Genomic DNA, 55768 nt, shown 5'->3' with positions numbered 1-55768 from the left:
GCGTGGCCTCGATCGCAGGGATCGCGGTCGTCGGCCTGCTGCTCGCGAGCTGCTCGAGCGGGAGTTCGGCCTCGGACGACGCGAAGGGCGGCCAGGACAGCCGCGGACCGATCACCTACGTGCAGGGCAAGGACAACTCGAACGTCGTCCGCCCGCTGATCGCCAAGTGGAACAAGGCCCACCCGGACGAGAAGGTCACCTTCAAGGAGCAGTCCGACCAGGCAGACCAGCAGCACGACGACCTGGTGCAGCACTTCCAGGCGAAGGACGACAACTACGACGTGGTCGACGTCGACGTGGTGTGGACCGCCGAGTTCGCCGCGAAGAGCTGGCTCACCCCGCTCACCGGCGACATGGCGATCGACACGTCGAAGCTCCTGCCGTCGACGGTCAAGACCGCGACGTACAACGACACGCTCTACGCGGCCCCACAGACCTCCGACGGCGCCCTGCTCTACTACCGCAAGGACCTCGTGAAGACCCCGCCGACGACGTGGGACGAGATGATGCAGGACTGCTCGATCGCGAAGGACGCCGGCATCGGCTGCTACGCGGGGCAGTTCGCGAAGTACGAGGGGCTGACCGTCAACGCCTCCGAGGCGATCAACGGCGCGGGCGGCGCGGTCCTCAACGGCAGCGGCAAGCCGGACGTCGACACCTCCGACGCGAAGGCCGGCCTGCAGAAGCTCGTCGACGCCTTCGAGAACGGCAACATCCCGAAGGAAGCGATCACCTACCAGGAGGAGCAGGGCCGTCAGGCGTTCGAGGACGGCAAGCTGCTGTTCCTGCGCAACTGGCCGTACGTGTACAGCCTCGCGAAGACCGACGGCTCCAGCAAGGTGAAGGACACCTTCGGCATCGCCCCGATCCCGGGCGCCGACGGCGTCGGTGCCTCGACCCTCGGCGGTCACAACGCCGCGATCAGCGTCTACTCGAAGCACAAGGCCACCGCGCACGACTTCCTCGAGTTCCTCATCTCCAACGACACGCAGAAGTTCTTCGCGACCCAGGGCTCGCTCGCCCCGGTCGTCGGTGACCTGTACACGGACGAGGAGCTCACGGCGAAGCTGCCGTACCTCCCGACGCTCCTCGAGTCGATCAAGTCCGCGGAGCCGCGTCCGGTGACGCCGTTCTACCCGGCCGTGACCAAGGCGATCCAGGACAACACCTACGCCGCGCTCAAGGGGTCGAAGTCCGTCGACGCCGCCATGCAGGACATGCAGGCGGCCCTCACGTCGGCGACCGACGGCGGCAACTGACACCGAGGGCGGCTCAGGCCGCCCGCTGACGGGAGGGTCGTGGTCACGCGACCACGGTCCTCCCGTCCTCCCTCTGTGCGTTCCCGACACCGGCAAGGAGGCCGTGACGTGTCAGCAGCAACCGAGATCCCCGCAGCGATCCCCGAACCCCAGGGGATGGAGCCGCCGAAGCGGCGCAAGGGCGGGCTCAACGCCGAGCACGGTCGGTGGGCCGTGTACCTCATCGGCCCCACGCTCGTGCTCCTGGCGATCGTCATCGGCTACCCGGTCGTCAGTGCGGTCATCCAGTCGTTCCAACTCGACCAGGGACTGGACAAGGCCACCGGCCTGTTCGTCGAGGGCGGCTTCGCCGGCGTCACGAACTACGTGCACTGGCTCGGCCAGCAGTGCGGCACCGCCGCCTGCCCGCCCGGCAACCTCGGCTCCCAGTTCTGGACGGCGTTCGGCAACACGTTCTTCTTCACGGTCGTGACCGTGGCGCTCGAGACCGTCATCGGGCTGTGGATGGCCATCATCATGAACCGCGACTTCAAGGGCCGCGCCCTCGTCCGTGCCGCGATCCTCATCCCGTGGGCCATCCCGACCGCCGTCACCGCGAAGCTCTGGTACTTCATCTTCGACGCGAACGGTGTGCTCAACCACGTCATCGGCCACCAGGTCCTCTGGTTCTCCGACGAGTGGGCCTCCCGCTTCGCCATCATCATCGCCGACACCTGGAAGACCACGCCGTTCATGGCGCTGCTCATCCTCGCCGGGTTGCAGCTGATCCCGGACGAGGTCTACGAGGCCGGGAAGATGGACGGCGCCTCGACCATGCAGCGGTTCGTCAACATCACCCTGCCGCTCGTGAAGCCGGCGCTGATGGTCGCGATCCTGTTCCGCGTGCTCGACGCCCTGCGGATCTACGACCTCATCGCGATCATGACCGGTGGTGGTGGTGGTTCCGGGAACGCGACCGTCTCGCTGTCCGTGCTGGTCGTCGACCAGATCCGGCAGGGCTTCAACTCCGCCTCGGCACTGTCCACCATCACGTTCGTGGTCATCTTCGTCGTCGCGTTCATCTTCGTCCGGTTCCTCGGCGCGAACGTCGTGCAGACCCAGGCAGCACAGCAGAAGGGCGAACTCAAGTGACCCTCGCAGCAGACCGTCTCCGCATTCCCGCCGAACGTGCTGACGCACGCGGCGATGTCCGTGTGAAGCGCCACGCGGGGCCGAGGCTCCGCACCGGCATCCAGGCCGCCGTCATCGCCCTGTGGTGCCTGCTGCCGTTCTACTGGATGATCGTCACGTCCTTCCGCGACGTCGGCTACACGTTCGACCCGACGCCGTTCTTCACCCACGTGACGCTCGACAACTACGCGACGGCGTTCTCGACGGCGCTCGGCAACCACCTCGGACGCGCGCTGCTCAACAGTGTGTTCATCGGTGCCGTCGTCACGATCATCGCCCTGCTCGTCGGCACGACCGCCGCCTACGCGCTGGCCCGGCTCGAGTTCCGCGGCAAGTCCCTGATCGCCGGCGCGATCCTCGCGGCGTCGATGTTCCCGGGCGTCGCGCTGATCTCGCCGCTGTTCCAGCTGTTCACCGACATCGGGTGGATGGGCAGCTACCAGGCGCTGATCCTGCCGAGCATCTCGTTCGTGCTGCCACTGACGGTCTACACACTGGCGTCGTTCTTCCGGGAGATGCCGTGGGACCTCGAGGAGGCCGCCCGCATCGACGGCTGCACCCGCGTCCAGGCGTTCCGACGGATCATCCTGCCGCTGGCCGCACCGGCCGTGTTCACGACCGCGATCCTGGCGTTCATCTCGTCCTGGAACGAGTACCTCATCTCGTCCCAGCTGTCGAGCGACGCCACCCAGCCGGTCACGGTCGCGATCGCGTCCTTCGCCGGGTCGCAGCCGCACCAGGAGCCGTACACCGCGGTGATGGCGGCGGGCACGATCGTCACGATCCCGCTCGTCATCCTGGTGCTCGTGTTCCAGCGCCGCATCGTGGCCGGTCTCACCGCCGGTGGCGTGAAGGGCTGACCGTGGCACAGCGCGCACCACTCCGCCCCACGTCGCGGATCGAGGAGGCCATCGGGTTCGTCGGGTGCTTCGGACTGCTGTTCTTCGGCGTCACCGTCTTCTGCGAGCTCACCGGGCGGCCGGCGCTCGGGTGGGCGCTCACGCTGCTCGGGACCGTCGTGGCGATCGTCCTCCTGGACCGATGGCGACGGCGGGTACTCCGGCGGACCGACGCCGCTGCCCAGCCGGACCAGCCGGCGGTCGCGACGCGCGCGACCGGCCGCTGACGGGCCTCCCGGGACGATCCCGTGGGGATCCAGGAGATCGCGCAGGTGACCGGGCTGTCGAAGGCGACGGTCTCGCGGGCGCTCCGTGGTCTGCCGACGGTGGCAGGGACGACGATCGACCAGGTCCGCCGGGTCGCCGACGAGCTCGGGTACGTCCCGAGCTCGGCGGCGGCGGGCCTGGCCACCGGTCGCCAGCGCGCAGTCGGTGTCGTCCTGCCGGTGATCGACCGCTGGTTCACGGCCAAGGCCCTGGGCGGCGTCGACGCTGAACTCCGAGCCGCCGGCTACGACCTCGTCCTCTACAACCTCGGCGGACCGGGGGGTGATCGGCACCGGGCGTTCCGGCGCGCGATGCTGCGACAGCGCGTCGATGCGCTGGTGTTGATGTCGCTGGCCCTCGACGAGACCGAACGCCGCGAGCTGCAGGTCAGCGAGCTGCCGACGATCGTGATCGGCGGGCCGGCGCACGATCTGCGGAACGTCGGTGTCGACGACCACGAGGTGGCTGCCCTGGCGGTCGTCCACCTCACCGGACTGGGACACCGCGAGGTCGCCTACGTCGGCGGGCAGGACGAAGCCGGCCTCAGCGTCGCCGTGCCCTACCGCCGCCGGGACGGGTTCACCGAGGCGATGGTGTGCGCTGGAGCCCCGGTCCGTCGCGACTGGTACGCCGACGGTCGGTTCTCGTTCGCCGGCGGGGTCGCGGCGGGGACCGCGCTGCTCGACGTCGCGGCCCCGGACCGGCCGACCGCGGTGGTCTGCGCCTCGGACGAGATGGCGCTCGGCGTCGTGGTCGCCGCACACCGGCTCGGGCTCGACGTGCCGCGGGACGTGTCCGTCACCGGCGTCGACGGGCACGAGTACGGCGAGGTCCTCGGCCTCACGACGGTCGCGCAGGACCCGGAGGCGCAGGGTCGTGTGGCCGCACGGGCGGTCGTCCTGGAGGCCCAGGGTGCGTCCCCGGGGCCCCTCGCGCCGTCCGCCGTGCGGCTCGTGGTGCGGCAGACGACCACGCGGCCGTGCCGGTGACCGGGTCGCCCAGCGGGCGAGCGTCCCGCATCGAGCAACCGGTGGCGGGCGTCCCGTGACCGGCATCCGGGACTCGGCTTCGGCTGGTCGGCGTCCGGGCGGCCGGCGTAGCCTCGCCCGCATGCTGGTCACGAAGCTCGAGCACGCCTGTCTCGTCGTCGAGCAGGACGGCGGCCGCCTGGTCATCGACCCCGGCGCCTACACGCGCCCGGTCGAGGTGAGCGATGTCGTCGCCGTCGTCGTGACCCACGAGCACCCGGACCACGGCACGGCCGAGCAGCTCGACCGGATCCTGGACCGGAACCCGGGCATCCCGGTGTTCGGCCCGGCCGGGGTCGCGTCGGCGCTGGCGGCGGCCGTCGAGGTGGACGTCGTGGCGGACGGTGACACCCGGACCGTCGGGGCCTTCACCCTGTCGTTCCACGGCACGCGGCACCAGCTGATCCACTCGTCCGTGCCGGTCGTCGACAACACCGGGGTGTTCGTCAACAGCACGCTGTTCCACCCGGGTGACGCCTACATCGACCCCGGAGCACCCGTCGAGGTGTTCGCGGCACCGGTCGGGGCGCCCTGGCTGAAGATCGGTGAGCTGATGGACCACCTGCTCGCCGTCGCCCCACGACGGGCGATCCCGATCCATGAGGCCACGCTGTCCGACATCGGGTTCGCGGGGCACACGGACCGGATCCGGCAGGTCGTCGAGCCCGCGGGCGAGGTCGTCGTGCTCGCACCGGGGGAGTCGTTCACCGTCTGAGGGTCGGTAGCCCGAGCAGTCCGCCGAGCTCGAGTGCGTCCCACGGGGCGTGGCGTTCCGCGTCGTTGTCGAAGTAGACCCAGACGTCACGTCCGGCGGCGACGTGGTGCCGGACCGTGTCCGCCCAGGTGAGCAGGGCCTCCCGGCCGTAGCCGTCGTGGTACGTGTGCGGCGCGCCGTGGAGCCGGAGGTACGCGAGCGGCGCGTCGGTGTCGTGGACCAAGCGGGGGAAGTCGCCCGCGTGCGAATCGACGAGCGCGGTGCGGTGTGTGCGGAGGACGGCGAGGTGGTCCGGGGTGACGGCGTCGGGGGAGCGGACCTCCAGGACGTGGTGGACCGGCAGTGCCGGGTCCTCCGCCGTGGTCGACGGCTCGACGACCTTCGCGTCGTGCCCGGCGGCGAGGGCGGCGGCCTCGCCGTGGGTGGCGGGCAGCAGGGCGAGGAACGCGTCGAGCACGTCAGGCGTCGGGACGACGTGCTCGGGGAGTTGCCAGAGCACCGGGCCGAGGGTCGGACCGAGCTCCAGCGGCCCGGAGGCGAAGAAGTTCGCCAGCGCCGTGTCGACGTTCCGCAGGCGGAGCATGTGCGTCAGGTACCTGCCGCCCTTCAGCGCGAAGCGGAAGTCCTCGGGGACCGCTGCACGCCAGGCACGGTACCGCGACGGACGCTGCAGCGAGTAGAAGGAGCCGTTGACCTCGACCGTCGGGAAGCGCGTGCCGACGTGCTCGAGCCAGCGCCGCTTGGCGAGCCCGGCGGGGTAGAAGTCGCCGCGCCACGAGTCGTACTGCCAGCCGGACAGGCCGATGCGCACCGTCATCGACCCACCGTATGCCGACCCTCCGTGTGCCCTGGTCGGCATGGCGACACACCGGCGCGGACCCGGGCGTTTTGGTGCTCGCTCACACCCTGTGCCATACTTGTCGAGTTGTCGGAACGGCCCCATCGTACAGTGGCCTAGTACGCCGCCCTCTCACGGCGGTAACGCGGGTTCGAATCCCGCTGGGGTCACCACGAGTGACACACTCCGAACCGACACACGTCCCGATCCGGGACATCGCCGCGGCCCCATCGTATAGCGGCCTAGTACGCTGCCCTCTCACGGCGGTAACGCGGGTTCGAATCCCGCTGGGGTCACCAGCTCGAAGGCCCTCACCCGACCGGGTGAGGGCCTTCGTCGTCCTGGTGGCGGCCGTGTCGCCGTCGCTCTGTCGTTCAGAGCGAGACGGACACCGAGTCGAGGTTGACGTAGTTCCCGTTGCTGGCGGGCACGGCGATCGACAGGGCGTTCGACCCTGCTGTCAGCTGCACGGGCAACGTGACCGTGCTCCACGTCGACCACGATCCCGTCGCCGGCAGGGTCACGGTGGTCGCGGTCCCGCTGCCCACGCGGACGATGCGCGTCGCGGTCCCCGCTGCGGCCGCGTACCGGAGTGTCACGCTGTGTGTCCCCGCGCTCGCGACGTTGACGTGCGCCGTCGCCGCGGTACCTGCGGTGTTCCACCCGGCCAGGTAGCCGCGCCCGGTGTAGCCGGTACCGGTCGCTTCGGTCGGGATGCCCGGGTGGTCGATGTTCTCCGCCTGGTACACGCCGTCACCCTGCTCCACCACGGTCGAGCCGTCCGGTGTCGCCTGCTGCACGATCGCCACGGTGGCCGACGCTGCGAGGGACTGTTGCGGGGCGGTGCTGGTCGACGGGGTCGGGGCGGTCCAGTCCGGTCCGCCGATGCCCTCGGGCGAGACGTGCGCCGCTGCCTGCGATGCGTTCGCGGTGAGGACCGACTCGTACTGGGTCTGTCCGGCGTCGTCGATCAGGTCTCGGATGTCCCGGGTGAGGATGGCCTTGAACCCCTGTGTGTCGCTCGAGCCCTCGTTGAGGAAGGTATCGGCGACGGTCAGGTTCGCCACCGCCCAGTCCACGGCACGGGTGGCGTCGGCCAGGTACTGCTGGTCGTTCGTGAGCAGGTACATCTGCAGGGCGGCGCCGGCGTACTGGCCCTGGTTGTACGTCCAGTCGTAGTCGGTGAACTGCCCGGTGCCGCTGACGTGGTCGCGGATGTGCCCGTTCCGGTCGAAGTCGGTCTGCAGCCAGGCGAAGAGCCGCTCGGCCGTGTCCCGGTAGGTCGTGTCGCCGGTCGCAGCGTACAGCCGGAGCGCCGTCTGCACGGCGGTGCCGTTCGTCGCCACGTTCTTCTCGTTCTTGCTGCCGTCACCGACGTCGACGTTCTTCCACCAGATGCCACCGCCGTACGTCGTGTCCTCGTACTGCGCGATGAAGCCGAAGACCTCCTCCGATTCGTCGAGGAACCGCTGTTCCCCGGTCAGTTCGTACGCGCGGACCGCGCCACGGGCCCACCAGCCCATGTCGTCGTTCCAGTCGTTCTGCCGGAAGTCCGGGTACGCCGCCTGCCAGCCGTCGAAGACGTCGTCGATCATCTGCCGACTCGTTGCGTCGTGGGTGCGTTCGTAGCGGTCCATCACCGCCTCCCAGTTCTGGGCCTCCCACCAGTAGTCCGTGTAGAGCCCACCCTGCGGTCCGACCGCGTGCTCCTGGTGGACCTGGCGGTCGCTGTAGGTGGTGAAGTACTTCGCGTCCGCGTCCCAGTAGGTGGCGACGAACGCGTCGTACGCGTCGGTCGCCTGGGTGGTGGTCAGGGCGGAGGCTCGGCCAGGGTCGGTTGCGATGCCCACACCGGTGAGCGTGGCCGACGCGACGGCACCGGCCACGAGCAGGCTGACGAGTCTGTGCTGCATGGGATCTCCTTCGATCCGACCCTTGATCCGCCCTGCCCGGTGCAGGCGCAAAAAAGTATACTTGAACTACTTCTTGCGTGAATTGGGCCAATCAATATAGTTGGAGCAGTACCAGCGAAAGTCAAGGGAGCAACGTGGCTCAGATACATGCAGACCTCGTGGGCAGGGTCGCCCGGCAGGTCGAGGACCGGATGGGGTCCGACGTCGGCGCGGTGTTCGCGAACTGCTTCGCGAACACGCTGTCGACGACGATGACGGACATGCCGGACGGCACGATCTTCATGGTCACCGGCGACATCCCGGCGATGTGGCTGCGCGACTCGACCGCGCAGCTCACGCCGTACCTGCACTTCGTCGCCGAGGACGAAGCGCTGGCCGACACCATGGCGTCGGTGTCGCGGCGGCAGCTCGAGTACGTCCTCGTCGATCCCTACGCCAACGCCTTCAATCGCGCCCCCGATGGCGCCGGTCACGCCGACGACGACACGGCGATGGACCCGTGGGTCTGGGAGCGCAAGTACGAGATCGACTCGCTCTGCTACCCGATCCGCCTGGCGTACGACCTCTGGGAGCGCACGGGGCGCACCGACCACCTCGACCGGTTCGCCGAGGTCGCTGCTGCGGCCATCGCGTTGTGGACCGTCGAGCAGGACCACGAGGCGGGCTCGCCGTACCGGTTCGAACGCCCCGACCCGCTGCTGCCGAGTGACACCCTCGTCCGCCAGGGCCGCGGCCCGCGCACCGCCCGGACCGGTCTGACCTGGAGCGCGTTCCGGCCGAGCGATGACGCGACGACGCTGGGCTTCAACATCCCGGGGAACGCCTTCGCCGTCACCGAGCTGCGACACGTCGCCGTGCTCGCCACCGCGGTGCTCGACGACGCGCAGCTGGCTCGGCGGGCAACGGCCCTCGCCGACGAGATCGACGACGCCATCCGGACTCACGGCGTCGTCGACCACCCGGACCACGGCGTCGTCCTGGCCTACGAGGTCGACGGTACCGGCGGCGCCCTGCTCATGGACGACGCGAACGTCCCGAGCCTGTTGTCCCTGCCGATGCTCGGTTGGTGCGACCGTGACGACGCGCTCTACCGGCGCACCCGCGCCGCGGTGCTCTCGCCCACGAACCCGTACTGGTTCAGCGGTGCGACGGGCAGCGGCATCGGCAGCCCGCACACCCCCGGGCGCAACGTGTGGCCGATCGCACTCGCCGTCCAGGGGCTCACCGCAACTGACGCCGAGGAACGGGGCCACCTCCTGCAGCAGCTGTGCGCCACACACGCAGGGACGGGGCTCATGCACGAGTCCTTCGACGTCGACGACCCGACCACGTACACCCGTCCCTGGTTCTCCTGGGCGAACGCGATGTTCTGCGAGTTCGTGCTCGACCTCGCCGGCTTGCGCAGCGCTCCGGCACCGGTCCCGGAACGGAGCACCCGATGAGCGTCGTGACGACCCCCGAGGAGCAGGCCGTCGTCGCGGGTGAAGCCGACGGCGCCCTCGATTCCACACCTCCGAAGCGGCACCGGACCGAGCGGGGAAGCGGCGTCAGTGCGACGCGCAAGCAGCAGACCCGCGCGGCCTGGGTGTTCCTCGCACTGCCGGGTGCGCTCTTCCTGCTGTTCACGGCGCTCCCGGTCGTCATCGCGGCTGTCGTGAGCCTCAGCGACTACGCCGTCATCGGGCCCCTCACCTGGACCGGTTTCGACAACTACGTCCACATCGCCTCCGACCCGTTCTTCTGGATCTCGCTCCGCAACACGGTGCTCTACACGGTGCTGTACGTGCCGCTCGGCCTGGTCATCGCGATGGCCACCGCACTGCTGCTGAACCGGAGCGCCCGGAGCGCGCGCGTCTTCCGCACGCTGTTCTACATCCCGGTCGTCTCGTCCACCGTGGCGACCGCGACGATCTGGTACTGGGTGCTCAACCCGCAGCACGGTCTGCTCAACGAGGCGCTCGGCTGGTTCGGCATCAACGGACCCGCCTGGCTCTACGACTCACACTGGGCGATGTTCGCGATCGTCATGATGAGCGTCTGGGCCGGCTTCGGCGGGAACATGATGATCTTCCTCGGCGGGCTGCAGGGTGTCTCGCCGGACCTCCGCGAAGCAGCACGACTCGACGGCGCCAACGCATGGCAGGTCTTCCGGTACGTCGTGCTGCCGAGCATCCGCCGCACCACGTTCCTGGTGTCGACGCTGCTCATCATCAACGCCTTCCAGGTGTTCGACCAGGCGTACGTCCTGACGAAGGGCGGTCCCGGCAACTCGACCGTGACGATCGTCTACTACATCTACGATCGCGGGTTCGGGTCCCTGCAGATGGGCTATGCCTCCGCGCTGTCGTTCATCCTGTTCGTGATCATCCTCGCGTTCTCCCTCGTCAACGCCCGCCTCACCAACAGGGACTCCGAACGATGACCACGACCGCCACTCCGACCGGATCCGCCAGTGCCCCGAGCCGCGACGGACAACAGCTCCGACGACGGGCCGCTGCCGTCCGCCGGACGAAGACGACCGCCTGGTGGATCGGCGTCTGCCTCGTCAGCATCGTCACCGTCGCACCGCTGATCTGGACACTCGCGACATCGCTCAAGCCCGCCGGCGAGATCCTCGCCCACTCGCTGTCCCTCATCCCGCAGCGCCCGACGGTCGACAACTTCGTGCAAGCCGTGACGACCGTCCCGTACGGGCGGTACTTCGTCAACTCGCTCGTCCTCGGCGTCGGTGGGGCAGTCGCCAACCTGTTCTTCGGCTCCCTCGCCGGGTACGCCCTCGCGAAGCTGCGGTTCGCCGGACGCCAGGCGGTGTTCATCACCTTCCTGTCGTCGCTCATGGTCCCGAGCATCGTCACGATGATCCCGACGTTCCTGATCCTCCGGCACTTCCCGCTGCTCGGCGGCAACGACCTCGGCGGCAACGGCGGACTCGGCCTCATCAACACGTACTGGGCAGTCATCGTCCCGGGAGCAGCGGGTGCGTTCGCGGTCTTCTTCATGAAGCAGTTCTTCGAGACACTGCCCGACGAACTCGGGGAGGCCGCGCGGATCGACGGTGCCGGCGAGTTCCGGATCTTCGCGGTGATCTACTTCCCGCTCACGAAGGCCGGGCTCGCCGTCCTCGGCCTGCTCAGCTTCCAGGCCGGCTGGAACAACTTCCTCTGGCCGCTGATCGTGCTCAACGACCCGAAGATGATGACCGTCCAGGTCGGGCTCGCCGGCTTCGTCAACAACTACACGACGAACTACGGCCCGTTGATGGCCGGGACGATCATCACGATGCTCCCCGTCCTGGTCGTGTTCATCCTCGCCCAGCGCTGGATCATCGAGGGCATCGCGCACGCCGGCACCAAGTAGTCCCCTCATCCACCCCGGGGAGTCGGCACGCCCGCCGCGCCCCGCACACCAGAAAGCACACGACAATGAAGTCACGCCACTTCCTCGGCGCGGCCGCGGCACTCGCTGCCGCCGCGCTCGTCCTCACCGGTTGCTCGTCCGGTTCCTCCGGTGCCACGGGTGCCGGCGGCCGGCAAGAAGTCACCATGTGGGGCTCCTGGTCCGGTGACCAGGTCGATCAGATCAACACCATGACCAGTGCCTTCAACAAGGCGCAGACGAAGTACACGGTGAAGTACGTCCCGCAGGAACTCGTGGAGCAGAAGCTGCTCACCGCGATCGCCGGCGGGAAGGTCCCCGATCTCGTGCTCTGGGACCGCTACCAGACGTCCCTCTACGCACCGAAGGGCGCGTTGCAGGCGATCGACGACCGGGTCGAGGAAGACGGCGTCGACACGGAGGAGTTCTACCCGCAGGCACTGTCCGAGATGCGGCACGACGGCAAGCTCTACGGCCTGCCGCTCCTGGTCGACAACCGGTCCCTCGTCTACAACGAAGACCTGTTCGCGAAGGCCGGACTCACGCCGCCGACGACGTGGGACGAACTCAAGACCGACGCGCGAGAGCTCACCGTCACGAAGGGCGGGAAGCTGCAGCAATCCGGGTTCATGCTCAACGACCCCGGTCTGTTCTCGATGTGGCTCCAGCAGGCCGGCGGGCGACTCCTCAACAAGGACGGCACGAAGACCGCGTTCAACAGCCCCGAAGGCGTCGAAGTACTCGACTTCTGGAAGAGCCTGACGGACGACGGCGTGTACACGAACGGCTTCGGCGACAGCAACGACGTCTTCGCGGCGGGCCAGGCAGCCATGAAGTACGACGGACCGTGGGACGTGCCGAACCTCGAGAAGGCCGATGGCCTCAAGTGGGGCGTGACCGAACCGGTCGCCGGACCGAGCGGCGAGAAGGGTGCCGTGATGGGCGGGTTCGGTCTCGTGATCCCGACCGGCGCGCAGCAGTCCGACGGCGCCTGGGCGTTCGAGAAGTGGTGGGCGACGAAGCCCGAGAACGGTGTCGACTTCGCCAAGGTCTCCGGGTGGATCCCGGCCAACCGGTCCTCCGCCAACGACCCGTTCTTCACCGACGACCCGCGGTACGCCGGCTTCGTCAAGACGCTCGACTACGCCACCGTGCGGCCCGACGTCCCCGGGTACAGCGACGTCGAGGGCAAGGCACTCACCCCGGCGCTCGAGAAGTTCATGTCCGGCCAGCTGTCTGCCGAGCAGACACTCGCCCAGGCTGCGAAGCAGGGCGACCGCATCCTCCAGGAGAACCGCAAGTGACCGACACGATGACCGGCGTCTGGGCGGACCGCGCCGACCGCATGCAGGACAGCATCGAGCGCCTCTACGGAGCGCCGTGGCCGCAGTACCTCCACAACTCGTGGCCGGTGCAGGAAGCCGACGACAGCACGTTCAACTACTGGTGGCTCGCGCACCTCATGGACGTCCGTCTCGACGCGTTCGAGCGCAGCGGCGACCCGGTCCGACTGGAGCAGGCGCGGGCGGCGCACCGGAACATCGTCGAGCGGAACGGCGGCTCGCTGTTCAACGACTACTTCGACGACATGCTCTGGTTCGCCCTCGCGACCCTGCGGCTGCACGGCGCAACCGGGGAGCAGCAGTACCTCGACGACACCGTCGCCCTGTTCGACCACGTGGTGGAGCACGGCTGGAACGACACCGGCGGGACGAGCCTGGCGTGGCGCAGGCAGCAGCTCGCGTACAAGAACACCCCGGCCAACGGACCGCTCGTCATCCTCGGCGCACGGCTGCACCGGATCACCGGTGACGGCCGGTTCCTGCAGCACGCGGAGACGGCGTTCGACTGGCTGACCGACCACCTCGTCGACGCCGCCGACGGGTTCGTCGAGGACGGGGTCAACCGTGAGGGCGACGGCAGGGTGGACACGCAGTGGCGGTTCACCTACAACCAGGGGCTGTACGTCGGGGCCGCTGTCGAGCTGGCCGATCGCCGACCGGACGTCGACCTGCTCGCCGTCGCAGTCCGGACCGCACGGACCGCGGTCACCGAGCTGTCCGACGGTGTCGTCTTCCGCCAGGAGGGCGACGGCGGCGACGAGGGCCTGTTCAAGGGCGTGTACTACCGGTACCTCGGGCTCCTCCTGGAGCGGCTGCCGGACGGGGACGCCGACCGCGTCGCCCTGACGGCGTTCGTCCGTGCCAGCACCGACGCGCTCTGGGGGGCGTTCCCGGAGGAGCTCGACCGGCCTGCCGCCAACGACTGGACCGAGCGTCCCGTCGGCGCGGTGCCGTACTCGACGCAGCTCAGCGCCGCGATGGCGACCGAGTTGCGCGCCCGACTCGACCAGTAGGCGGCTGCGCAGTCGACGCGCCGGTCACCAGCTGCGCAGGCACGAGGATCTTCCGGGACCCGCTCTCGCCTCGTGCCTGCCGCAGCACCTGGGCCACCGCCTGACGTCCGACCCCGGGCTGGTCCTGCGCGATGTGCGTGAACCGGAACAGCTGGCGGTCGAATGTCGCATCCGGGTGGTCGAAGCAGACGATGGAGACGTCGTCGGGAACCCGCTTGCCCACCTGCTCCAGAGCGTCCCGGAGCAGCAGCGCGATGTTGTACTCGCCGGCGACGAACGCCGTCGCCTCGGGGTGGGCCTCGACGAACGCGACGAGCCGAGCGACGTCGTCCTCCGGGCGGTCCGTCGACCCCGGCAGTGTCGACTCGACGTCGTGGAACGCCAGCGCGTCGTCGAGCGCCTTGTCGTTCCGGGCGTGCGCACCGACCCAGCCGCGGCGACGGTCGTCGTTGGACGTCACCCGGCTGTCCGATGTGACGAGGGCCACCCGCCGGTGCCCGAGGCCGAACAGGTGCTCCGTCGCTGCAGCACCGGCACCGATGTTGTCCGTGGAGATGTCCGACACCGGGATGCCCTCGTACCGACGGTCGAGGATCACGACGGGGAACCCCGTGGGCAGGAGCTCGAGGACCCCCGGTGGGATGAACTCGGAGCTGCTCGGCAGCACGACCAAGCCCTGTACCCGTGCCGCCAGCGCGCGGATCGCCGCATCCTCGGCATCGTGGTCACCGTGGGTGCGCTTGACGATCACGTCGGTGTCGGTGCCGGCCTCGTCGAGCATGCCCTCGAGGACCCGGGTGCCGAAGGTGTCGTCGAAGTTGGTGAGGACCACTCCGACGTCGATCCGGTCGGTCGGCCGGAGACGTGCCGTCGGCTCGGTGCTCACGACGGTCGTGCCGACCCGTGGTCGCCGGGCGACGTACCCGTCCTCGCGGAGCATGTCGAGCGCTCGCCGCAGCGTGATCGCGCTGATGTCGTAGTGCGCCAGGAGGTCGGCTTCAGACGGGAGGCGCGCCCCCACGGGGAACTCTCCGGACCGGATGCGGGACCGGAGGTCTTCGAACGTCGACTGGTACAGCATCATCGGCTCCTCAATACGTACATTGATAATACGACAAGAGCAGATGAACGGGGTGGATCCGCCCGAGAGTGCGAGAGCCGGCGGTACCATCGCGTCGGCAGGTCGGCGAGCGGAGACTCATGCGGGACACGGACGAGACAGGCGGAGGTCGTCCTGCGCTGGACCCGCCGCCACACACCCGCTGGTCCCTCATCGCCCTCGTGGCGTTCGGCGGCGCGATCGGCACCGCGGTCCGGGCCGTGCTCGCCCAGGCGCTGCCGGCCGTCGACGGCATCAGCTGGACGGTCCTCGCGATCAACGTCGTCGGCGCGTTCTGCCTCGGCCTGCTGCTCGACGCCCTCGCCCGCCGGGGGCCGGACGTCGGACGACGTCGGGCACTGCGGCTGTTCGTCGGCACCGGTGTGCTCGGCGGGTTCACGACGTACAGCACGCTTGCCGACGACACCGCACGGCTGCTCGACGTCGGACGCTGGGCTGCCGGGAGCGGGTACGCGCTGCTGTCGGTCCTGCTCGGGCTCGCGGCGGTGGTCGCCGGGCTCGCGGTCGCGGGCGCGCGCACGAAGCGAGCAACGCGATGACCGTCCTCACCCTCCTGCTCGTCGCGGTCGGCGGCGGCGTCGGCGCAGCGCTGCGGTTCGTCCTCGACGGGTTCCTCAAGGCCCGGGTGACGCGTTTCCCCGTCGGCACGCTGCTGATCAACGTCACCGGATCACTCGTCCTCGGGTTCGTCACGGGCCTCGGGGAGTCCGGTGCGATCGCTGCCCCGATGGTCGCTGTGGTGGGGACGGGCATGATGGGTGGGTACACGACGTTCTCGACGGCGAGCGTCGAGACCGTGCAGCTCCTCCGATCCGGCAACACCCGGCTCGCCGTCCTGAACGGCCTCGGGATGCTCGTCGTCTCGGTCGGCGCCGCTGCGCTTGGCCTCCAGCTCGGAAGGAACCCATGACCTCGGAACGCCCCGGCGAACTCGTCCTCGTCCGCCACGGAGAGACGGAGTGGTCGAAGAGCGGGCAGCACACCGGCCGCACCGACATCCCGCTGACGGAGAACGGTGTGGCCCAGGCCGAGCGCGCCGGTCGGTTCCTCGCGGACCGTGACTTCGCGCTGGCACTCTCCAGTCCGCTCGCCCGCGCCCGCGAGACCGCCCGCATCGTCGGCGTCGACCCGGAACTCGACGAGGACCTGTACGAGTGGGACTACGGCGCGTACGAGGGGCTGACGACGCCGCAGATCAAGGTCCAGCGGCACGGGCCGTGGGACCTCTGGACCGACGGGGTCCCGGCCGGTGACACGCCCGGTGAGAACGCCGCCGAGGTGCGCGTCCGCGTCGAACGCGTGATCAACCGCGCCCGACCCGTCCTGGCCGAGGGGCAGGACGCCATCTTCGTCGCGCACGGGCACGTGCTGCGTGCACTCGGCGCCGCGTGGATCCGGCTGGCTCCGCAGGACGGCGCGGTGCTGAAGCTCGGCACGGCCACGGTCAGCACGCTCGGGTACGAGCACGGTCGACCGGTCATCGACGCCTGGAACATCACGCCGTCCTGAGGGGTCGGTTCAGCCCCCGGCGCCGAGCACCATCCCCATGCCGAGGCTCGGCGCCACGTCGTCGAACCCGAGCGACCGGTACAGCCGCTGTCCGGGCGGGTCGCCGATGAGCGAGACGTACGCCCCCGCGGGGGCGCGGTCGCCGATGTCGGCCAGGAGCCACTCCACCACGGCTCGACCGAGCCCCTGGCGCTGGTGTGTCGGGTCGGTGGCGATGTCGACGACGTGGAAGTACCACCCGCCGTCGCCGATCACCCGTCCCATGGCGACGGGCGTGCCCGCTCCGTCGACGACGTGACAGGCCGACCAGGCGCCGACGACGGCCGGTGCGCCTTGCTCCGCGGTGACGGGCGTCAAGCCGGAGTCGCGTCGCAGGCGCAGGTAGTCGTCGAGCGGCGGGGCCGTCGGGAGCAGTGTGTAGGTCTCGTCCATGCACCCAGGGTGCCGGACGCGGCCGACAGGGCCGGGCCTCCCGGCTGGCACCGCGATCCGGACGGGAGGCCCGCTGCGGCTCGTCCGCACCGCGCGCGTCCCTCAGACGGTCCGGATGCTGCTGGTCGCGCCGAGTGCGCGTCCGCGACGCCGCTCGACGACCCGTCCCACGGCGAGGAGGCAGACGCTGACGACGGCGCCGAGCAGGGTCTGCCCGATCCGGTCGAGGGCGAGGAGCCCGGGCGCCTCGGGGAGGCTCAGCCACGACACCGCGAGGGCGAGGGGCGTGAGGAAGAGCAGGCAGACGGCGTAGTTCCGGGCGACGAAGACCTCCGCCATGAACTGCCCGACCACGGCGATCACGACGATCCACCAGGCCGAGGGCTCGAGCAGCAGGATGCCGACCGCGACGACGGTGCCGCCGACGGTGCCGACGACACGCTGCACGGCGCGGGAGACCGTGTGGCGCTGCCGGAGCGCGGGCAGCGTCGACACCACGGCGATCACGGCCCAGTAGGGGTGCCCGAGACCGGGCAGGACCTCGGCGACGGCGCCGGCGACGAGCGCGCCGAGGACGTTGAGCGCGATGGTCTCCCAGAGCGCCGAGGTGCCGAGGACCGCGAGGGACCGGTGCTTCCGGGCAGCGAGCGGACGGAACCGGTGCGGCGCGTGCGGGTGCAGGACGCGACGGAAGGCGGCTCCGGACATCGCGACCAGCCACGCCCAGACGACCGAGCCGAGGATGATCGTGGCGACGAGCGGCAGGTCGCCCGTCCGCACCGGGACGAGGGCGGACACGACGAACGCGAAGACCGGGAAGATCGGCTGCGCGGGGATCGTCCGGAGTGCGCTGAGCGTGGCGACCGCGACGACGAGCACCAGGACGAGCCCCGCGCCCTGCAACCACAGCGGCGCGCCGAGGAGTGACACCGCGATGCCCGCGGCCATGCACGCGACCTGCAGCGCGCCGGCGACCCCGGTGGTCACGGCACGCTGCCGGTAGGGCTCGGTCGCGCCGAAGATCGCGGTGAAGCCGGCGAACATCGCGAACGCGGCGTACTGCGGCATCCCGAGTCCGATGAGCAGCGCGAGCGGGACGCCGCCCGCGATCGCGGCGCGGGCCGCGCCCTCGAGGTTGGTGGTGCGGGTCGAGTGCGGAGCTGTCGTCATGTCCAGGCCATCCTCTCACCGCGACGGGTGTCGTCGAGGAGGGGTGGGCCGCCTGGCAGGGGCCTCTGATTGGTATACCAAGCTGCTAGAGTGCTTGTACGGTGCCGTGACAGCGGCATCGGAACGCGAACGAGGAGGCACGGGCATGGGCAGGACGCTCGCCGAGAAGGTGTGGGACGACCACGTCGTCGTCAAGGGAGAGGACGGCAACCCCGACCTCCTGTACATCGACCTCCACCTCGTGCACGAGGTCACGAGCCCGCAGGCGTTCGACGGCCTGCGGCAGGCCGGTCGCCCGGTGCGGCGGCTCGACCTGACGATCGCGACCGAGGACCACAACACCCCGACGCTCGCCATCGACCGCCCGATCGCGGACCCGACGAGCCGCACTCAGATCGAGACCCTCCGCCGCAACTGCGAGGAGTTCGGTGTCCGCCTGCACTCGCTCGGCGACAAGGAGCAGGGGATCGTGCACGTCGTCGGTCCGCAGCTCGGACTGACGATGCCCGGCATCACGGTCGTCTGCGGGGACTCGCACACCTCGACCCACGGTGCCTTCGGCGCGATGGCGTTCGGCATCGGCACCAGCGAGGTCGAGCACGTCCTGGCCACGCAGACCCTGCCGCTGAAGCCCTTCAAGACGATGGCCGTCACGGTCGAGGGCACGCTGCGCCCGGGCGTCACCGCGAAGGACGTCATCCTCGCCGTGATCGCGCAGATCGGCACCGGTGGCGGCCAGGGCTACGTGCTCGAGTACCGCGGCTCGGCCATCCGGGCGCTCTCGATGGAGGGCCGGATGACGATCTGCAACATGTCGATCGAGGCGGGTGCCCGCGCCGGCATGGTCGCTCCCGACCAGACCACCTACGACTACGTGCAGGGCCGCGACCACGCGCCGACCGGCTCCGACTGGGACGACGCCGTGGCGTACTGGGAGACCCTGGCGACGGACGACGACGCCGTGTTCGACGCCGAGGTCTTCATCGACGCCGACACGCTCGAGCCCTTCGTCACCTGGGGCACCAACCCCGGTCAGGGCGTCTCGCTGTCCGAGTCGGTGCCGGACCCGGCGGACTACGCGGACCCGAACGACCGCGCCGCCGCGTCCCGTGCGCTCGAGTACATGGACATCCAGGCGGGCACGCCGATGAAGGACATCGCGGTCGACGCGGTCTTCATGGGTTCCTGCACGAACTCCCGCATCGAGGACCTCCGGGCCTTCGCGTCCGTGATCCAGGGCCGCGAGAAGGCGCCCGGCGTCCGCGTCATGGTCGTCCCCGGCTCCGCACGGGTCCGGCTCGAGGCCGAGGCCGAGGGGCTCGACAAGGTGTTCACCGACTTCGGCGCCGAGTGGCGGTTCGCCGGCTGCTCGATGTGTCTCGGCATGAACCCCGACCAGCTCGCGCCGGGGGAGCGTTGCGCCTCCACCTCGAACCGCAACTTCGAGGGCCGGCAGGGCAAGGGCGGTCGGACCCACCTGGTCTCGCCGCTGGTCGCCGCCGCGACCGCCGTCCGCGGGACGCTGTCGAGCCCGTGGGACCTGGAAGACGACGACGCTCGCCTGGCCGTGCCGGCGACCGCTGGAGGGAACCACTGATGGACAAGATCGGCACCGTCACCGGGATCGCCGCACCGCTGAAGCGGTCGAACGTCGACACCGACCAGATCATCCCCGCCGTGTACCTGAAGCGGGTCACGAAGACCGGGTTCGAGGACGCCCTGTTCTCGGGCTGGCGCCAGGACCCCGACTTCGTGCTCAACCAGCCCGCGTACCAGGGAGCCCGTGTGCTGGTCGCCGGACCGGACTTCGGCACCGGTTCGTCCCGCGAGCACGCGGTGTGGGCCCTCCGTGACTTCGGCTTCCGCGTGGTCGTGTCACCCCGTTTCGCGGACATCTTCAAGGGCAACGCCGGCAAGCAGGGACTGGTCACCGCGATGGTGTCGGAGCCCGAGATCGAGCGGATGTGGGCGGCGATCGAAGCCCAGCCGGGGATCGAGGCAACGGTCGACCTCGCGACACAGCGCGTGTCGATCGGCGACGTGGACGTGGCTTTCGAGATCGACGCTTACACTCGTTGGCGGTTGATGGAAGGGCTCGACGACATCGGGCTCACCCTCCGTGACGAGACCTCGATCACGGAGTTCGAACACTGCCGCTCCAGTTGGCGGCCGAAGACATTGCCGGTGAAGTAGTGAACTCTCTCGTACAGGACGCAGCAGCTGCAGGGGCGCGCGTCGGTCTCAAGTCGGACGAGATCGTCATCCGCGGGGGCAAGCCCCTCGTGGGACGCATCGAGGTCCGCGGTGCGAAGAACCTCGCGACCAAGGCCATGGTCGCGGCGCTCCTCGGTGACACCCCGTCGATCCTCAAGGACGTCCCGGACATCTCCGACGTCAAGGTCGTCCGCGGCCTGCTCGAGGTGCACGGCGTGCGCGTGACCGACCCCGCACGGGGCGAGCTCATCCTCGACCCGTCGCGGGTCGAGACGGCGCACTTCGCCGAGATCGACGCGCACGCCGGGTCGAGCCGGATCCCGATCCTCTTCTGCGGCCCGCTGCTGCACAAGCTGGGCGAGGCGTTCATCCCCGACCTCGGTGGCTGCCGCATCGGCGACCGTCCGATCGACTTCCACCTCGACGCCCTCCGTGCCATGGGTGCCGTCGTCGACAAGCAGATCTCGGGCATCCACATCACGGCCCCGAACGGCCTCAAGGGCGCGAACATCGAGCTGCCCTACCCGAGCGTCGGTGCGACCGAGCAGGTCCTGCTCTCCTCCGTCCTCGCCGAGGGCACGACCGAGCTGCGGAACGCCGCGATCGAGCCCGAGATCATGGACCTCATCGCGATCCTGCAGAAGATGGGTGCGATCGTCACGGTCGAGCCCAGCCGCACGATCTTCATCGAGGGCGTCAAGTCGCTCCGCGGGTACACGCACCGTGCGATCAACGACCGCAACGAGGCCGCGAGCTGGGCGTCCGCCGCGCTGGCCACCAACGGCGACATCTTCGTCGAGGGTGCCAAGCAGCAGGAGCTCATGACGTTCCTGAACGTCTTCCGGAAGGTCGGCGGCGGGTTCGACATCCAGGAGGACGGCATCCGGTTCTACCGCGAGCTGGACGTCCTCAAGCCCGTCGTCATCGAGACCGACGTGCACCCCGGCTTCATGACCGACTGGCAGCAGCCCCTCGTCGTCGCGCTCACGCAGGCCGAGGGCCAGAGCGTCGTGCACGAGACCGTCTACGAGAACCGCTTCGGCTTCACCGACGCGCTCAACGAGATGGGTGCCGACATCGTCGTGCACAAGGAGGGCCTGCCGGGTCACGACCGCCGCGTCGCCCGTCGTCCCTTCGAGCAGGCCGCGGTCATCACCGGCCCGACGAAGCTCCACGGTGCGAACGTCCGTGTCCCCGACCTCCGCGGTGGCTTCAGCCACCTCATCGCGGCGCTGACCGCCGAGGGCGAGTCGCGCATCACGAACGTCGGCATCATCAGCCGTGGCTACGAGCACTTCATCCCGAAGCTCCGCAGGCTCGGCGCGGACTTCGACTTCGCGGAATGAGCGCCGAGCCGGCCGACGCCCGAGCCGGTGCGGTGGAGCAGGTCACCACGGGCCTCCCGAACCCCGGGAGGCGCTGGAAGCGTGGTGACCTGAACGTCGCGTTCCGGATCACCTCGGTCTTCGTGATCCCGCTGTTCCGTGCGGTCGCGGCGTACCGCTGGCACGGCCCGAACCGCCTGCCGGCGGACGGGGCGTTCGTGCTCGCGCCGAACCACTACACGAACATCGACCCGCTGGTGGTCGGCACCGCCGTCTGGGTGAGCCGCCGACCACCGCTGTTCCTGGCGAAGGCGTCGATCTTCGACGTGCCCGTCGTCGGCAAGCTGATGTCCGGAATGGGACAGATCCCCGTCGAACGCTCCGGGCGGACCCGTTCCAGCAACCCACTGCAGGGCGGTGGCGGACTCGTCCGGAACGGCGGGGCGGTCATCGTCTACCCGGAGGGCACGCTCACCCGTGACCCGGACCTGTGGCCGATGCGCGGCAAGACCGGCGCGGCACGGATCGCGCTCGAGAACGACGTGCCCCTCATCCCGATGGCGCACTGGGGCACGCAGCGGATCCTGCCGCGGTACTCCAAGCGCCTCAACCTGTTCCGGAAGGCCAACGTCGACATCCTGTTCGGCGAGCCGATGGACCTGTCCGCGTACCGCGGCAAGCCGATCGACCAGGCGCTCCTGCAGCAGGTCACCGACGCGCTGATGGCCGAGATCACCAAGCTCGTCGAGCAGCTCCGCGGTGAGCGCGCTCCGGAGCAGCGCTGGGACCCCAGTGCCAACCGCCAGAAGGAGACCGGCAAGTTTGAGTGACGCAGCCGACCGGGGGACAGCCCCCGGTCTCCGACCGCACGACGACCGCCCGGACCCCTCCGTCGCCGCCCGTGGCGCCGTCGACACCGCCGCGATCCGCGTCGTCATGCAGTCGACGGACAAGCCACGCGTGGCCGTCATCGGCGCGGGCAGCTGGGGCACCACGTTCGCGAAGGTGCTCGCCGAGGGCGGCGCCCAGACCGTCCTCTGGGCCCGGCGGCCCGAGATCGCACGGGAGATCACCGAGACCAAGCGGAACTCGGAGTACCTGCCCGGCATCAACCTGCCGCGGACCCTGACCGCGTCGACGTCCCTCGCCGCGGTGCTCGCCGGCGCCGAGCAGGTGTACGTCTCCGTGCCGTCGCAGACCCTCCGCTCGAACCTCGCCGCGATCCGTGAGCTCCTGCCGGCCGACGTGCCGGTCGTCAGCCTGATGAAGGGCGTCGAGAAGGCCAGCGGGCTGCGGATGAGCGAGGTGCTCCTCGAGGGGCTCGGCATCGACCAGGACCGCATCGCCGTCGCGAGCGGGCCGAACCTGGCGCTCGAGATCGCCCGCCGACAGCCGACCGCCGCCGTGGTCTCGTCCTCGAGCGTGGACACCGCGACCGCCGTCGCCGCGGTCGCGACGAACCCCTACTTCCGCTCGTTCATCAACACGGACGTCATCGGCACCGAGTTCGGCGGGGTCCTCAAGAACCTCATCGCGGTGGCCATCGGCATCGTCGACGGCGTCGGCTACGGCGAGAACACCAAGGCGTCGATCATCACCCGCGGTCTCGCCGAGATGACCGAGTTCGCGGTGTCCCTCGGTGCGCAGCCGTCGACGCTGTCCGGGCTGGCTGGCCTCGGTGACCTCATCGCCACGTGCCAGTCGCCGCTCTCGCGGAACAACACCGCGGGCCGGCTGCTCGGCCAGGGGTACCGCTTCGACGAGGTCGTCCGGCAGATGAACCAGACCGCGGAGGGCCTGGCGTCGGTCGCGCCGATCCTCGAACTGGCCCGGGCGAACGGCGTCGACATGCCCATCGTCGGACAGGTCGGCGAGGTCCTCGCCGGTAGGCTCGATCCGCGCAACATCGCGCCGCACCTCACGGAGACCGACGAGCCCCAGGGCGAGTGACCGGTCCCGGTACCCACCGCTTGGAGCGTCCATGAGCAGCACCGCGCCCGCACCCGAACCGATCGACGCAGCCGTGCCCGCGGCGTCGACCGACGCCGAGCGGACCACCGTCGCCGTGCTGTTCGGTGGACGATCGAGCGAGCACGAGATCAGCTGCGTCACCGCGGGCGGGATCATGGACGTCGTCGACCGCGACCGGTACGACCTGCTGCCGATCGGCATCACCAAGGACGGCGCGTTCACCCTGCAGCCCGACGACCCGTCGGACTGGGCGCTGCTCGGCCAGGAGCTGCCGACGGTGCCGGACAACGGCACCCGCGTCCGCTTCCCGGTCTCCGGCGACTCCCGGGAGCTGTTCGTCGAGCTGCCCGATGGGTCGGTGGAGTCCCTCGGGTCTGTCGACGTGGTGTTCCCGATCCTGCACGGCCCGTTCGGTGAGGACGGCACGATCCAGGGCCTCCTGGAGACCGCCGGCCTGCCGTACGTCGGCGACGGCGTGCTCGCCAGTGCCCTGGCGATGGACAAGCACGTCGCCAAGGCCGTCCTCGAACACGCCGGACTGCGGGTCGCGCCCTGGACGACGGTGCTCCGACGACAGTGGCAGTCGGACCCCGTCGACGTCGCCGAGTCGGTCGCCGCGCACGGGTTCCCGCTCTTCGTGAAGCCCGCCCGTGCGGGGTCGAGCATGGGTGTCTCGCGCGTCGACGACCCCGCACAGCTCGGGGCCGCGATGGACCTGGCGTTCGAGCACGACAGCAAGGTCATCGTCGAGCCCCGGGTGATCGGTCGGGAGGTCGAGGTCGCCGTCCTGGAGGGCCGTGACGGCACTCCGCGCACGAGCCTGCCGGGCGAGATCGTCGTCGCTGAGGACGGCTTCTACGACTTCACCGCCAAGTACCTGGGCGGCGACGAGCAGCTGCTCTGCCCGGCCCCGCTGAGCGAGTCCGAGACGGACGAGATCCGGTCGATCGGCGCCCGTGCGTTCGAGGCGATCGGTGGCGCGGGTCTGGCCCGCGTGGACTGCTTCCTGACGGACGACGGCTTCGTGGTCAACGAGGTCAACACGATGCCGGGCTTCACGCCGTTCTCGATGTACCCGCGCTGCTGGGCGGCGTCGGGCCTGGCCTACCCGGAGCTGGTCGCCGAGCTCATCGAGCTGGGACGCATCGCGGTCCGCTGACGCTCCGGGACGTCGGCTGGGACGTCGGCTGCAGGCACGTCGGCAGTGCCAGGGTGCCGAGCGTCCTAGCCGACGTCCTGCGGGTCGAGGCAGCGGTGACCGTCCTCCGGCAGCGTCGACAAGGCGTCGCCCAGGTCCTGCAGGGCATCCGGCGTGGCCCGCTTCGTGTCGATGACGACCTGCACCGCGGGGGAGCGCCCGAACGTCGTGTAGACCACGTTCTGCCCCCGGGCGTCGCGGATCCAGTCGACCGAGCCCTGTGCGAAGCACGGCAGGTCGGAGACCGTCGGCACGGCCACGCCGCAGTGGTAGAGCACCGCGGCGGGGGAGCCCCACGCGGCGGTCGCTTGCGCGGAGGTGTTCCGCAGCGGGAGCGTCCCGTTCAGGGTGGCGGGCAGGCGGACCTGCGCACCGGCGCAGGCGGCGGCGTTCGCCGAGGGCGCGGGCTGCATGGCGACCGCGTTCGTGCAGCCGGTCAGTCCCACCACGACGGCGGCGGCGAGGGCCACACCGCCCAACGCGCTGCCCAGCCGACGGCGGGCGTTCCGGGGGCGGCGGGGTGCGGTGTCCATCGACGTCCAGGCTACCGTTCTCGTGTGGACGCGACGCACGAGCACAGCCCCGGCACCCCGGCGGAGACGGTGGGGGCGCTCGGTGAACTGGCGGTGCTCGACCGCGTGACCCGGCGTCTGCCGCCCGGTTCGCCGCTGCTCGGCCCCGGGGACGACTGCGCGGTGGTCGCCGCTCCCGACGGGCGGTTCGTCGTGACGACGGACATGATGGTGCACGGTCCGGACTTCCGGTGGGCGTGGTCCTCGCCCGAGGACGTCGGCTGGAAGGCCGCCGCCACGAACCTGTCCGACGTGGCCGCGATGGGCGCAGCACCCTCGGGCCTCGTCGTCGCCATCGCCGCCCCGCAGGAGACGCCGGTGACGGTGCTCGAGGGCATCGCCGACGGGTTCCGGCTCGCGATCGAGGCGCTCGCTCCGGGCATCGGTGTCGTCGGCGGCGACCTGTCGACATCGGCGACGTTCTCGTTGACCGTGACCGCGTTCGGCGACCTCGGCGGACGCGCCCCGGTCGTCCGCTCCGGCGCCCGCCCCGGCGACGTGCTCGCGGTCTCGGGCGAACTCGGGCCCGCCGCCCGAGGACTCGCCCGTCTGTTCCGCGACGGGGTCGACGACGCAGGTGAGCCGGACGCCGGCCGGGTGCGGGCCAACGGTGCGGACGCTGATCCGGACGTCGCCCGGCAGCGCCGTCCGGTCCCGCCGGTCACCGACGGACCGCTCGCTGCCGCCGCCGGGGCGACCGCGATGCTCGACCTCTCGGACGGCCTGGCGATCGACGCCGGTCGGCTGGCCCGCGCGAGTGGGGTGACGCTGGAACTCGACGTCGAGCCGGCGCTGGACCCGGTCGCGCTGCACGGCGGTGAGGACCACGGACTGTTGGCGACCTTCCCGGCGGGGGCGGGCCTCCCGGGCGGGTTCCGACGTATCGGACTCGTCCGCGCTCGAGTCGCGGACGACGACCACGGCGGTGACCGGGGCCACGGTGTCGACCTCGTGCGCGGTGGGGAGCCGGTCCCCACGACGGGCTGGGACCCCTACGCCGACTGGGACGGCGCGGCGGGCTGACGGCCGCGCGCCCGACTGCGCAGTAGGCGGTCGGCGCGGATCAGCCGGCGGAGTCGGCAACGGCCTCCCACGCGACGGTGTCGCCCCATGACCGTTTGCTGAACGGCGTCAGCCCGGCCGGCCACGTCGGTTCCGGCGACCGCGTGCCCCGCTCGACGACGACGACCGCCTCGGCCGTCAGCCGGGACACCAGCGCGTCGAGGACGTCGGTGAGCTCGGATTCCGGGACCTCGTACGGCGGGTCGATGAACACCAGGTCGAAGGTCTTCGCCGTGGTCCGCAGGTACCCGAGCACGGGCTGCGCGTGCACGGCGATGCGGACGCCGGGGACACGCTTCTGCACCGCCTTGGCGTTGTCGCGGCAGGCGGCCGCGGCGGGCGCCGCCCGGTCGACGAGGGACACCTCCACCGCACCTCGTGACGCCGCTTCGAGCCCGAGGGCACCGGTCCCGGCGTAGAGGTCGGCAACCGAGGTGTCGTCGATCAGCCCGCGCGCCTCCAGCGACGAGAAGAGCGCTTCGCGCACGCGGTCGCTCGTCGGCCGGGTGCCGGACTTCGGCACCCGGAGCGTCGTGGAGCCGGCGGCACCGGCGATGATGCGGGTCATGTAGTCACCGTAGCGGGCCGTCAGCAGCCCTCCGGCGTTCTCCACAGGCGTCCGCGAGGCCCGTGACGGGTCGGTCGTCCCGGGTACCGTTGGCGTGTGGTCACCTCCCGCGCCGACACCGCTCCGACGACCCCCGACGGCCCCGCCGACGTGCCGACCCCTGACGTGCAGTGGGGCACGGCGCCGCTCGACGTGAAGCTGGCGAACGTCCTGGGCGGGCGGACCGCGAAGGCGATCGAGAAGGCCTTCGGGCACCGCACGGTCGGCGAGTTCCTGGAGCACGCCCCCCGGCGGTACGCCGAGCGCGGCGCGTTGACCGCCCTGGACTCCCTGGCCATCGGCGAGCCGGTGACGATCGTGGCCGAGGTGGTCGAGGTCCGCGAGCGCACGATGCGGGCGCGGCGCGGCTCGATCCTCGAGGCGAAGATCGGGGACGGCAAGGGCCTGTTGACGCTGACGTTCTTCAACCAGGGGTGGCGCACGAAGGACCTCGTCCCCGGCGCCCGCGGGGTGTTCGCCGGCAAGGTGGGCGACTACCGCGGCGCTCGGCAGCTGGCGCACCCGGACTACGAGTTGTTCGACCGCGACGACCCGCGGGCCTCGGCGGACCCCGAGTCGGAAGAGGCGATGCGGTGGTCGCGACAGCCGATCCCGATCTACCCGGCGACCGCGTCGCTGTCGTCGTGGCAGATCGCGAAGGCGATGGGGATCGTGCTCGACACCCTGCCGGACGTCGCCGACCCGATCCCCGCCTCGGTGCGCACCCGTCTCGACCTGGTGCCGTTCCGGAAGGCACTCGAGATGCTGCACCGGCCCGAGAAGGTGGCGGACTTCAAGCGCGCCCAGGACGCCCTGCGCTACCGCGAGGCCTTCGTGCTGCAGACCGCGCTGGTGCAGCGCCGGATCGCGGCCCGCGCGACGGCCTCGGTGTCACGGGCGGCCGCACCGGGCGGGATCCTCGAGCGCTTCGACGCGACCCTGCCGTTCACGCTCACCGACGACCAGCGGGCGGTCGGTGCGGAGATCGCGCAGGACATGGCGGGCACCTGGCCGATGCACCGACTGGTGCAGGGCGAGGTCGGTTCGGGCAAGACCCTCGTCGCGATCCGGGCGATGCTCACCGTCGCCGAGTCGGGCGGCCAGTCCGCCCTGATCGCCCCGACGGAGGTCCTGGCGGCGCAGCACCTCCGGTCGATCGTGAAGTTCCTGGGCCCCGACCTCGCCGCGGAGCTCCGACCGGTGATCCTGACCGGTTCGCAGTCCACCGACGAACGCCGACGGGCACTGCTGGCGGCGGCCTCGGGCGGGTCCCGGCTCGTCGTCGGGACGCACGCGCTGCTCGGTGACCGCGTGGACTTCGCCGAGCTCGGTCTGGTCGTCGTCGACGAGCAGCACCGTTTCGGCGTCGAGCAGCGCGAAGCCCTGCGGACGAAGGGCACGACCCCGCCGCACGTGCTGGTGCTCACCGCGACGCCGATCCCGCGAACGGTCGCGATGACGGTGTTCGGTGACCTCGACGTCTCGACCATCCAGGGGATGCCCTCCGGTCGCGCCGGGGTGGAGACCTTCACGGTCGGACTGGCCGAGCACCCGGGGTGGGAGTCCCGGATCTGGACACGGATGGCCGAGGAGCTGGCCGACGGCCGGCAGGCGTTCGTCGTCTGCCCGGCGATCGACGACGCCCACGGTGAAGACGACGGCGCCCCCGAGCCGACCGCCGACGGCGGCGACCCGGACGGCACACCGGCCCGGAAGCCCGCGACGGTCCTGGCGACCGCCGAACGGATGCGCACGATGCCGGTGCTCGAGGGTCGTCGGATCGAGGTGCTGCACGGGCGGATGACGGCTGAGGAGAAGGACCGGGTGATGACGTCCTTCGCCGACGGGGCCGTCGACGTCCTCGTCGCCACCACGGTGATCGAGGTCGGCGTGGACGTCCCGAACGCATCGATGATGGCGGTGCTCGACGCCGACCGGTTCGGCGTCTCGCAGCTGCACCAGCTCCGCGGACGCATCGGCCGCGGGCAGTACGCCGGCGTCTGCCTGCTCGTCACCCACGCCGAGGCCGAGACGGTCTCGCGTGAGCGTGTGGACGCGGTCGCCGCTTCCGATGACGGGTTCGAACTGGCCCGGGTGGACCTGGAGCTCCGCCGCGAGGGCGACGTGCTCGGCGAACGGCAGTCCGGCGGCCGGTCGTCGCTGACCCTGCTGCGGGTGGTGCAGCACGCCGACGTGATCATCGACGCGCGGGAAGAGGCCGAGCGGCTCCTGGAGCACGACCCGGACCTCAGCGGGAGCCCGGCGCTGCGGGATGCCCTCGCACGACGCCTCGACGAGTCCGACGCGGCGTTCCTCGGCAAGAACTGACCGCTGCCGATCAGCACCGGGCCGGCCAGGACCGGGCTGGCCGGGACCGGGCGCCGGTATGGTCGCCTGCATGACGAAGATCGCCGTCGTGCCCGGTTCCTTCGACCCCGTGACACTGGGGCACCTGGACGTCATCGCCCGTGCCGCCGAGTTGTTCGACGAGGTGCACGTGCTCGTCGTGCACAACCCCGACAAGAAGTCCGCCCTGTTCGACGCCGGCGACCGCGTGCGGCTCATCGAGGAGTCCCTGACCGAGGTCGGCGTGCCCGGCAGCGTCGTGGTCGGGGAGTGGACGTCGGGGCTGCTCGTCGACTACTGCCGACAGGTCGGGTCGAAGATCCTGGTGAAGGGCGTGCGCTCCGGCGAGGACGTGGCGTACGAGACGCCGATGGCGATCATGAACCGCCACCTCGCCGGCGTCGAGACGGTGTTCCTGCTGCCGGACGCCGCCCGTGCGCACGTGTCGAGCTCGCTCATCCGGCAGGTCTCCGGCCTGGGCGGGGACGTCACGCCGTACGTGCCCCGGGTCGTGGCGCGAGCGCTCGACGACCGGCACTGACACCGCGCTGCCGTCGACGACCCTCGCCACGGTCCGCGACACGCGTCGGGTGCTCGACTCCTCGGCTCGGGCGCGCTAGGCTGGTTGATCGTGTATTCCTCCGTGAACAGCCCCTATGCCCTGCGTGTGCGTGACCTCGCGCAACGGGCGGGCGACATGCGCGAGGTCTCGGTCGACATCGTCGTGCCGAGCACGCTCGGTGCCGGTCTGATCGCCGTGCGTAAGGGCGACCAGATGCACCTCGACGTGAAGCTCGAGGGTCTGCACGAGGGCATCCTGGTGTCCGGACACGCCCGGGCTGAAGCGACGGGGGAGTGCTCGCGCTGCCTCATCGACATCAGCGAGCCCGTCGATGTCGAATTCGCCGAAGTGTTCGCGTATGATGCCTCGGAGGAATTCGACTACCAGGTTCACGACGACCACGTGGATTGTGAACCGGTGGTCCGAGACGCGGTGGTGCTGTCGCTGCCGTTCACCCCGGTCTGCCGACCGGACTGCCCAGGACTCGACCCGGTGACGGGTGAGCGTCTGGCAGACGTCGGCGAACAGCCGGCTCCGTCGGCCGCCGATCCCCGTTGGGCCGCGCTCGGCGGGATCCAGTTCGACAACGACGAGCCCGACGACAACGACGAGCACGACGACAGCAACGAGCACCAGAACACCAGCGGGCACCACGACGCTGACCAGACCACCGCGGACGAGGAGCGGACGCCGGCCGACCAGGCCGAGTGACCGCCACCATCCGCGACTGACCACCGACCAAGCGAAAGAGAACCACCATGGCCGTCCCCAAGCGCAAGCAGTCCCGTGCGAACACGCACGCCCGTCGATCGCAGTGGAAGGCCGCACCGGTCCAGCTCGTGAAGACGATCGAGAACGGCAAGGTCGTCTACAGCCTCCCGCACCGTGCGAAGGTCGTCGAGGACTCCGCCGGCACCCCTCTGTACATGGAGTACAAGGGCCGCAAGGTCGCCGACGTCTGATCGGACCGCACTCATGACTGCGACGTCCGGCGCCGCGGGGTCCAGCCCCGTGGGGCCGGACGTCGTTCGTCTTCGTGACCTCCTCGGGGTCCCTGTGGACCTCGAGCTCCTCCAGCTCGCGCTGACCCACCGCTCGTACGCGTACGAGCACGGCGGGATCCGGCACAACGAGCGGCTGGAGTTCCTCGGCGATTCCATCCTCGGCCAGGCCGTGACCGTCAAGCTCTTCCGGGACTACCCGGAGCTCGACGAGGGTGAGCTCGCCAAGCGGCGTGCCAGCCTCGTGTCGACGGTCGCCCTGGCGGAGATCGGCCGACTCATCGGCCTCGGCGCGTACCTCCGGCTCGGCAAGGGCGAGGAGCAGACGGGCGGTCGGGACAAGTCCTCGATCCTCGCCGACACCGTCGAAGCCGTGATCGGTGCGACCTACCTGTCCGCGGGTGCGGACTCCGCGACGGACCTGGTGCTGCGTCTCGTGGCGCCGCTGCTCGTCGACCCCGCGCGGTTCGGTGCGGCGATGGACCCGAAGACGAGCCTGCAGGAGCTGGCGTCCGCGCTGACCCTCGGCAACCCGGCCTACCGGATCACCGAGGCGGGCCCCGACCACGACAAGACCTTCCACGCCACCGTCGTGCTGCAGGGCGAGGACATCGCCACCGGCACCGGGACGAGCAAGAAGACCGCCGAGATGTCGGCCGCGCTGGACGCCTGGACGCGACTTTCCGGTCGGACCGCCGGAGCCTGACCAGGTGCCCGAACTCCCCGAGGTCGAGGTCGTCCGCGCCGGCCTCGAACCCGCGGTGACCGGCGCTCGGGTGCTGGACGTGCAGGTGCTCGACGAGCGCGCCCTGACCCGGCACGACGGCCCGGCCGAGGACTTCGTGCACCGGCTGACCGGCCGGACGATCGCCGCCGCCGTCCGCCGCGGCAAGTTCATGTGGTTCCCGCTCGAGGACGACCCCGAGGCCGAGCGCCCCGGAGCCGAGCGCCCCGGAGTCGCCCGCACCGGCGCCGGAAACCCCGCAGCCCAGCACCCCGCAGCCCGGCCCTCCGAGGCCCTCGTCGCACACCTCGGCATGAGCGGCCAGATCCTCCTCGGCCGCGACCGGCCCGCAGCCCGACACCGGCGCATCGTCCTCGACGTGCAGCCTCCCGGCACGGACCGCGACGGCGCTCCGGAAGCTCCCGTGCAGCTCGAGTTCGTCGACCAGCGCACCTTCGGGTCGATGGCGATCGACCGCATGCTGCCGACGATCGACGGTGCTCCCGCGGGGCTCGCCGGTGCCGTGGACACGACCGACCCGGACGCGGCCTGGCGTCGCCGGATCCCGTTCCAGGTGTCACACATCGCCCGCGACCCGCTCGACCCCGCGTTCGACGACGACCGGTTCCTCGCCGCCGCACGGAAGCGGTCGAGCGGCATCAAACGGGTCCTCCTCGACCAGGGGGTCATCAGCGGCATCGGGAACATCTACGCGGACGAGTCGCTGTGGGCCGCGAAGCTCCACTTCGACCGCCCCGCCGACCGGCTGCCGCGAGCCACCCTCCGCGGGCTCCTCGACGAGGTCCGGGCGGTGCTGCGGCGTGCGCTCGAGGACGGCGGCACGAGCTTCGACGCCCAGTACGTCAACGTGAACGGGCAGTCCGGCTACTTCTCGCAGCGCCTGGCGGTGTACGGGCAGCAGGGCGAGCCGTGCCCGCGGTGCGGGACGCCGATCGTGCGCGAGCCGTGGATGAACCGCTCCAGCCACCGTTGCCCCGTGTGCCAGCCCGTCCCGCGCGTCCGCTCCCGCAACCGCGTCACGATCCGGCAGGGTCGTTAGGAGGCTGTTGCGACACGACCGCTAGGCTGATCTGGCGCTCATTGCAGAGTGCCTAGGACGAGTAGATGGGGGTAACTGTGGCACAGTCGAGCACCAAGGTTGGCGAGAGTTGGAAAGCGGCTTTCAAGCAATTCGCGAGCAGCTTCGAGCTCGGCGTGGACGGAATCGGCCTATTTGCTATCGATCAGCGCTTTGGGATCGATGACGTTCGCACCGCCGCTGCGGAGTCAATCACCGGGGGTGGAGATGACAAAAAGCTAGACATCATCTACATGGATGTGAATCGCGGTCTTCTCGTCGTGGCTCAGTGTTTTGAGTCTCCGAAGGTTAAAGCATCGGCCCCCGCGAACAAGGCATCGGATTTGAACACAGCGGTTGCTTGGCTGTTGAGCTCGAGCCTCGAATCCGTTCCGGAGGGCCTGCGCGGCAGAGTTTCTGAGGTTCGGGACGCGATCGACGTGGATCTCATTCAGGATTTCCACCTTTGGTATGTGCATAATGCGCCCGAATCTCGCAACGCCAGTGCTGAAGTCAGCAATGCCGAGAAAACGGCGGCGAAGCTGCTGGCTAAGCGCGGTGGCATTCAGATATTCGGCGCGGAAGTAGGATCAGAAACCCTTGAGCGTTGGTACCTAGGGTCGAAGCGCACTATTAAGGTCACGGACAAATTCTCGCTGCGCGTATCTGACGCGATCGAAACCGAGAGTGCTCGGTGGAGTGCCGTTACAACACTGGTGTCCGGAGCTTGGTTGCACCGGATGTTCGCGGACCACAAAGAGGATCTCTTCTCGGCAAACGTACGGAACTATCTCGGATCCCGGCGTAGTGACGCGAATATCAACAACGGAATAAAAGAAACTGCTGTTGATGAGCCTGCAGACTTTTCAGTTTACAACAATGGGCTAACTGCCCTTGTTTTAGATTACAAGCTTGGCGGCCGATCGAGAAACGGTAGGCGTCTCGATATAACTGGCATCTCCGTCGTGAACGGTGCTCAGACCACTGGCTCGATTGGTTCTCTTAGCGACGAGCCCTCTGAAGATTTGCTTGTTCCTGTTCGCTTCGTCAAATCCAGCGACGAGGATTTGTTGGGTCGAATCGTCAAATTCAATAATCTTCAGAATAAAGTGCAGGCTGCTGACTTCCGCAGCGGTGACGAAATTCAGAACCGTTTGCGCGCTGAGTTCGCTCAGATGACCGGGGTCTCCTACGACGGTGGTCGGCGCGGGGGGTCGAGTGACGCCATCAAACGGAGCAGAACAGCTTTGGCTTCCTATACGGTCGGGCAGGTCCTCACGGCCTTCCATGGTGACCCAGTTGCTGCTTATGACAAAAAGGCGGACATCTGGGTTGATGATGCGATGTATTCGCGCATCTTCTCCGAGCGAACGACGGCAACGCATATCCTATTTGCATACTCCCTCTACGACGCGCTCACTACTCGACTTCTGACGCTTAGGGAGAAAACGCGAAGCGCGGATGCGCCGCTCACTGAGGCGGAGGCCAAGGAACTTGAGTTCTTGTCCCTCAAGGGAGCACCTTACCTTCTCGCCGAGGTGATCGCACGTGCACTAGAGTCGATTTTAGGTAAGACGATTCCAAATCGTTTCGGACTTCGATTCAAGGGAAACGTCTCGCTCTCGGATGCTGCTGGCCTTTGGGGTACAGTGATTGATGCAGTGCTGCCTCTATCGGACCAACTGCTTCCTGCCTTCAATCGAGGGCGGGTTTCTCGTGAGGGTAAAGAAGCGGCCATTTCGGCGTTCGAGGGGCTTTTCCAGGCTCTCCAAAACCTGCAGCCGGATGCATTCAAAGAATTTGCTAAAAAGGTGTCGATCGACGAGATCAAGGCGGGTTAACCTCGGCGACAAAAGTCTGGGGCTGCCCGTGTGGTACGCCGGCGGTGCGAGTTCGCTGGCACTAGTCTTGCGGAACAAGCGCGTAGCCATACCGATGACCGCCCGGAGACCCGCATGTACCTGAAGAGCCTGACCATCAAGGGGTTCAAGTCCTTTGCGCAGCCGACCACCTTCGCCTTCGAGCCCGGCGTCACGTGCATCGTCGGTCCGAACGGTTCCGGCAAGTCGAACGTGGTCGACGCCCTGGCCTGGGTGATGGGGGAGCAGGGCGCGAAGACCCTGCGCGGCGGCAAGATGGAGGACGTCATCTTCGCCGGCACCGCCACCCGCGGGCCGCTCGGTCGGGCACAGGTCACGCTGACGATCGACAACGCGGACGGTCTGCTGCCGATCGAGTACGCCGAGGTGACGATCTCCCGCACGCTGTTCCGCAACGGCGGCAGTGAGTACGCCATCAACGGCGAGAACTGCCGGCTGCTCGACGTGCAGGAGCTGCTCAGTGACACCGGCCTCGGCCGCGAGATGCACGTCATCGTCGGGCAGGGGCAGCTGGACAAGGTGCTGCACGCCACCCCCGAGGACCGACGCGGCTTCATCGAGGAAGCCGCGGGCATCCTCAAGCACCGTCGCCGCAAGGAGAAGACGCTCCGCAAGCTGGAGGCGATGCAGACCAACCTCACCCGGCTGTCCGACCTCGCGGGGGAGATCCGTCGCCAGCTCAAGCCGCTCGGTCGTCAGGCCGAGGTGGCCCGCAAGGCGCAGTCCGTCGCGGCGGTCGCACGGGATGCCAAGGCGCGGCTCCTCGCGGACGACGTGGTGCGCCTCCGCCGCGAACTCCGTGACCACCTGGCGGTCGAGACCGGTCGGAAGTCCGAGCGCGGCGTCCTGCAGGAGCGGCTCGACCAGATCCGGCAGCGCCAGCAGCAGGTGGAGGCGAGCATGGTCGGCGACGACGTGGACCGCGCCCGGACCGTGGTGCACCGGCTCGAGAGCGTCCAGGAGCGCCTCCGCAGCCTGTCGATGCTGGCCAACCAGCGCCTGATGTTCCTGGCGCAGCAGGCCGAGGCGCCGCAGCAGGGTCCGACGATCACCCCGGAGCGGGTCGCCGGTGTCCGCGCCGAGGCCGACCGGCTCGACGAGCGGGCCCGCGACATGCAGGGCGGCACGACGAGGGTCGGCGACCAGGTCCGGGCCGCCCGTGCCGCGCTCGACGCCCTGGACGAGCAGATCGCGGCGCAGGCTGCCCTCGTCGCGCAGCACGACCTCGACGGGCAGCGTCTGGCGAGTGCGGTCGAAGTCGCCCGGTCGAAGCGCTCCGCGGCCGCGGGCGACCGAGAGCGTCGGGAGCGTTCGCTGACCGAGGCCGTCGCCCGTGCCGAGCAGGCGGCCGCCGCGCTCGAGGACGTCGGCCGTGACCCCTCCCTCGACACGGACGAGGACGCCCTGACCGACGCCCTCACCGCCGCGCGCGAGCAGCTGGACCACGCCCAGGGTGACCGGGACGGCCACCGTGATCGCCTGCACGCGCTCGAGCGGGAACGGGACGCGCTCGACGCCCGGATCGCAGCCCTGGCGCTGTCGATCGACGTGCGCGACGGGTCCCAGGCGGTCATCGACGCCTGCCGCGACGGCATCGTCGGCCGTCTCGCCGACCGCCTCACCGTCACGCCCGGGTTCGAGGCGGCCGTCGCGACGGCGCTCGACGGGTTGGCCGACGCCGTCCTCGCGGAGGACCGCGCGGTCGCACTCGGCGCCGTCGAGCACGCCCGGTCCGCCGACCTCGGCCGGATCGACGTGGTCGTCGCCGACGTCGCCGGCTCCGGGTCCCGACTGCCGGCCGTGCTGCCGTCGTCCGTCCGGCGGGCGCTCGACCTGGTGGACGGACCGCCGGCCCTCACCGCCCTGCTGGCCGACACGCTGGTCGCGGACACCGACGACGTCGACCTGGAGGCCGTGCTCGCCGCCGCCCCGGACGGCACCGTCGTCACGCGGTCCGGCGACCTGGTCCGCGCTGCCCGGGTGACCGGGGGCGGGGCACGGACCACCTCCCGCATCGAGCTCGTCGCCGACCGGGACGCCGCCGAGACGCGACGACGGACGGTCGTGACGGAGGCGGAGGACGCGGCCACGGGCCTCCAGGCCGCGCGCACGGCGGTCGAGGCGGCGCGACGCGCCGTGGACGAGGCCGACCGTGCCGCCCGCGAACACGCCCGCGCGAGTGCCGAGTACGACCGGGCCAGTGCGTCGGCCCGGGCCCGCGCGGAGAACACGGTCGCCGAGGTCGAGCGTCTGCGGGCCGCGTTGGCCGAGACCGACGGCACGACGGCCGTCACCGAGGCAGCGCTGGCAGAGGCGGAAGCGGCGCTCCGGGACTTCACCGACCGGCCGAAGCCCGTCGTCGACGCCTCGGCCCGGCCGGCGGCGCAGGACGCGGTCGACTCCGCCCGGGCCGCGGAGATCGAGCACCGGCTGCAGGTCGAGACCGCCCGGGAACGGGCGCGTGCCGAGCGTCGACGTGCCGACCAGCTGGAACGGCAGCTCGAGGCCGAGCGGGCCGCGGCGGAGGAAGCGGCGCGGCTGGCGGTCATCCGCCGCGCCCAGATCGCGTCGGCCGAAGGGGTGCTCGCGGACCTGCCGGTGGTGCTGGCCGCCGTCGACCGGTCGCTCGCCGAGGCGCGAGTGCAGCTCGCGACCGAGGAGTCCGAGCGCTCCCGTCGCAACTCCGAACTGCAGACGATCCGGAACGAGGAGCGCGAGCTGCGCGACCGGCTGCAGACCCTCACGGACGGCGTGCACTCGCTGGAGATGGAGATCTACGAGAAGCGGCTGCACGTCACCGGGGTCCTCGACCGGGCGCAGAGCGAGCTCGGGTTGGGGGAGTCCGTCCTGGTCGCGGAGTACGGGCCGGACGTGCCGGTGCCGGTCGACGTGCTGGTGGACCCGCGCGTCCTGGCACGACGCCACCGGGAGGCTGCGCGTGCGGCTGCGGCTGTCGGACCCGATGCCGAGGTCGAGGCCGACGACGCGGAAGCCGCCGCGGACACGGAGGCCGACGCCGACACCGCGCTCGTCGACGCCGACACAGCGCTCGTCGACGCCGAGTCGACCCTGCCCGGTGGCCCCGCGCTGCCGGAGTTCGAGGCACCCGACGTCGACCCGGCGGACGTCCCGACCACCCCCTACGTCCGCGAGGAGCAGGAACGCCGGCTCGCTGCCGCCGAACGCGACCTCGGGCGGCTCGGCAAGGTGAACCCGCTGGCGCTCGAGGAGTTCCAGGCACTCGAGCAGCGGCACGCCTTCCTGTCCGAGCAGCTCGAGGACCTGCAGCAGACGCGCACCGACCTGCTCACCATCATCGAGGAACTCGACGGCAAGATGCAGACGATCTTCGCGTCGGCGTTCGAGGACACCCGGGCGGCGTTCGACGTCGTGTTCCCGATCCTGTTCCCGGGCGGATCGGGCTCGATCTCGCTGACGAACCCCGACGACATGCTGACGACGGGCATCGACGTGCAGGTGAAGCCGGCCGGCAAGAAGATCGACCGGTTGACGCTGCTGTCCGGTGGTGAGCGGTCCCTGGCTGCGGTGGCGCTCCTCGTGGCGATCTTCACCGCCCGGCCGAGCCCGTTCTACATCATGGACGAGGTCGAAGCGGCCCTCGACGACGCCAACCTCGGCCGTCTGCTGACCGTGTTCGGCCGCCTGCGCGAGGCATCGCAGCTCATCGTCATCACGCACCAGAAACGGACGATGGAGATCGCGGACGCGCTCTACGGGGTGTCGATGCGGCAGGACGGCGTCTCGGCGGTCGTCGGCCAGCGGGTGCAGCGACCGGAGCCGGCCACGGAGGCGACGGCGGAGCCGGCGGTCGCCTGACCGCCTGACCCACGACGGACGGGAGGCCCGGTACCAGCTGGTACCGGGCCTCCCGTCGTGCGGTGCGGACGCCTACTGCACGTCGGCCTCGACCGGCTTGTCGCCCGTCGGGGTGAGGCCGCGCTGCTGACGGCGCTTCGACACCACGAGGCTCGCCACCGTGGCCACGGTGATCGTCAGCAGGATGAACCCGAGCGAGAACCAGATCGGGATCTCCGGTGCCCACTCGACGTGCTCGCCGCCGTTGATGAACGGCACCTCGTTGACGTGCAGCGCGTGGAAGACGAGCTTCACGCCGATGAAGGCGAGGATGACGGCAAGACCCTGGCCGAGGTAGATGAGGCGTTCGAGCAGCCCGGCGATGAGGAAATAGAGCTGGCGCAGCCCGAGCAGCGAGAACGCGTTCGCGGTGAACACGATGAACGCGTCCTGCGTGAGGCCGAAGATCGCGGGGATCGAGTCGAGCGCGAAGAGCACGTCCGTCAGGCCGATCGAGACCATGACGAGGAGCATCGGGGTGAAGAGGCGCTTGCCGTTGACCCGGGTGGTCATGCGGTCGCCGTCGAAGTGGTCCGAGGTCGGGATGACACGGCGGAGCAGACGGATGAGCTTCGAGTCGCCGTCCTCGGCGCCGTGCTCGTCGCCGCCCTTCGCCTGCGACCAGGCGAGCCAGAACAGCAGGAGACCGAACAGGTAGAAGACCCACGAGAAGTTCTCGATGATCGTGACACCGAGGGCGATGAAGACACCGCGAGCGACGAGGGCGATCGCGACACCGACCAGCAGGACCTTCTGTTGGAACTCCTTCGGCACCGCGAACGTCGTCATGATGATGAGGAAGACGAAGAGGTTGTCGACGGACAACGCCTTCTCGGTCAACCAGCCGGCGAAGTACTCGCCGCCGGCCTGTCCGCCGCCGAACACCCAGACGCCGACGCCGAACAGGATCGCGAGGGCGATGTAGACGACCGACCAGAAGGCCGATTCGCGGATGTGCGGCACGTGCGGGGTGCGCACGTGCGAGAAGAAGTCGAACACGAGCAAGGCGAGGATGCCTGCGATCGTGATGAGCCACACGTACAGGGGAACGTCCACTGGAACCTCCAGGTCAGGGGCGCACCACATCGTCCATCGACGAGCTCCGACCACGGAAGTGGTTCGGAAAACGGGTACGCCAGAGCCTGAAGGTCTCTTCCGCCGCGGTCCTGTCCGGTGTCCGACGAGGTCGGTTCCGAGCTGGGCCGCGACCGACGCCCCGGGTCCGGGTCGTTCCGGGCCGTACTGACGGGGTCGCCGAGAGGGAATACTCCCCTTCGCGTCTCCGACACTACCGAAGGTCGCGCTCACCCGGGCCCCTCTAAGCTGGGAACATGGCGAGTAGTTGGTCACTGTCCTCCCGGCTCCGGGGTCTCTTCCAGCGGAAGACCATCGACGAGACGACGTGGGAGGACCTGGAGACCGCACTCATCGGCGCCGACTTCGGTCCGGACATCTCCGAGGAGATCATCGAGGACCTCCGCGCCCGGGTCGACCGGTACGGCACCACCGACCCCGCCGACCTCAACCGCATGCTCCGCGAGGTCCTCGAAGAGCGCCTGTCGAAGCTCGACACCACGCTGAAGCTCAGCGCCCGACCGGCCGTCGTGCTCGTCGTCGGGGTGAACGGCGTCGGCAAGACCACGACCATCGGGAAGTTCGCGAAGTTCCTCCGCACCTACGACCGCACGGTCCTGGTCGGCGCCGCCGACACCTTCCGAGCCGCGGCCGTCGAGCAGGTCGCGACGTGGGCGCAGCGCGCCGGCGTCGACGTCGTCCGGCCCTCGCAGCCAGGGCAGGACCCGGCCTCGGTCGCGTACCAGACCGTCGAGCAGGCGATCCGGCAGGGCATCGAGATCGTCGTCATCGACACCGCAGGCCGACTGCACACCAAGGCCGGGTTGATGGACGAGCTCGGCAAGATCAAGCGCGTCGTCGAGAAGCAGACCGAGATCGCCGAGGTCCTGCTCGTCCTCGACGCGACGACCGGCCAGAACGGCCTGGCGCAGGCGCAGGCCTTCATCGAGGGTGCCGGCGTGACCGGTCTCGTCATCACGAAGCTCGACGGGTCGGCGAAGGCCGGGTTCGTGCTCAGCGTGCAGGAGAAGACGGGCATCCCGATCAAGCTCATCGGGCAGGGCGAGGGCATCAACGACCTCACGGGCTTCACGCCGCACGTCTTCGTGCAGAACCTCGTCGGCTGAGCCTCCGCGCCCCTCGAGGCAGCCTGCCCCGGTCGTCGGGCACGGCGGGCGTGTACCGTCCGCCTGGTACGTGACCGACCGGGAGAGGAACCCCACATGCCTGCACTGCTCATCATCGCCTTGATCGTCGGCGTCGTCCTGCTGGTGACCGGCATCGTCAGCGCCGCGCTGAAGGTCCTGCTGTTCATCGGCCTGGTGCTCATCGTCCTCGCCGTCATCGGCTGGATCCTCCGGCGCGTCCGCGGTGGCGGCTCGCGCGTCTGACGCACGGCACGACGACGGACGGGAGGCTCCCCACCAGCTGGTGGGGAGCCTCCCGTCCGTCTGCGGCGGGGCCGGACCGGACTGACCGCCGGTCCGGTCTGACGCGCCTCTTGCCATGCTCTGGGCAACAGAGTATCTTCGCCGCATGAGCAATGCCGAGATGCGCGAACCGACCCTGCTCGTGCTGACCTCCCTCGCCGGAGGGCGCAAGCACGGGTACGGGCTCATCGGCGACGCCGCCGAACTGTCCGACGGGCGGGTGCGACTGAAGGTCGGCACGCTCTACGCCGTCCTCGACCGGCTCCTCGACCAGGGGCTCGTCTCCGAGGCGGGGGAAGAGGTGGTCGACGGGCGACTCCGGCGCTACTTCGAACTCACCGACGCCGGAGCCGATGCCCTCGACACCGAGGTCCGTCGCATCGAGGCGAACGCCGCAGCCGCACGCGCGCGGCTCACCGCGTGGCGGCCGACTCCGGCCACGCGCAGCATCCGCATCCGACCGGGGGGAGTGTCGTGACGAACACGAGGCTGGAACAGGACTACGGCAGGGCGCTCGGGTGGTACCCGACGCGGTGGCGACGGACGCACGGGCCGGCCATGCTCGGCACGCTGCTCGACGTCGCCGACGGTGAGGGTCGCAGCCGACCGGCGCCCGGCGAGCTCGCCGAACTGCGGTGGCAGGGCGTCCGCGAGCGCGTGAACGCGGTCGTGCCGGGAGACGTGCGCGTGCTCGCGGCGTCGATCGGCACCGGGGCCGCCGCCGGGTTCGCCCTGGTCTACCTGCTCGCGGTCTCGTGGGTGCCGTGGGGTCAACCGCCCGGCACTGCCTGGCCCGACATGCCCGGGTTCGGGCCGTTCCGGAACCCCGGCGTCCTGTTCGCGGTCCCGGTCCTGCTCGGCGCGCTCGCCGCACTCGGCCGGCAGCGGATGCTCGCGCACCTGGCCGGTCTCCTCGCGGTGCTCGGCATCGTCGTCGCGCGCGTCACGGTGCAGGCGACCGAGAACTGGAACGGCCCGGGGACGACGACCCTCGTGACGGTGGCGGCGCTCGTCGTCGTCGCGAACGTCGGGGCGCCGCGGGACCGCCGGGCACTCGGCATCGCGTTCGGGGTCGTCGCCGGCGGACTCGCGCTCTTCGTCGGACTGCAGCTGCCGACCGGTCACCCGTTCGAGTCGACGTTGCTCACTGACGGAGCGTGGTGGGGAGCCGGGGTCACGCCGGCCCTCCTCGGCGTGGTGGGGGTGCTCGTGCTGGTCGCGGTCGTCGAACTCGTCCGACATCGGCGCCCCGTCCTCGCCGCGGCGCTCGCCGTGGCCTGGATGCCGTGGGCGGTCGCCGGGACCATCACGCTCCGGTACTTCGCCGCCGAGGACGCGGCGTCGGCCCTCATGGCCGTGGGCTCGACCGCGATGGCGCTCGTCGCCCTGACGGTCGCCCGACGCGTGCCGCAGCGGTTCCGACGCGAGCGCGCGTGACCGGCGCCGGCGGGGCGGGCCGGTGCCGAGCCTCCCGGGCCGCACGCCACGGACGGTAGGATGGTCGGATCATGGCGCAATTCGGTTCACTCTCCGATCGGCTCACCGAGACCTTCCGCAACCTGCGGAGCAAGGGACGGCTGACGCCGTCCGACGTGGACGGCACCGTCCGCGAGATCCGGCGGGCGCTGCTCGACGCGGACGTCGCGCTGGAGGTCGTGAAGTCCTTCACCGCCTCGGTGCGCGAGCGGGCGCTCTCGGACGAGGTCAACAAGGCGCTCAACCCGGCGCAGCAGGTCGTCCAGATCGTCAACGAGGAACTCGTCGGCATCCTCGGCGGGCAGCAGCGACGCCTCGAGTTCGCGAAGCGTCCGCCGACGGTCATCATGCTCGCGGGCCTGCAGGGTGCCGGCAAGACGACCCTGGCGGGCAAGCTCGGCAAGTGGCTCAAGAAGGACGGCCACACCCCGATGCTCGTCGCGGCGGACCTCCAGCGTCCGAACGCCGTGCAGCAGCTGCAGGTCGTCGGCGAGCAGGCCGGCGTGCACGTCTTCGCCCCGGAGCCCGGCAACGGCGTCGGCGACCCGGTCAAGGTCGCCAAGAACGCGATCAAGGCCGCGGTCGACCAGCAGTACGACACCGTCATCGTGGACACCGCCGGTCGCCTGGGTGTCGACGCCGAGCTGATGAAGCAGGCCGCGAACATCCGCAAGGCCGTCGACCCGGACGAGGTCCTCTTCGTCATCGACGCGATGATCGGTCAGGACGCCGTCACGACGGCCCGCGCCTTCCAGGAGGGCGTCGACTTCACCGGCGTCGTCCTGTCCAAGCTCGACGGTGACGCCCGCGGTGGTGCGGCCCTGTCGGTCGCCTCGATCACCGGCCGCCCGATCATGTTCGCGTCCACGGGCGAAGGCCTCGACGACTTCGAGCCGTTCCACCCGGACCGGATGGCGAGCCGGATCCTCGATCTCGGTGACATCCTGTCCCTCATCGAGCAGGCGCAGTCCGCCTTCGACGAGGACGAAGCCCGTGCGGTCGCCGAGAAGATCGCGACCGACAACTTCACGCTGAACGACTTCCTGCAGCAGATGCAGCAGCTGCGGAAGGCCGGTTCGATCAAGGGCATGCTCGGCATGCTCCCCGGCGCGAAGGGCATGCGGGAAGCGCTCGACAACTTCGACGAGCGCGAGATCGTCCGCACCGAGGCGATCATCCAGTCGATGACCCCGCAGGAGCGCGAACTGCCGAAGCTCCTCAACGGGTCCCGTCGCCTGCGGATTGCGCGCGGTGCCGGCTCCACGGTGACCGAGGTGAACGCTCTCGTGAACCGCTTCGAGCAGGCCGCGAAGATGATGAAGACCGTCGCCCGTGGCGGGGTGCCGCAGATGCCCGGCATGGGCCCGATCCCGGGCATGCACGGCGGCAAGAAGCAGCAGCCGCAGGGCAAGAAGAAGAAGGTCGGCAACCCGGCGAAGCGCGCTGCCCTCGCCTCCGGTACCGCCCCCGCGCCACAGCAGGCGCCGAAGGGCGCGGGTCTCGGGCTCGGCATGGGCGCCGGCAAGAACGGTGGGGTGCCGTCCGAGGAAGAGCTCGCGTCGTTGCAGAAGTTCCTCGGTCGCTGATCCGACCACCTGACGGACGGGCGCGCCCCGCTCAGCGTGACGCGCCAGCGGCACGCGGGGCGCGCCCGTCCGGCCGTGGTCGCGTCGCGACGGATCAGAGCGAGTCGCGGAGCTCGCCGACCAGGTGCTGGACGACCGCGCGGAGGTCGCCGCCGTTCGCCTGCGCGACCGCCAACTGACGCTGGTAGGAAGCGCCGCGCTCGATCATCGTGTCGAGGTGGTGCAGTTCCTCCTGGCAGCCGAGCCGTTCGGCGATCGGGTCCAGGCGGGTGACCAGGTCGTGGACCTCGTCGGTGACCAGCCGTTCGTCGCCGGCGACGTTCGTGATGATCTCGGCGTCCATGCCGTACCGGGCTGCACGCCACTTGTTCTCGCGGACGAACCAGGGCTGCATCGCCTGCAGGGTCTCGCCGGCGTCGATCCGGTCCGAGCTCTCGGTGACCAGGCACTGCACGAGGGCCGTGACCGCGCCGACCTCGTGGAGCGTGGAGATGCCGTCCGAGACGCGGTTCTCGAGCGTGCCCCAGCCCGGGGAGGGGCGGATGTCCCACCGCAGGTCCTTCACGCCGTCGATGACGCCGGTGTGCACGAGGTCGCCGACGACCTCCTCGAAGTTCGCCCACGCCCCGAGCTGCGGCGGGAGCCCACCGGTGGGGAGCTGCTGGAACATCAGGGCCCGGTTCGAGGCGTACCCCGTGTCGGTCCCCGCCCAGAACGGGCTCGAGGCCGTGAACGCCTGCAGGTGCGGGACGTAGCCGAGCATCGCGTTCATGATCGGGACGGCCTTGTCACGGTCGTCGATGCCGACGTGCACGTGCACGCCCCAGATGAGCATCTGCCGGCCCCACCAGCGGGTGCGGTCGATGAGTTCCGTGTAGTGCTCGCTGTCCGGCGTGATCTCCTGCTGGTCCCACACGGCGAACGGGTGGGTGCCGGAGCACATCACCTGCGCACCGAGGGGCTCGGCGGCGTCGATGACCTGGCCGATGATCCCGGAGAGCTCGCGGGTGGCGCCACCGACGCTGCGGTGCACGCCGGTGACGACCTCGACCGTGTTCGTGAGGAGCTCCTCCGTCACCCGGTCCGGATCGTCCAGGCGTTCCCGGACGGCGGCGAGCACCGCCGGGGCGCGCGGTGTGAGGTCGCCCGTCGCACGGTCGACGAGGGGCAACTCCCACTCGACGCCGATCGTCGACGGGGCGGATTCGGAGAACCGGATGTCCATGGGGCCATCCTGCCCGTCCGTCCCGCGGGAACGACGGAGAGCCCGGCGTGTCCGGTCTGCCGGTGAGCGGGCACGTTCGCCTAGTGTTCGTTGCGTGACCACTGTCGTTCCGCCCGTTGCCGACGTGCCCGCCGAGCTCCGCACCGTGGCCTCGGCCTGGACGCTCGGGCCCCTGCACCTGTCCAATCGGGTGGTGATGGGGTCGATGCACACCGGACTCGAGGTCTTGGACGACGACGGCGTCGCGATGGCTGAGTTCTACCGGGAGCGTGCTGCCGGCGGTGCCGCGTGCATCATCACCGGGGGGATCGCGGTGAGCGACGAGGCCCGCGGCGGCCCGGACTTCGCCGTGTTCGGCGTCGGCGGTGCGGACGAACGCTTCCGCCGGGCGGTCGCGGCCGTGCACGACGAGGGCGGCGCCGTCCTGGCGCAGTTGTTCCATGCCGGCCGCTACGCGCTCGTCGGGGGTCTGACGGACCGTTCCGGTCGACCGCAGCGCGCCGTGGCGCCCTCGGCGCTGCCCTGGGCGGCCGCGCGGGGCGTGGTGCCCGAGGAGCTGACGGCGGACGAAGTCCGGCGGACGATCGAGGACTTCGCCACGGCCGCCCGGACCGCCGCGGCGATCGGCTTCGACGGCGTCGAGATCATGGCCTCCGAGGGGTACCTCGTCAACCAGTTCCAGTCGCCGCTGACGAACCTGCGCGACGACGAGTGGGGCGGCACTCCGGAGCGTCGTCGTCGTTTCGCGGTCGAGGTCGTCCGGGCCGTCCGCGCCGCGGTGCCCGACCTCGCCGTCACGATCCGGCTCTCCGGCGCCGACCTGATGCCGGGGTCCTCCACCGACGCCGACGTCGACGCCCTGGTGCGCGAACTGCTGCCGCTCGGACTCGACGCGATCTCGGTGGGCATCGGCTGGCACGAGTCGCGGACCCCGACGATCCAGGCGTCCGTGCCACACGGCGCGTGGATCGAGCAGGCGGCGCGGATCGCGGACGTGGTCCGGGCTTCCGACCACCCGGACGTGCGGGTGATCGCGTCGAACCGGATGACGGACCTGCGTGACGGCGAAGCGGTCCTCGCCGACGGTCGGATCGACGCGGTGGCGCTCGCCCGGCCGTTCCTCGCCGACGCGGGGCTCGTCGAACGCTCCCTGGCCGGACGCTTCGACCTCGTGAACACCTGCATCGGGTGCAACCAGGCGTGCCTCGACCGGTCCGTGGTCGGCGCGCCGGTGTCGTGCCTGGTGAACCCGCGAGCCGCGCGCGAGGTGCAGTTCCCGCTCCGTCCGACGACCGTGCCGAAGCGTGTGGACGTCGTCGGCGGGGGACCGGCTGGGCTCGCCGCCGCCGTCGACGCTGCCCGGCGTGGACACGACGTCCGGCTCTGGGAAGCATCGGACGTCCTCGGCGGACAGTTCGGACTCGCCGCCGAGATCCCGGGGAAAGAGGACTACGCCGGCCCCGTGCAGGCCGCCCGCGCGGAACTGGTGGAACGGGGCGCGACGATCCACCTGGGTCGCGTGGCCACCGTGACGGACCTCGGGGACAGCGACGCCGTCGTGCTCGCGTCGGGGGTGACCCCACGCGTGGTCGACCTCCCCGGGGTGGACCTGCCGCACGTCATGACCTACGAGCAGGCCCTCCGCGACGGCGTGCCCGACGGGACGGTCGCGGTGATCGGCGGTGGCGGGATCGGCGTCGACACCGCGGCGTTCCTCACCGAGTCCCCGGACGAGGCCGTCCGCGCCACCGAGTTCGGTGCGCGGTGGCAGGTGCCGGTCTCCGGCGAACTCGTCGGGGACCTGCCGCAGCGCCAGCCCACCGCGCACCGTACCGTCCGGCCCGGGTCCCAGGTCACGGTGCTCCGCCGGACCGGGAAGTTCGGGCAGGGGATCGGCCTCACCTCACGCTGGGTCGCGCTCGGACGGCTGCGGGACGCCGGTGTCCGCATGGTCGGCGGGGTGCAGGAGTACCTGCGGATCGAACCAGGCCGGCTCTGGATCCGGGACGAGTGCGGCAACGACGTCGCGGTGCCGGCCGACGTCGTCGTGGTCTGTGCCGGACAGGAGGCGCGGGACGAGTTGACGTCGGGCCTGGCAACCGCAGACGTTCCGTACGCGGTCGTCGGCGGAGCACGGGACGCCCACAGCGTCGATGCGGTCCGGGCCACGAGCGAGGCCCTCGAGGCCGTCCGACGCCTGGCGCCGTAGCGGTCCGCCGACGCGCCGCGGGAGGTGGCTCGCTTCCCGCTCCGGAATCTGCAAGAATGAACGGTCGAATCGTGTCCGCTCGACCCTCTATCCAGCGGATCACGATCTCATCGAGCTTCCACCGTGTGTGCCCCCACGCCCGCGGTTCCGGTTCAACCACAACACGTACGCAACAGGAGTCATTGTGGCTGTCAAGATCCGTCTCAAGCGCCTCGGCAAGATCCGAGCGCCCTACTACCGCATCGTCGTCGCCGACTCGCGCACCAAGCGCGACGGTCGTGTGATCGAGGAGATCGGCAAGTACCACCCCACCGAGGAGCCCTCGTTCATCGAGGTGCAGTCCGAGCGTGCGCAGTACTGGCTCAGCGTCGGTGCGCAGCCGACCGAGCAGGTCGCCGCGCTCCTCAAGCTGACCGGTGACTGGGCCAAGTTCAAGGGCGAGAAGGACACCGAGTCCAAGGTCAAGGTCCGCGAGCCGAAGCCGGCCTTCACGGTCGACAGCTCCAAGAAGGCCGTCCTCAAGCCCAAGTCGGAGAAGACGGCCCCCGCCGCTCCGGCCGCAGCCGAGACCGCCGACGAGACGACCGAGGCGTAGTCCTTGCTCGAATCCGCGCTGACGCACCTCGTCAAGGGGATCGTCGATCACCCTGACGACGTGCGCGTCGCCAGCTCCACCTCTGCGCGTGGCGAGGTCCTCGAGGTGCGTGTGCACCCCGAGGACCTCGGCCGCGTGATCGGTCGCGCCGGTCGCACTGCGAAGGCGCTCCGCACGCTCGTCACGGCCCTGGCCGACGGCAAGCGCGTGCGGGTCGACGTGGTGGACAGCGATTCCTAGGGAGACGACCCAGCTCCGGGTGGGTCGCATCACGAAGGCGCACGGGCTCAAGGGCGGCATCAAGCTCGAGCTCTACACCGACGACCCGGATCGTCGGTTCACGCCGGGAGCGGTCTTCACGCTCCAGGTCCCCGACGACTCTCCCTGGTCGGGGAAGACCATCGCGCTCGATGAGCTGCGCTGGTACAACTCGCACCCGGTCGCCTTCTTCGAGGGCATCGCCGACCGGAGTGCCGCCGAGACCCTCGCGCGCGCCATCCTCTGGGTCGAGCAGGACACCGAGGAAGAGACCGGCGAGGACGACGCCTGGTACGACCACCAGCTGGTCGGCCTGAAGGTGCTCCGCGACGGCGTGCAGGTCGGCACCGTCGCACGGGTCGACCACATGCCGGCCCAGGACCTGCTCGCGGTCGACACCGAGTCCCGCGGCGAGGTCCTCGTGCCCTTCGTCGCGGCGATCGTGCCCGCGGTCGACCTGGAGGCCGGCACCGTCACGGTGACGCCGCCGACGGGTCTGTTCGAGGACCCCGAGGACCTGAGCCGTCCCGAGACGGTGACGCCGGTTCCCGACGCGTCGGCTCCCGACACCGAGGACTGATCCGTGCGGATCGACATCGTCACGATCTTCCCGGAGTTCTTCGGGGTGCTCGACGTCTCCCTGCTCGGCAAGGCGCGGCAGGGCGGTCTGCTCGACCTCCACGTCCACGACCTGCGGTCCTGGACGACGGATCGACACCGCACGGTGGACGACACCCCGTACGGTGGCGGCGCCGGCATGGTCATGAAGCCCGAGCCGTGGGCCGAGGCACTGTCCTCGATCCTGCGCTCGGACGGCTCGTCGACCCTCGTCGTCCCGACGCCCGCGGGCACGCCGTTCCGCCAGACCATCGCCCGCTCGCTCGCCGAGCACGAGCACCTCGTCTTCGCCTGCGGGCGGTACGAGGGGATCGACGCCCGGGTGTTCGAGTGGGCCGCGACCCGCAGCACCGTCGTCGAGCTCTCGCTCGGGGACTACGTCCTGAACGGCGGTGAGGTCGCGGCGATGGCCATGATCGAAGCCGTCGGTCGGCTGGTCCCCGGTGTGGTCGGCAACCCCGAGTCCCTCGTCGAGGAGTCCCACGAGGACGGCCTGCTCGAGTACCCCTCGTACACGAAGCCGGCGTCGTGGCGTGGTCTCGACGTACCGGACGTCCTGCTCAGCGGGCACCACGGCCGGGTCGCCGCGTGGCGGCACGAGCAGCAGGTGGAGCGGACGCGACGCGTCCGACCGGACCTGCTGCCGGACTGAGCGGGTCGCGCACCGACCACGGACACCACGGGAGGCCCGTCACCAGCTGGTGACGGGCCTCCCGTGACGTGGGTGGTCCCGGGTCAGGCGTCGCGCTGGGCGCGACGGAGCGTCAGGACCTCGGGGCCCTGCTCGGTGACCGCGACCGTGTGCTCGACGTGTGCGGCGCGCGAGCCGTCGATGCTGCGGAGGGTCCAGCCGTCCTCGTCCTGGTAGAGCTCGTCCGTGCCCTGCATGAGCCAGGGTTCGATGGCGACGACCAGTCCGGGGCGGAGCTTCATGCCGCGGCCGGGACGCCCGTCGTTCGGGACGTGCGGGTCGCCGTGCATGGTGTGTCCGACGCCGTGGCCACCGAACTGCAGGTTCACGTCGTAGCCGGCACCGCGGGCGACCGAACCGATCGCGGCCGAGACGTCACCGAGCTTGTTGCCGGGTGCCGCCTGCGCGATGCCCGCGGCCAGGCACTGCTCGACGGTCGCGATGAGTCGCTGGTCCTCGTCGCGCGGAGTGCCGACCTGGACCGTGACGGCGGAGTCCGCCACCCAGCCGTCGACGCTCGCCGCGAAGTCCAGGCTGACCAGGTCGCCGTCCTGCAGGACCAGGTCGTACGGCAGACCGTGCAGGGCGGCGTCGTTCACCGAGGTGCAGAGGTTCTTGCCGAAGGGCGACTTGCCGAACGACGGGTGGTAGTCGACGTAGCAGCTCTCCGCCCCGCGCTCGGCGATCATGCGTGCGGCGACGCGGTCGAGGTCGAGCAGGTTCACGCCGACGTCGACGGTCTCGAGCAGGGCGTCCAGGACATCAGCGACGAAACGGCCGGCGACACGCAGTCCGTCGAGTTCGGCGGGGGTGCGGAGTTCGATCATGGGACCATCCTGCCGGTTGGCTGCAGTGCACTTGTTGTGGCATGATGATCGATCGTGCCCTGGCTGGACTCTGCCACGGGGGAGTCGCCGACACCGGGCACGTCTCGTTCTTTCCGAAATCGATCCGCGGCGACCCGTGTGCGTCCGCAGGAAGTGACACCATCATGCAGCTCCTCGACCACGTGACCGCCGGTGCCCTGCGCACCGACCACCCGGACTTCCGCCCCGGCGACACCGTCAAGGTCCACGTCAACATCGTCGAAGGCACGCGCTCGCGTATCCAGGTCTTCCAGGGTGTCGTCATCGGCCGCCAGGGCCACGGCATCGGCGAGACCTTCACGGTCCGCAAGGTGAGCTTCCAGGTCGGCGTCGAGCGCATGTTCCCCGTGCACTCCCCGATCATCGACCACGTCGAGATCGTCACCCGCGGTGACGTCCGTCGCGCGAAGCTCTACTACCTCCGCGAACTCCGCGGCAAGGCGGCCCGCCGCAAGATCAAGGAGAAGCGCGACAACTGATCGCCTTCACAGGGAGCACCGGGAAGCCGGTTCCTCTGCGAGCCCCTCGCCCATGTACGGTTGTGCATCGGCGGGGGGCTCGTTCGTTCCTGGAGTCCGTCGCCACCGGGGCAGAACCATCTCGGGAGCAGTGCCGGGAACAGGTCGACGAGAGCGGAAATGACGGACACGACAGAGGGTGGAGCCCGTCGGCCCCGGACGGCGAAGAAGCCGCGCAACGGGGTCCTGACCTTCCTGCGGGACCTCGTCATCATCTTCATCGCGGCCCTCCTGGTCTCCTTCCTGGTCAAGACGTTCCTGATCCGGTCGTTCTACATCCCGTCCGAGTCGATGCAGAACACGCTGCAGGTCAACGACCGCGTGATCGTCAACGAACTGGTCCCCGGGGCCGTCAAGTTGCAGCGCGGCGACGTCGTCGTGTTCAAGGACCCGGGCGGGTGGCTCACCGGAGAGACCCTGCCGAACGTCCAGCCGACGACCTCGATCGGCAAGGCGGCCGACTGGCTGCTCACGCAGGTCGGACTCGGCACCGGTGACAGCGACGACCACCTGATCAAGCGCGTCATCGGGCTGCCGGGGGACGAGGTCAAGTGCTGCAACGACCTCGGACAGATGTCCGTCAACGGGGTCCCGCTCACCGAGCCGTACCTCAAGCTGCCCGCGGGGGACACCCGTGCGTCCCAGACCGACTTCTCGGTCACCGTGCCGAAGGGCACCATCTGGGTGATGGGCGACAACCGCGACAACTCGCGCGACTCCCGGTACAACGGCGACACCCCGTCGAAGGGGTTCGTGCCACTGTCCGACGTCACCGGTCGGGCTTTCGTGATCTCGTGGCCGACCAACCGCTGGACCTGGCTCGACGACCACCCCGAGGTCTTCGCCGGCGTGGAGGAGCGGGACGAGTGAGCCCCGTCCGGCCCTCGCTCCGGCTCGAGAAGTCGCTCCTCGCCGCGGGACGGGTCACCGTCATCGGCGTCGACGAGGTCGGCCGCGGAGCGATCGCCGGTCCGGTCGGGGTCGGCGTCGCCGCCGTCACGCTCGACGTCCGACGGGTGCCGCAGGGACTCGCCGACTCCAAGCTGCTCAGCCAGGCCCGGCGTGAGGCGCTGGTCCCCGTGGTGACACGCTGGGCGCGGACCGCGGTCGGGATGGCGTCGGCCCAGGTCGTCGACGAGCAGGGCATCGTCGCCGCGCTCGGGCTGGCCGGAGCCAGTGCGATCGAGGCGCTCGTGCAGGACGGCGTCTCGCTCGAGGGTGCCGTGGTCGTCCTCGACGGGTCGTTCGACTGGCTCACCCGGGCGCTGCCGGCCGAACACCGGCCGCTCGACGTCCAGGTGCGTGTGAAGGCCGACCGTGACTGCGCTTCCGTCGCAGCGGCGTCCGTCGTGGCCAAGGTCGCGCGCGACGACCTGATGATCGCGGCCCACGACGATGCACCGCACTACGCGTGGGCCTCGAACAAGGGCTACGGGTCGACTGCGCACTACGACGCCATCCGCGCGGTCGGCCCGCACGAGCTGCACCGGAAGACCTGGCTGCACGCGGCGTCGAGTGTCGCGCTCGACGGGTTCGAGGAACTGGGCGCGGTCGGGGCCTGAGCGCGGTGGCGCTCCTGTCCCCACGGGAGCGAGTCGTGCGTGCTCGCGCGGTTCTGCACGGTCGGGCGGTCAGGAGGCCGCGGTCGCTCTAGACTGGGCGGGCCATGGATGACGAAGAATTCGACGACTACGACCGCGAGGTCGAACTGGCCCTGTACCGCGAGTACCGCGACGTCGTGGGGCAGTTCCGGTACGTGGTCGAGACCGAGCGGCGGTTCTACCTGGCGAACGAGGTCGAACTCGTCCGCCGTGACACCGAGCACGACTTCTACTTCGAATTGACGATGAACGACGTGTGGGTCTGGGACGTCTACCGTTCCGACCGCTTCGTGAAGTCGGTCCGGGTGTTGACGTTCAAGGACGTGAACGTCGAAGAACTCACTGCGCGTGAACTCGAACTCCCGAAGGAACTCGCACTCGACGAGTAGGGCTCGCCGGGGAATGTGACCGTTCGGCATTGTGCTGCGATACTCTGAGTTGCAATCCCGACTCTGAAGGAGTGAGAAATGGCGCAGAAGGTCACTGTCCAGCTCGTCGACGATCTCGACGATTCGCCGATCGCCGCTGGCGATGGCCGCACGGTCGAGTTCGCGTTCGACGGTTCGTCGTACGAGATCGACCTGTCGAACGACAACGTCGACAAGTTCCGGGACGCGATCTCGGACTACATCGCCGCGGCACGCAAGACCGCTGGTCGTCGCACCGGTTCGACGGGCAAGAGCCCGTCGGCCCCGAAGCGCGGGAACTCCGAGGAACTCGGCAAGATCCGCGAGTGGGCGAAGGAGAACGGGTACGAGGTCTCTTCTCGTGGTCGTATCTCGACGCAGGTGCAGGAAGCGTACGCAGCCGCGCACTGAGCATCCGACCGGCGTTCGGTCGCTGGTCTCGGCAGGAGCCGGACATTCCGTGAGGAATTGTCCGGCTTTTGTCATGATGCGTGAGATGTCCACGCATTCGTTCCTGCACAGGACGGTCGTTCCGCTCCTCTGTCCACAGATTTCCGCTACCGACTCGATCGATTCCTGACCCGGTTCATCGTTGGTCCATGACGAATCGTGCAGACCGACCGGATGCCGTCCGCTGCCGTCCCGGCCCTGATCCGCGCCGTGCGACGGGCAATGCCGGAGAAGACCACGCCGTGGAATGGCTCGAGCGCCACGGGTTCTCGATCATCGACCGGAACTGGCGATGTGCGCGCGGAGAAGTGGACATCGTTGCGCGAGAGGACGACACGATCGTCTTCATCGAGGTGAAGACCCGAACCGGGCAGAGCGCTGGACATCCGTTCGAGGCCGTGACGCCGCTCAAGCTCGCACGGATCCGACAGCTCGTCCCCGCGTGGTTCCACGCGCACCGCGACCAGACGGCGCGAGCGATCCGGATCGACTGCATCGCCGTGACCATGGTCGAGGACCACGTGGCGGTCGAACACGTCGAGGCACTCGGGTGAGCGACATCGGACGGACCTCAGCGGTCGCGCTGGTCGGGGTGCAGGGCAGCCTCGTCGAGGTGGAGGCGCACCTCACCAGCCAGCTGCCCGCGTTCAGCATCATCGGGCTGCCGGACACCTCGCTCGGGGAAGCCCGCGAACGAGTGCGGTCGGCAGCCGCGATGGCGGACTGCCCGCTTCCCTCACGGCGGATCACGGTGAACCTCACCCCGGCCAGCGTTCCGAAGCGCGGCTCCGGGTTCGACCTGGCGATCGCGATGGCCGTCCTCGCGGCCGCCGGTACCGCTCCGGGGGCCGATCGCCGTGTGGTCTACGTCGGGGAACTCGGACTGGACGGGCGGGTGCGACCAGTGCCGGGGATCATCCCGGTGGTCCTGGCCGCGCGCGCCGCCGGCATCGAACGTGTCGTACTGCCGGTGGGCAACCTCACCGAGGCGCGGGTCGTGCCGGACATCGCGCTCACCGCAGTGGACTCACTCCGCTCGGCAGCGATCGACGCGGGGGCCGACCTGCCGGCGGGCTTCACCGACCCCGTCCTGCCGCCACCAGTCCCGGACGACACGCTCCCGTCGCTGGAGCTCGCGGACGTGGTCGGCAACGCGGTCGGCGTGCGTGCTGTCATCGCCGCGGCGGCCGGCGGGCATCACGTGCTGCTGCTGGGACCGCCGGGCGCCGGCAAGACGATGCTCGCCGAACGGCTCCCGGCCCTGCTGCCCGACCTGGACCCGGACGCCGCGCTCGAGGTCGCTGCAGTCCGCTCCGTCGCCGGCCACGGAGAGCGCTCGTGGACACTGCGACCGCCGTGGGAGGCCCCGCACCACTCCGCCTCGGCCGCCGCCCTGATCGGCGGAGGGACCGGGCAGCTCCGGCCCGGTGCGGTGTCACGAGCCACCCGCGGCGTGCTGTTCCTCGACGAGGCCACCGAGTTCCCACGGCCCGTGCTCGACGCGCTCCGGCAGCCGCTCGAAGCCGGACGCATCACGGTCCACCGTGCAGGAGGGTCGGCGGAGTTCCCCGCGCGCTGCCAACTCGTGTTGGCCGCGAACCCGTGCCCGTGCGGCAACGCCGGGTCCACCGGCGGTGCAGCCTGCTCGTGCGTGCCGAGTGCGGTCCGCCGCTACCTGGGGCGGCTCTCCGGGCCGCTGCTCGACCGGATCGACATCCGCGTCGCGGTCCCGCGGGTGACGACCGGCATGCTCCGGGCCCACGACGGAGCGACGCCGACCACCACCGTCGCGCGAGGGGTCGTGCTCGACGCCCGGAGCCGGATGGGGGACCGGTTGCGGGGGACCGGCTGGACCCGGAACGCCGAGGTGACCGGGTCGTGGTTGCGCGAGGACGGCCGCGCGGCCCACGGTGCGACGGACCTGCTCGACCGGGGGCTCGACCTCGGGACGTTGACGATGCGGGGGTGGGACCGGGTGATGCGGCTGGCGTGGACGATGGCCGACCTCGACGGGGACGACCGCCCGGAGCGGCGGCATGTCGAACGGGCGCTGGCGTTGCGGACCGCGCTGTGAGCGGCGTTGCGGACTCGCGGTCGCAGCGGGATCCCCATGCCGCCCTCGACCGCCTCCGGGGCGCAGCGGGCCATCGGTCCGGCGAGCGCGAGGAGGTCCTCGCCCGTGTTGCATGGTCGACCGTCGTCGAACCGGGGGACGCCGATGCGGGACAGCTCGTCGCGCGACTCGGGGCCGGCCGGTCGATCCAGGCCGCCCTCGCTGCCCTCGACTCCGGGCCGGC

56 protein-coding genes, 2 tRNA genes and 2 pseudogenes (1 of these 60 cut by a window edge) are annotated in these 55768 nt (G+C 70.1%); 50 read left to right on the top strand and 10 right to left on the bottom strand.

Translation table 11 applies throughout. From position 1 onward, the window contains the following. The 7 genes and pseudogenes from DEJ24_RS14610 to DEJ24_RS14585 all read left to right on the top strand — a co-directional run. Nucleotides 1–1259, top strand: partial view of an ABC transporter substrate-binding protein gene (locus DEJ24_RS14610; RefSeq protein WP_110902010.1) — the 3' portion only. The gene continues 25 nt to the left of window position 1, outside the view; the window shows 1259 of its 1284 coding nt (coding positions 26–1284); its start codon lies beyond the left edge, outside the window; it ends in the stop codon at nucleotides 1257–1259. Nucleotides 1260–1415: 156 nt separating this feature from the next. Further along, nucleotides 1416–2390: a carbohydrate ABC transporter permease gene (locus tag DEJ24_RS14605; protein WP_111079237.1), complete on the top strand. Its 975-nt coding sequence runs from the start codon at nucleotides 1416–1418 to the stop codon at nucleotides 2388–2390. Nucleotides 2391–2452: 62 nt separating this feature from the next. Further along, nucleotides 2453–3289 (top strand): carbohydrate ABC transporter permease, encoded by an 837-nt coding sequence (locus tag DEJ24_RS14600; RefSeq protein WP_258374585.1) that lies wholly within the window; start codon nucleotides 2453–2455, stop codon nucleotides 3287–3289. 2 nt (nucleotides 3290–3291) lie between these two features. Continuing rightward, nucleotides 3292–3555 (top strand): hypothetical protein, encoded by a 264-nt coding sequence (locus tag DEJ24_RS14595; RefSeq protein ID WP_258374562.1) that lies wholly within the window; start codon nucleotides 3292–3294, stop codon nucleotides 3553–3555. A gap of 18 nt (nucleotides 3556–3573) precedes the next feature. Continuing rightward, a pseudogene (locus DEJ24_RS17425) lies at nucleotides 3574–3705 on the top strand (helix-turn-helix domain-containing protein); the annotation flags it as partial. A 27-nt stretch (nucleotides 3706–3732) separates the two neighbouring features. Further along, nucleotides 3733–4584: a LacI family DNA-binding transcriptional regulator gene (locus DEJ24_RS14590; protein ID WP_375334714.1), complete on the top strand. Its 852-nt coding sequence runs from the start codon at nucleotides 3733–3735 to the stop codon at nucleotides 4582–4584. Nucleotides 4585–4705: 121 nt separating this feature from the next. Then, nucleotides 4706–5338 (top strand): MBL fold metallo-hydrolase, encoded by a 633-nt coding sequence (locus DEJ24_RS14585; RefSeq protein ID WP_111079234.1) that lies wholly within the window; start codon nucleotides 4706–4708, stop codon nucleotides 5336–5338. Here DEJ24_RS14585 and DEJ24_RS14580 read toward each other — a convergent pair. Beyond that, nucleotides 5328–6155, bottom strand: coding sequence for a DUF72 domain-containing protein (locus DEJ24_RS14580; protein WP_111079233.1), 828 nt, complete (start codon nucleotides 6153–6155; stop codon nucleotides 5328–5330). The two genes, DEJ24_RS14585 and DEJ24_RS14580, sit on opposite strands and share 11 nt — an antisense overlap. A 118-nt stretch (nucleotides 6156–6273) precedes the next feature. Between DEJ24_RS14580 and DEJ24_RS14575 the strand changes: the two genes are divergently transcribed. Continuing rightward, nucleotides 6274–6349: transfer RNA gene (locus DEJ24_RS14575), tRNA-Glu, on the top strand. A 50-nt stretch (nucleotides 6350–6399) separates the two neighbouring features. Continuing rightward, nucleotides 6400–6475: transfer RNA gene (locus tag DEJ24_RS14570), tRNA-Glu, on the top strand. A 75-nt stretch (nucleotides 6476–6550) separates the two neighbouring features. On the opposite strand, the gene DEJ24_RS14565 is transcribed toward DEJ24_RS14570, so the two are convergent. Next, nucleotides 6551–8089, bottom strand: a complete 1539-nt coding sequence (locus DEJ24_RS14565; protein ID WP_111079232.1) for a glycoside hydrolase family 76 protein — start codon at nucleotides 8087–8089, stop codon at nucleotides 6551–6553. A gap of 134 nt (nucleotides 8090–8223) precedes the next feature. Between DEJ24_RS14565 and DEJ24_RS14560 the strand changes: the two genes are divergently transcribed. From DEJ24_RS14560 to DEJ24_RS14540, 5 genes are all read left to right on the top strand, one after another. After that, the gene (locus DEJ24_RS14560) at nucleotides 8224–9531 is read left to right on the top strand and encodes a glycoside hydrolase family 125 protein (protein WP_258374565.1); all 1308 of its coding nucleotides are present in this window, start codon (nucleotides 8224–8226) and stop codon (nucleotides 9529–9531) included. Next, a complete protein-coding gene (locus tag DEJ24_RS14555) occupies nucleotides 9528–10511 on the top strand; it encodes a carbohydrate ABC transporter permease (protein WP_111079231.1) in 984 nt (327 codons plus the stop codon). The genes DEJ24_RS14560 and DEJ24_RS14555 overlap by 4 nt, the downstream gene beginning before the upstream one ends. Next, nucleotides 10508–11446: a carbohydrate ABC transporter permease gene (locus DEJ24_RS14550; protein WP_111079230.1), complete on the top strand. Its 939-nt coding sequence runs from the start codon at nucleotides 10508–10510 to the stop codon at nucleotides 11444–11446. Before DEJ24_RS14555 ends, DEJ24_RS14550 begins: the two co-directional genes overlap by 4 nt. A 65-nt stretch (nucleotides 11447–11511) precedes the next feature. Further along, complete coding sequence (locus DEJ24_RS14545) at nucleotides 11512–12768, top strand: ABC transporter substrate-binding protein (RefSeq protein WP_111079229.1); 1257 nt, start codon at nucleotides 11512–11514, stop codon at nucleotides 12766–12768. Next, nucleotides 12765–13820, top strand: coding sequence for a glycoside hydrolase family 76 protein (locus tag DEJ24_RS14540; RefSeq protein WP_111079228.1), 1056 nt, complete (start codon nucleotides 12765–12767; stop codon nucleotides 13818–13820). The genes DEJ24_RS14545 and DEJ24_RS14540 overlap by 4 nt, the downstream gene beginning before the upstream one ends. Here the strand turns inward: DEJ24_RS14540 and DEJ24_RS14535 are convergent. Then, nucleotides 13774–14904: a GntR family transcriptional regulator gene (locus DEJ24_RS14535; protein ID WP_181427342.1), complete on the bottom strand. Its 1131-nt coding sequence runs from the start codon at nucleotides 14902–14904 to the stop codon at nucleotides 13774–13776. The two genes, DEJ24_RS14540 and DEJ24_RS14535, sit on opposite strands and share 47 nt — an antisense overlap. Nucleotides 14905–15020: 116 nt before the next feature. On the opposite strand from DEJ24_RS14535, the gene DEJ24_RS14530 reads away from it, so the two are divergent. From DEJ24_RS14530 to DEJ24_RS14520, 3 genes are read left to right on the top strand one after another with little or no spacing between them, the layout of a single operon-like run. Beyond that, entirely contained in the window at nucleotides 15021–15479 is a 459-nt protein-coding gene (locus DEJ24_RS14530) for a CrcB family protein (protein WP_111079226.1), read from the top strand. Further along, complete coding sequence (crcB, locus tag DEJ24_RS14525; protein ID WP_111079225.1) at nucleotides 15476–15850, top strand: fluoride efflux transporter CrcB; 375 nt, start codon at nucleotides 15476–15478, stop codon at nucleotides 15848–15850. Before DEJ24_RS14530 ends, crcB begins: the two co-directional genes overlap by 4 nt. Beyond that, entirely contained in the window at nucleotides 15847–16449 is a 603-nt protein-coding gene (locus tag DEJ24_RS14520; RefSeq protein WP_110902017.1) for a histidine phosphatase family protein, read from the top strand. The genes crcB and DEJ24_RS14520 overlap by 4 nt, the downstream gene beginning before the upstream one ends. A 9-nt stretch (nucleotides 16450–16458) precedes the next feature. Here DEJ24_RS14520 and DEJ24_RS14515 read toward each other — a convergent pair whose 3' ends face one another. Beyond that, nucleotides 16459–16881 carry a GNAT family N-acetyltransferase gene (locus DEJ24_RS14515; protein WP_111079224.1) on the bottom strand — a complete coding sequence of 141 codons (423 nt, stop codon included), beginning with the start codon at nucleotides 16879–16881 and terminating at the stop codon, nucleotides 16459–16461. Between the two features lie 102 nt (nucleotides 16882–16983). Then, entirely contained in the window at nucleotides 16984–18051 is a 1068-nt protein-coding gene (locus DEJ24_RS14510) for an FUSC family protein (protein WP_111079223.1), read from the bottom strand. Nucleotides 18052–18196: 145 nt separating this feature from the next. On the opposite strand from DEJ24_RS14510, the gene leuC reads away from it, so the two are divergent. The 6 genes from leuC (at nucleotide 18197) to DEJ24_RS14480 (ending at nucleotide 24720) form a co-directional block, all read left to right on the top strand. After that, the gene (leuC, locus tag DEJ24_RS14505; RefSeq protein WP_110902020.1) at nucleotides 18197–19648 is read left to right on the top strand and encodes a 3-isopropylmalate dehydratase large subunit; all 1452 of its coding nucleotides are present in this window, start codon (nucleotides 18197–18199) and stop codon (nucleotides 19646–19648) included. Next, nucleotides 19648–20244 carry a 3-isopropylmalate dehydratase small subunit gene (gene leuD, locus DEJ24_RS14500; protein ID WP_111079222.1) on the top strand — a complete coding sequence of 199 codons (597 nt, stop codon included), beginning with the start codon at nucleotides 19648–19650 and terminating at the stop codon, nucleotides 20242–20244. The genes leuC and leuD overlap by 1 nt, the downstream gene beginning before the upstream one ends. After that, nucleotides 20244–21611, top strand: coding sequence for a UDP-N-acetylglucosamine 1-carboxyvinyltransferase (murA, locus tag DEJ24_RS14495; RefSeq protein ID WP_111079221.1), 1368 nt, complete (start codon nucleotides 20244–20246; stop codon nucleotides 21609–21611). The genes leuD and murA overlap by 1 nt, the downstream gene beginning before the upstream one ends. Next, on the top strand, nucleotides 21608–22420 hold the full coding sequence (locus tag DEJ24_RS14490) for a 1-acyl-sn-glycerol-3-phosphate acyltransferase (protein ID WP_110902023.1): 813 nt from the start codon (nucleotides 21608–21610) through the stop codon (nucleotides 22418–22420). Before murA ends, DEJ24_RS14490 begins: the two co-directional genes overlap by 4 nt. 106 nt (nucleotides 22421–22526) lie before the next feature. After that, nucleotides 22527–23540, top strand: coding sequence for an NAD(P)H-dependent glycerol-3-phosphate dehydrogenase (locus tag DEJ24_RS14485; RefSeq protein ID WP_111079244.1), 1014 nt, complete (start codon nucleotides 22527–22529; stop codon nucleotides 23538–23540). 31 nt (nucleotides 23541–23571) lie between these two features. Next, nucleotides 23572–24720 (top strand): D-alanine--D-alanine ligase family protein, encoded by a 1149-nt coding sequence (locus DEJ24_RS14480; protein WP_111079220.1) that lies wholly within the window; start codon nucleotides 23572–23574, stop codon nucleotides 24718–24720. Nucleotides 24721–24785: 65 nt separating this feature from the next. Here DEJ24_RS14480 and DEJ24_RS14475 read toward each other — a convergent pair whose 3' ends face one another. Then, entirely contained in the window at nucleotides 24786–25292 is a 507-nt protein-coding gene (locus DEJ24_RS14475; protein WP_111079219.1) for a DUF3515 family protein, read from the bottom strand. 24 nt (nucleotides 25293–25316) lie between these two features. Between DEJ24_RS14475 and thiL the strand changes: the two genes are divergently transcribed. Next, on the top strand, nucleotides 25317–26354 hold the full coding sequence (gene thiL / locus DEJ24_RS14470; protein WP_258374566.1) for a thiamine-phosphate kinase: 1038 nt from the start codon (nucleotides 25317–25319) through the stop codon (nucleotides 26352–26354). 40 nt (nucleotides 26355–26394) lie between these two features. Here the strand turns inward: thiL and DEJ24_RS14465 are convergent, their stop codons facing one another. Then, nucleotides 26395–26961: an RsmD family RNA methyltransferase gene (locus DEJ24_RS14465; RefSeq protein WP_111079242.1), complete on the bottom strand. Its 567-nt coding sequence runs from the start codon at nucleotides 26959–26961 to the stop codon at nucleotides 26395–26397. Nucleotides 26962–27126: 165 nt separating this feature from the next. On the opposite strand from DEJ24_RS14465, the gene DEJ24_RS14460 reads away from it, so the two are divergent. From DEJ24_RS14460 to DEJ24_RS14425, 8 genes are all read left to right on the top strand, one after another. Then, complete coding sequence (locus DEJ24_RS14460) at nucleotides 27127–29328, top strand: ATP-dependent DNA helicase RecG (RefSeq protein ID WP_111079241.1); 2202 nt, start codon at nucleotides 27127–27129, stop codon at nucleotides 29326–29328. A gap of 70 nt (nucleotides 29329–29398) precedes the next feature. Beyond that, nucleotides 29399–29887: a pantetheine-phosphate adenylyltransferase gene (coaD, locus tag DEJ24_RS14455; protein ID WP_111079240.1), complete on the top strand. Its 489-nt coding sequence runs from the start codon at nucleotides 29399–29401 to the stop codon at nucleotides 29885–29887. A 90-nt stretch (nucleotides 29888–29977) separates the two neighbouring features. After that, nucleotides 29978–30619 carry a DUF177 domain-containing protein gene (locus DEJ24_RS14450; protein WP_258374569.1) on the top strand — a complete coding sequence of 214 codons (642 nt, stop codon included), beginning with the start codon at nucleotides 29978–29980 and terminating at the stop codon, nucleotides 30617–30619. Between the two features lie 47 nt (nucleotides 30620–30666). Continuing rightward, nucleotides 30667–30870, top strand: coding sequence for a 50S ribosomal protein L32 (gene rpmF / locus DEJ24_RS14445; protein ID WP_110902027.1), 204 nt, complete (start codon nucleotides 30667–30669; stop codon nucleotides 30868–30870). A 13-nt stretch (nucleotides 30871–30883) separates the two neighbouring features. Continuing rightward, entirely contained in the window at nucleotides 30884–31615 is a 732-nt protein-coding gene (gene rnc, locus DEJ24_RS14440; protein WP_110902028.1) for a ribonuclease III, read from the top strand. Between the two features lie 4 nt (nucleotides 31616–31619). Beyond that, nucleotides 31620–32693: a bifunctional DNA-formamidopyrimidine glycosylase/DNA-(apurinic or apyrimidinic site) lyase gene (gene mutM, locus DEJ24_RS14435; RefSeq protein WP_111079217.1), complete on the top strand. Its 1074-nt coding sequence runs from the start codon at nucleotides 31620–31622 to the stop codon at nucleotides 32691–32693. Nucleotides 32694–32758: 65 nt separating this feature from the next. After that, a complete protein-coding gene (locus DEJ24_RS14430; RefSeq protein ID WP_111079216.1) occupies nucleotides 32759–34552 on the top strand; it encodes an AIPR family protein in 1794 nt (597 codons plus the stop codon). A gap of 114 nt (nucleotides 34553–34666) precedes the next feature. Next, nucleotides 34667–38428, top strand: coding sequence for a chromosome segregation SMC family protein (locus DEJ24_RS14425; RefSeq protein ID WP_111079215.1), 3762 nt, complete (start codon nucleotides 34667–34669; stop codon nucleotides 38426–38428). 72 nt (nucleotides 38429–38500) lie between these two features. Here the strand turns inward: DEJ24_RS14425 and DEJ24_RS14420 are convergent, their stop codons facing one another. Continuing rightward, the gene (locus tag DEJ24_RS14420) at nucleotides 38501–39523 is read right to left on the bottom strand and encodes a TerC family protein (protein WP_111079214.1); all 1023 of its coding nucleotides are present in this window, start codon (nucleotides 39521–39523) and stop codon (nucleotides 38501–38503) included. 275 nt (nucleotides 39524–39798) lie between these two features. Between DEJ24_RS14420 and ftsY the strand changes: the two genes are divergently transcribed. The 5 genes from ftsY to ffh all read left to right on the top strand — a co-directional run bounded on the left by ftsY (nucleotide 39799) and on the right by ffh (nucleotide 44033). Beyond that, a complete protein-coding gene (ftsY, locus tag DEJ24_RS14415) occupies nucleotides 39799–40668 on the top strand; it encodes a signal recognition particle-docking protein FtsY (protein ID WP_110902032.1) in 870 nt (289 codons plus the stop codon). A gap of 96 nt (nucleotides 40669–40764) precedes the next feature. Continuing rightward, nucleotides 40765–40932: a hypothetical protein gene (locus DEJ24_RS17010; RefSeq protein ID WP_181421429.1), complete on the top strand. Its 168-nt coding sequence runs from the start codon at nucleotides 40765–40767 to the stop codon at nucleotides 40930–40932. Between the two features lie 145 nt (nucleotides 40933–41077). After that, on the top strand, nucleotides 41078–41449 hold the full coding sequence (locus DEJ24_RS14410; protein ID WP_111079213.1) for a PadR family transcriptional regulator: 372 nt from the start codon (nucleotides 41078–41080) through the stop codon (nucleotides 41447–41449). Further along, nucleotides 41446–42408 (top strand): hypothetical protein, encoded by a 963-nt coding sequence (locus tag DEJ24_RS14405; protein ID WP_111079212.1) that lies wholly within the window; start codon nucleotides 41446–41448, stop codon nucleotides 42406–42408. The genes DEJ24_RS14410 and DEJ24_RS14405 overlap by 4 nt, the downstream gene beginning before the upstream one ends. Before the next feature lie 71 nt (nucleotides 42409–42479). Beyond that, a complete protein-coding gene (gene ffh, locus DEJ24_RS14400) occupies nucleotides 42480–44033 on the top strand; it encodes a signal recognition particle protein (protein WP_110902033.1) in 1554 nt (517 codons plus the stop codon). A gap of 94 nt (nucleotides 44034–44127) precedes the next feature. Here ffh and DEJ24_RS14395 read toward each other — a convergent pair whose 3' ends face one another. Beyond that, nucleotides 44128–45258 carry a glutamate--cysteine ligase gene (locus DEJ24_RS14395; protein ID WP_111079211.1) on the bottom strand — a complete coding sequence of 377 codons (1131 nt, stop codon included), beginning with the start codon at nucleotides 45256–45258 and terminating at the stop codon, nucleotides 44128–44130. A 94-nt stretch (nucleotides 45259–45352) separates the two neighbouring features. Here DEJ24_RS14395 and DEJ24_RS14390 point away from each other — a divergent pair, with 94 nt between their 5' ends. The 5 genes from DEJ24_RS14390 to trmD all read left to right on the top strand — a co-directional run bounded on the left by DEJ24_RS14390 (nucleotide 45353) and on the right by trmD (nucleotide 49590). Beyond that, on the top strand, nucleotides 45353–47467 hold the full coding sequence (locus tag DEJ24_RS14390) for an FAD-dependent oxidoreductase (protein WP_258374839.1): 2115 nt from the start codon (nucleotides 45353–45355) through the stop codon (nucleotides 47465–47467). 184 nt (nucleotides 47468–47651) lie between these two features. Beyond that, nucleotides 47652–48062 (top strand): 30S ribosomal protein S16, encoded by a 411-nt coding sequence (gene rpsP, locus DEJ24_RS14385; protein WP_110902036.1) that lies wholly within the window; start codon nucleotides 47652–47654, stop codon nucleotides 48060–48062. Between the two features lie 3 nt (nucleotides 48063–48065). Beyond that, nucleotides 48066–48302, top strand: a complete 237-nt coding sequence (locus tag DEJ24_RS14380) for an RNA-binding protein (protein WP_110826143.1) — start codon at nucleotides 48066–48068, stop codon at nucleotides 48300–48302. A gap of 19 nt (nucleotides 48303–48321) precedes the next feature. Continuing rightward, nucleotides 48322–48900: a ribosome maturation factor RimM gene (gene rimM, locus DEJ24_RS14375; RefSeq protein WP_111079209.1), complete on the top strand. Its 579-nt coding sequence runs from the start codon at nucleotides 48322–48324 to the stop codon at nucleotides 48898–48900. Nucleotides 48901–48903: 3 nt separating this feature from the next. Next, nucleotides 48904–49590: a tRNA (guanosine(37)-N1)-methyltransferase TrmD gene (gene trmD / locus DEJ24_RS14370; protein ID WP_111079208.1), complete on the top strand. Its 687-nt coding sequence runs from the start codon at nucleotides 48904–48906 to the stop codon at nucleotides 49588–49590. Nucleotides 49591–49673: 83 nt separating this feature from the next. Here trmD and map read toward each other — a convergent pair whose 3' ends face one another. Then, nucleotides 49674–50456 carry a type I methionyl aminopeptidase gene (gene map / locus DEJ24_RS14365; RefSeq protein WP_111079207.1) on the bottom strand — a complete coding sequence of 261 codons (783 nt, stop codon included), beginning with the start codon at nucleotides 50454–50456 and terminating at the stop codon, nucleotides 49674–49676. Nucleotides 50457–50620: 164 nt separating this feature from the next. Here map and rplS point away from each other — a divergent pair, with 164 nt between their 5' ends. The 8 genes and pseudogenes from rplS to DEJ24_RS14325 form a co-directional block, all read left to right on the top strand. Next, on the top strand, nucleotides 50621–50974 hold the full coding sequence (gene rplS / locus DEJ24_RS14360) for a 50S ribosomal protein L19 (RefSeq protein ID WP_110826147.1): 354 nt from the start codon (nucleotides 50621–50623) through the stop codon (nucleotides 50972–50974). A gap of 159 nt (nucleotides 50975–51133) precedes the next feature. Then, on the top strand, nucleotides 51134–51883 hold the full coding sequence (gene lepB / locus DEJ24_RS14355) for a signal peptidase I (protein WP_111043864.1): 750 nt from the start codon (nucleotides 51134–51136) through the stop codon (nucleotides 51881–51883). Next, the gene (locus DEJ24_RS14350) at nucleotides 51880–52575 is read left to right on the top strand and encodes a ribonuclease HII (RefSeq protein ID WP_111079206.1); all 696 of its coding nucleotides are present in this window, start codon (nucleotides 51880–51882) and stop codon (nucleotides 52573–52575) included. Before lepB ends, DEJ24_RS14350 begins: the two co-directional genes overlap by 4 nt. 104 nt (nucleotides 52576–52679) lie before the next feature. Next, nucleotides 52680–53003 (top strand): DUF2469 family protein, encoded by a 324-nt coding sequence (locus DEJ24_RS14345; RefSeq protein WP_110826150.1) that lies wholly within the window; start codon nucleotides 52680–52682, stop codon nucleotides 53001–53003. A gap of 78 nt (nucleotides 53004–53081) precedes the next feature. Further along, nucleotides 53082–53432: an Lsr2 family protein gene (locus DEJ24_RS14340; RefSeq protein ID WP_110902043.1), complete on the top strand. Its 351-nt coding sequence runs from the start codon at nucleotides 53082–53084 to the stop codon at nucleotides 53430–53432. Between the two features lie 188 nt (nucleotides 53433–53620). Further along, the gene (locus tag DEJ24_RS14335) at nucleotides 53621–54025 is read left to right on the top strand and encodes a YraN family protein (protein ID WP_111079205.1); all 405 of its coding nucleotides are present in this window, start codon (nucleotides 53621–53623) and stop codon (nucleotides 54023–54025) included. Then, nucleotides 54022–55545, top strand: coding sequence for a YifB family Mg chelatase-like AAA ATPase (locus DEJ24_RS14330; RefSeq protein WP_111079204.1), 1524 nt, complete (start codon nucleotides 54022–54024; stop codon nucleotides 55543–55545). The genes DEJ24_RS14335 and DEJ24_RS14330 overlap by 4 nt, the downstream gene beginning before the upstream one ends. Beyond that, a pseudogene (locus tag DEJ24_RS14325) lies at nucleotides 55542–55768 on the top strand (hypothetical protein); the annotation flags it as partial. The gene DEJ24_RS14330 and the pseudogene DEJ24_RS14325, both read left to right, overlap by 4 nt.

It is taken from the genome of Curtobacterium sp. MCPF17_001, from assembly GCF_003234615.1.
In the GTDB taxonomy this organism is placed as follows: Bacteria; Actinomycetota; Actinomycetes; order Actinomycetales; family Microbacteriaceae; genus Curtobacterium.
The sequence above is the reverse complement of the archived record's forward strand: the minus strand, read 5'-3'. Positions and strand labels throughout refer to the sequence as shown.

What these genes read in the sequence shown, in the direction of transcription:
- DEJ24_RS14605 (WP_111079237.1), top strand. Translation starts at nt 1,416, where the DNA reads ATGGAGCCGCCGAAGCGGCGCAAGGGCGGGCTCAACGCCGAGCACGGT.
- DEJ24_RS14585 (WP_111079234.1), top strand. Translation starts at nt 4,706, where the DNA reads ATGCTGGTCACGAAGCTCGAGCACGCCTGTCTCGTCGTCGAGCAGGAC.
- DEJ24_RS14580 (WP_111079233.1), bottom strand. Translation starts at nt 6,155, where the DNA reads ATGACGGTGCGCATCGGCCTGTCCGGCTGGCAGTACGACTCGTGGCGC.
- DEJ24_RS14565 (WP_111079232.1), bottom strand. Translation starts at nt 8,089, where the DNA reads ATGCAGCACAGACTCGTCAGCCTGCTCGTGGCCGGTGCCGTCGCGTCG.
- DEJ24_RS14555 (WP_111079231.1), top strand. Translation starts at nt 9,528, where the DNA reads ATGAGCGTCGTGACGACCCCCGAGGAGCAGGCCGTCGTCGCGGGTGAA.
- DEJ24_RS14550 (WP_111079230.1), top strand. Translation starts at nt 10,508, where the DNA reads ATGACCACGACCGCCACTCCGACCGGATCCGCCAGTGCCCCGAGCCGC.
- DEJ24_RS14545 (WP_111079229.1), top strand. Translation starts at nt 11,512, where the DNA reads ATGAAGTCACGCCACTTCCTCGGCGCGGCCGCGGCACTCGCTGCCGCC.
- DEJ24_RS14535 (WP_181427342.1), bottom strand. Translation starts at nt 14,904, where the DNA reads ATGATGCTGTACCAGTCGACGTTCGAAGACCTCCGGTCCCGCATCCGG.
- DEJ24_RS14530 (WP_111079226.1), top strand. Translation starts at nt 15,021, where the DNA reads ATGCGGGACACGGACGAGACAGGCGGAGGTCGTCCTGCGCTGGACCCG.
- crcB (WP_111079225.1), top strand. Translation starts at nt 15,476, where the DNA reads ATGACCGTCCTCACCCTCCTGCTCGTCGCGGTCGGCGGCGGCGTCGGC.
- DEJ24_RS14520 (WP_110902017.1), top strand. Translation starts at nt 15,847, where the DNA reads ATGACCTCGGAACGCCCCGGCGAACTCGTCCTCGTCCGCCACGGAGAG.
- DEJ24_RS14515 (WP_111079224.1), bottom strand. Translation starts at nt 16,881, where the DNA reads ATGGACGAGACCTACACACTGCTCCCGACGGCCCCGCCGCTCGACGAC.
- DEJ24_RS14510 (WP_111079223.1), bottom strand. Translation starts at nt 18,051, where the DNA reads ATGACGACAGCTCCGCACTCGACCCGCACCACCAACCTCGAGGGCGCG.
- leuC (WP_110902020.1), top strand. Translation starts at nt 18,197, where the DNA reads ATGGGCAGGACGCTCGCCGAGAAGGTGTGGGACGACCACGTCGTCGTC.
- leuD (WP_111079222.1), top strand. Translation starts at nt 19,648, where the DNA reads ATGGACAAGATCGGCACCGTCACCGGGATCGCCGCACCGCTGAAGCGG.
- DEJ24_RS14490 (WP_110902023.1), top strand. Translation starts at nt 21,608, where the DNA reads ATGAGCGCCGAGCCGGCCGACGCCCGAGCCGGTGCGGTGGAGCAGGTC.
- DEJ24_RS14485 (WP_111079244.1), top strand. Translation starts at nt 22,527, where the DNA reads ATGCAGTCGACGGACAAGCCACGCGTGGCCGTCATCGGCGCGGGCAGC.
- DEJ24_RS14480 (WP_111079220.1), top strand. Translation starts at nt 23,572, where the DNA reads ATGAGCAGCACCGCGCCCGCACCCGAACCGATCGACGCAGCCGTGCCC.
- DEJ24_RS14475 (WP_111079219.1), bottom strand. Translation starts at nt 25,292, where the DNA reads ATGGACACCGCACCCCGCCGCCCCCGGAACGCCCGCCGTCGGCTGGGC.
- DEJ24_RS14465 (WP_111079242.1), bottom strand. Translation starts at nt 26,961, where the DNA reads ATGACCCGCATCATCGCCGGTGCCGCCGGCTCCACGACGCTCCGGGTG.
- coaD (WP_111079240.1), top strand. Translation starts at nt 29,399, where the DNA reads ATGACGAAGATCGCCGTCGTGCCCGGTTCCTTCGACCCCGTGACACTG.
- rpmF (WP_110902027.1), top strand. Translation starts at nt 30,667, where the DNA reads ATGGCCGTCCCCAAGCGCAAGCAGTCCCGTGCGAACACGCACGCCCGT.
- rnc (WP_110902028.1), top strand. Translation starts at nt 30,884, where the DNA reads ATGACTGCGACGTCCGGCGCCGCGGGGTCCAGCCCCGTGGGGCCGGAC.
- DEJ24_RS14430 (WP_111079216.1), top strand. Translation starts at nt 32,759, where the DNA reads ATGGGGGTAACTGTGGCACAGTCGAGCACCAAGGTTGGCGAGAGTTGG.
- DEJ24_RS14425 (WP_111079215.1), top strand. Translation starts at nt 34,667, where the DNA reads ATGTACCTGAAGAGCCTGACCATCAAGGGGTTCAAGTCCTTTGCGCAG.
- ftsY (WP_110902032.1), top strand. Translation starts at nt 39,799, where the DNA reads ATGGCGAGTAGTTGGTCACTGTCCTCCCGGCTCCGGGGTCTCTTCCAG.
- DEJ24_RS17010 (WP_181421429.1), top strand. Translation starts at nt 40,765, where the DNA reads ATGCCTGCACTGCTCATCATCGCCTTGATCGTCGGCGTCGTCCTGCTG.
- DEJ24_RS14410 (WP_111079213.1), top strand. Translation starts at nt 41,078, where the DNA reads ATGAGCAATGCCGAGATGCGCGAACCGACCCTGCTCGTGCTGACCTCC.
- ffh (WP_110902033.1), top strand. Translation starts at nt 42,480, where the DNA reads ATGGCGCAATTCGGTTCACTCTCCGATCGGCTCACCGAGACCTTCCGC.
- DEJ24_RS14395 (WP_111079211.1), bottom strand. Translation starts at nt 45,258, where the DNA reads ATGGACATCCGGTTCTCCGAATCCGCCCCGTCGACGATCGGCGTCGAG.
- map (WP_111079207.1), bottom strand. Translation starts at nt 50,456, where the DNA reads ATGATCGAACTCCGCACCCCCGCCGAACTCGACGGACTGCGTGTCGCC.
- rplS (WP_110826147.1), top strand. Translation starts at nt 50,621, where the DNA reads ATGCAGCTCCTCGACCACGTGACCGCCGGTGCCCTGCGCACCGACCAC.
- lepB (WP_111043864.1), top strand. Translation starts at nt 51,134, where the DNA reads ATGACGGACACGACAGAGGGTGGAGCCCGTCGGCCCCGGACGGCGAAG.
- DEJ24_RS14345 (WP_110826150.1), top strand. Translation starts at nt 52,680, where the DNA reads ATGGATGACGAAGAATTCGACGACTACGACCGCGAGGTCGAACTGGCC.
- DEJ24_RS14340 (WP_110902043.1), top strand. Translation starts at nt 53,082, where the DNA reads ATGGCGCAGAAGGTCACTGTCCAGCTCGTCGACGATCTCGACGATTCG.
- DEJ24_RS14335 (WP_111079205.1), top strand. Translation starts at nt 53,621, where the DNA reads ATGACGAATCGTGCAGACCGACCGGATGCCGTCCGCTGCCGTCCCGGC.